Annotated in this window: 40 protein-coding genes, 5 tRNA genes and 2 pseudogenes; 16 read left to right on the top strand and 31 right to left on the bottom strand. The window is 71.6% G+C overall.

Going from position 1 to position 47957, the window contains the following annotated elements; translation table 11 throughout:
- A partial coding sequence (locus tag IF23_RS0127970; protein ID WP_107127042.1) for a DUF2797 domain-containing protein occupies positions 1-930 on the bottom strand: 930 nt, incomplete at its 3' end.
- Between the two features lie 111 nt (positions 931-1041).
- A complete protein-coding gene (locus IF23_RS35200; RefSeq protein WP_078654316.1) occupies positions 1042-2184 on the bottom strand; it encodes a GlxA family transcriptional regulator in 1143 nt (380 codons plus the stop codon).
- Positions 2185-2604: 420 nt separating this feature from the next.
- On the opposite strand from IF23_RS35200, the gene IF23_RS0127980 reads away from it, so the two are divergent.
- The gene (locus tag IF23_RS0127980) at positions 2605-3399 is read left to right on the top strand and encodes an NAD(P)H-dependent oxidoreductase (protein ID WP_030288541.1); all 795 of its coding nucleotides are present in this window, start codon (positions 2605-2607) and stop codon (positions 3397-3399) included.
- A 75-nt stretch (positions 3400-3474) separates the two neighbouring features.
- On the opposite strand, the gene IF23_RS0127985 is transcribed toward IF23_RS0127980, so the two are convergent.
- Positions 3475-3548 (bottom strand) — tRNA-Met (locus IF23_RS0127985).
- A gap of 163 nt (positions 3549-3711) precedes the next feature.
- Between IF23_RS0127985 and IF23_RS0127990 the strand changes: the two genes are divergently transcribed.
- The 3 genes from IF23_RS0127990 (at position 3712) to IF23_RS32270 (ending at position 8759) form a co-directional block, all read left to right on the top strand.
- Positions 3712-4125, top strand: a complete 414-nt coding sequence (locus tag IF23_RS0127990) for a hypothetical protein (protein WP_030288547.1) — start codon at positions 3712-3714, stop codon at positions 4123-4125.
- 107 nt (positions 4126-4232) lie between these two features.
- Positions 4233-4829, top strand: coding sequence for an MBL fold metallo-hydrolase (locus IF23_RS0127995; RefSeq protein ID WP_030288548.1), 597 nt, complete (start codon positions 4233-4235; stop codon positions 4827-4829).
- A gap of 411 nt (positions 4830-5240) precedes the next feature.
- Positions 5241-8759: a DUF7507 domain-containing protein gene (locus tag IF23_RS32270; protein WP_169750037.1), complete on the top strand. Its 3519-nt coding sequence runs from the start codon at positions 5241-5243 to the stop codon at positions 8757-8759.
- A gap of 160 nt (positions 8760-8919) precedes the next feature.
- Here IF23_RS32270 and IF23_RS0128005 read toward each other — a convergent pair.
- The 3 genes from IF23_RS0128005 to IF23_RS0128015 all read right to left on the bottom strand — a co-directional run bounded on the left by IF23_RS0128005 (position 8920) and on the right by IF23_RS0128015 (position 9704).
- Positions 8920-8992 (bottom strand) — tRNA-Arg (locus tag IF23_RS0128005).
- Between the two features lie 276 nt (positions 8993-9268).
- A tRNA-Arg gene (locus IF23_RS0128010) sits at positions 9269-9341 on the bottom strand.
- 272 nt (positions 9342-9613) lie between these two features.
- Positions 9614-9704 (bottom strand) — tRNA-Ser (locus IF23_RS0128015).
- A gap of 236 nt (positions 9705-9940) precedes the next feature.
- Between IF23_RS0128015 and IF23_RS0128020 the strand changes: the two genes are divergently transcribed.
- Together IF23_RS0128020 and IF23_RS0128025 are read left to right on the top strand one after the other, a co-directional pair.
- The gene (locus tag IF23_RS0128020) at positions 9941-10576 is read left to right on the top strand and encodes an SSI family serine proteinase inhibitor (protein WP_030288550.1); all 636 of its coding nucleotides are present in this window, start codon (positions 9941-9943) and stop codon (positions 10574-10576) included.
- Positions 10577-10849: 273 nt separating this feature from the next.
- Positions 10850-14698, top strand: a complete 3849-nt coding sequence (locus IF23_RS0128025) for a PAS domain-containing protein (RefSeq protein ID WP_425423892.1) — start codon at positions 10850-10852, stop codon at positions 14696-14698.
- Between the two features lie 59 nt (positions 14699-14757).
- Here IF23_RS0128025 and IF23_RS0128030 read toward each other — a convergent pair whose 3' ends face one another.
- The 6 genes from IF23_RS0128030 to IF23_RS31655 form a co-directional block, all read right to left on the bottom strand.
- Complete coding sequence (locus IF23_RS0128030; protein WP_030288552.1) at positions 14758-16407, bottom strand: long-chain fatty acid--CoA ligase; 1650 nt, start codon at positions 16405-16407, stop codon at positions 14758-14760.
- A gap of 524 nt (positions 16408-16931) precedes the next feature.
- Positions 16932-17672 carry a S1 family peptidase gene (locus IF23_RS0128035; protein WP_030288554.1) on the bottom strand — a complete coding sequence of 247 codons (741 nt, stop codon included), beginning with the start codon at positions 17670-17672 and terminating at the stop codon, positions 16932-16934.
- A 188-nt stretch (positions 17673-17860) separates the two neighbouring features.
- Complete coding sequence (locus tag IF23_RS0128040) at positions 17861-18292, bottom strand: hypothetical protein (RefSeq protein ID WP_157848092.1); 432 nt, start codon at positions 18290-18292, stop codon at positions 17861-17863.
- A 161-nt stretch (positions 18293-18453) separates the two neighbouring features.
- On the bottom strand, positions 18454-18813 hold the full coding sequence (locus IF23_RS0128045) for a hypothetical protein (RefSeq protein WP_030288557.1): 360 nt from the start codon (positions 18811-18813) through the stop codon (positions 18454-18456).
- 60 nt (positions 18814-18873) lie between these two features.
- On the bottom strand, positions 18874-19350 hold the full coding sequence (locus IF23_RS0128050; RefSeq protein WP_030288558.1) for a hypothetical protein: 477 nt from the start codon (positions 19348-19350) through the stop codon (positions 18874-18876).
- A gap of 21 nt (positions 19351-19371) precedes the next feature.
- Positions 19372-20694, bottom strand: coding sequence for a helix-turn-helix domain-containing protein (locus IF23_RS31655; RefSeq protein ID WP_342667940.1), 1323 nt, complete (start codon positions 20692-20694; stop codon positions 19372-19374).
- Between the two features lie 100 nt (positions 20695-20794).
- Here IF23_RS31655 and IF23_RS0128060 point away from each other — a divergent pair, with 100 nt between their 5' ends.
- The 5 genes from IF23_RS0128060 to IF23_RS0128085 all read left to right on the top strand — a co-directional run bounded on the left by IF23_RS0128060 (position 20795) and on the right by IF23_RS0128085 (position 23724).
- Complete coding sequence (locus IF23_RS0128060; RefSeq protein ID WP_030288562.1) at positions 20795-21211, top strand: DUF6415 family natural product biosynthesis protein; 417 nt, start codon at positions 20795-20797, stop codon at positions 21209-21211.
- Positions 21201-21749 (top strand): NUDIX hydrolase, encoded by a 549-nt coding sequence (locus tag IF23_RS0128065; protein ID WP_030288563.1) that lies wholly within the window; start codon positions 21201-21203, stop codon positions 21747-21749. The genes IF23_RS0128060 and IF23_RS0128065 overlap by 11 nt, the downstream gene beginning before the upstream one ends.
- 114 nt (positions 21750-21863) lie before the next feature.
- Positions 21864-22577 (top strand): DJ-1/PfpI family protein, encoded by a 714-nt coding sequence (locus IF23_RS0128070; RefSeq protein ID WP_037680000.1) that lies wholly within the window; start codon positions 21864-21866, stop codon positions 22575-22577.
- Positions 22578-22641: 64 nt separating this feature from the next.
- Positions 22642-23070 (top strand): MarR family winged helix-turn-helix transcriptional regulator, encoded by a 429-nt coding sequence (locus tag IF23_RS31660; protein ID WP_107127041.1) that lies wholly within the window; start codon positions 22642-22644, stop codon positions 23068-23070.
- Positions 23071-23325: 255 nt separating this feature from the next.
- Entirely contained in the window at positions 23326-23724 is a 399-nt protein-coding gene (locus IF23_RS0128085; RefSeq protein ID WP_030288575.1) for a VOC family protein, read from the top strand.
- 9 nt (positions 23725-23733) lie between these two features.
- On the opposite strand, the pseudogene IF23_RS35205 reads toward IF23_RS0128085, so the two are convergent.
- Positions 23734-23910 (bottom strand): annotated as a pseudogene (locus IF23_RS35205) (winged helix-turn-helix transcriptional regulator); the annotation flags it as partial.
- A 248-nt stretch (positions 23911-24158) separates the two neighbouring features.
- On the opposite strand from IF23_RS35205, the gene IF23_RS0128095 reads away from it, so the two are divergent.
- A complete protein-coding gene (locus IF23_RS0128095; RefSeq protein WP_030288580.1) occupies positions 24159-25613 on the top strand; it encodes a DUF5685 family protein in 1455 nt (484 codons plus the stop codon).
- Positions 25614-25735: 122 nt separating this feature from the next.
- Here IF23_RS0128095 and IF23_RS0128100 read toward each other — a convergent pair whose 3' ends face one another.
- From IF23_RS0128100 to IF23_RS0128130, 7 genes are all read right to left on the bottom strand, one after another.
- Positions 25736-26284, bottom strand: coding sequence for a SigE family RNA polymerase sigma factor (locus tag IF23_RS0128100; RefSeq protein ID WP_030288582.1), 549 nt, complete (start codon positions 26282-26284; stop codon positions 25736-25738).
- A gap of 536 nt (positions 26285-26820) precedes the next feature.
- Positions 26821-28005: a lipid-transfer protein gene (locus IF23_RS0128105; protein WP_030288584.1), complete on the bottom strand. Its 1185-nt coding sequence runs from the start codon at positions 28003-28005 to the stop codon at positions 26821-26823.
- Positions 28002-28433 (bottom strand): MaoC family dehydratase, encoded by a 432-nt coding sequence (locus IF23_RS0128110; protein ID WP_030288586.1) that lies wholly within the window; start codon positions 28431-28433, stop codon positions 28002-28004. Before IF23_RS0128110 ends, IF23_RS0128105 begins: the two co-directional genes overlap by 4 nt.
- A complete protein-coding gene (locus IF23_RS0128115) occupies positions 28430-29500 on the bottom strand; it encodes an acyl-CoA dehydrogenase family protein (RefSeq protein ID WP_030288588.1) in 1071 nt (356 codons plus the stop codon). The genes IF23_RS0128110 and IF23_RS0128115 overlap by 4 nt, the downstream gene beginning before the upstream one ends.
- 1 nt (position 29501) lies before the next feature.
- Positions 29502-30545, bottom strand: coding sequence for a bifunctional MaoC family dehydratase N-terminal/OB-fold nucleic acid binding domain-containing protein (locus IF23_RS0128120; RefSeq protein WP_342667941.1), 1044 nt, complete (start codon positions 30543-30545; stop codon positions 29502-29504).
- Complete coding sequence (locus IF23_RS35210; protein WP_030288592.1) at positions 30542-31699, bottom strand: acyl-CoA dehydrogenase family protein; 1158 nt, start codon at positions 31697-31699, stop codon at positions 30542-30544. Before IF23_RS35210 ends, IF23_RS0128120 begins: the two co-directional genes overlap by 4 nt.
- Before the next feature lie 126 nt (positions 31700-31825).
- On the bottom strand, positions 31826-32350 hold the full coding sequence (locus tag IF23_RS0128130; protein ID WP_030288594.1) for a GNAT family N-acetyltransferase: 525 nt from the start codon (positions 32348-32350) through the stop codon (positions 31826-31828).
- Between the two features lie 423 nt (positions 32351-32773).
- Between IF23_RS0128130 and IF23_RS0128135 the strand changes: the two genes are divergently transcribed.
- On the top strand, positions 32774-33097 hold the full coding sequence (locus tag IF23_RS0128135; RefSeq protein WP_030288596.1) for a hypothetical protein: 324 nt from the start codon (positions 32774-32776) through the stop codon (positions 33095-33097).
- A 95-nt stretch (positions 33098-33192) separates the two neighbouring features.
- Positions 33193-33447 carry a hypothetical protein gene (locus IF23_RS0128140; RefSeq protein ID WP_030288598.1) on the top strand — a complete coding sequence of 85 codons (255 nt, stop codon included), beginning with the start codon at positions 33193-33195 and terminating at the stop codon, positions 33445-33447.
- A gap of 95 nt (positions 33448-33542) precedes the next feature.
- Here the strand turns inward: IF23_RS0128140 and IF23_RS31665 are convergent, their stop codons facing one another.
- Genes IF23_RS31665 through IF23_RS0128155 form a run of 3 tightly spaced genes read right to left on the bottom strand, consistent with a single transcriptional unit; the run spans position 33543 to position 36659 of the window.
- Positions 33543-35111 carry an MFS transporter gene (locus IF23_RS31665; protein ID WP_245655141.1) on the bottom strand — a complete coding sequence of 523 codons (1569 nt, stop codon included), beginning with the start codon at positions 35109-35111 and terminating at the stop codon, positions 33543-33545.
- The gene (locus tag IF23_RS0128150; RefSeq protein WP_078654314.1) at positions 35108-35869 is read right to left on the bottom strand and encodes a tRNA-dependent cyclodipeptide synthase; all 762 of its coding nucleotides are present in this window, start codon (positions 35867-35869) and stop codon (positions 35108-35110) included. Before IF23_RS0128150 ends, IF23_RS31665 begins: the two co-directional genes overlap by 4 nt.
- 7 nt (positions 35870-35876) lie before the next feature.
- Positions 35877-36659 (bottom strand): 2OG-Fe(II)-dependent halogenase WelO5 family protein, encoded by a 783-nt coding sequence (locus IF23_RS0128155; protein WP_030288604.1) that lies wholly within the window; start codon positions 36657-36659, stop codon positions 35877-35879.
- Between the two features lie 416 nt (positions 36660-37075).
- Between IF23_RS0128155 and IF23_RS0128160 the strand changes: the two genes are divergently transcribed.
- On the top strand, positions 37076-37546 hold the full coding sequence (locus tag IF23_RS0128160) for a helix-turn-helix domain-containing protein (RefSeq protein WP_030288606.1): 471 nt from the start codon (positions 37076-37078) through the stop codon (positions 37544-37546).
- A 68-nt stretch (positions 37547-37614) separates the two neighbouring features.
- Here the strand turns inward: IF23_RS0128160 and IF23_RS0128165 are convergent, their stop codons facing one another.
- From IF23_RS0128165 to IF23_RS33180, 5 genes and pseudogenes are all read right to left on the bottom strand, one after another.
- Positions 37615-38217, bottom strand: a complete 603-nt coding sequence (locus IF23_RS0128165; protein WP_030288608.1) for a ClpP family protease — start codon at positions 38215-38217, stop codon at positions 37615-37617.
- A gap of 1 nt (position 38218) precedes the next feature.
- Positions 38219-38857: an ATP-dependent Clp protease proteolytic subunit gene (locus IF23_RS0128170; RefSeq protein WP_030288610.1), complete on the bottom strand. Its 639-nt coding sequence runs from the start codon at positions 38855-38857 to the stop codon at positions 38219-38221.
- 209 nt (positions 38858-39066) lie between these two features.
- A complete protein-coding gene (locus tag IF23_RS0128175) occupies positions 39067-41475 on the bottom strand; it encodes an ATP-binding cassette domain-containing protein (RefSeq protein WP_078654315.1) in 2409 nt (802 codons plus the stop codon).
- Between the two features lie 88 nt (positions 41476-41563).
- Positions 41564-41977 (bottom strand): VOC family protein, encoded by a 414-nt coding sequence (locus IF23_RS0128180; protein WP_030288615.1) that lies wholly within the window; start codon positions 41975-41977, stop codon positions 41564-41566.
- 516 nt (positions 41978-42493) lie between these two features.
- Positions 42494-42889 (bottom strand): annotated as a pseudogene (locus tag IF23_RS33180) (helix-turn-helix domain-containing protein); the annotation flags it as partial.
- A gap of 125 nt (positions 42890-43014) precedes the next feature.
- Between IF23_RS33180 and IF23_RS0128185 the strand changes: the two are divergent.
- Positions 43015-43938 carry a phenylalanine 4-monooxygenase gene (locus tag IF23_RS0128185; protein ID WP_037680005.1) on the top strand — a complete coding sequence of 308 codons (924 nt, stop codon included), beginning with the start codon at positions 43015-43017 and terminating at the stop codon, positions 43936-43938.
- 54 nt (positions 43939-43992) lie between these two features.
- Here the strand turns inward: IF23_RS0128185 and IF23_RS33185 are convergent, their stop codons facing one another.
- The 3 genes from IF23_RS33185 to IF23_RS0128195 form a co-directional block, all read right to left on the bottom strand.
- Positions 43993-44895, bottom strand: a complete 903-nt coding sequence (locus IF23_RS33185) for a hypothetical protein (RefSeq protein ID WP_211266211.1) — start codon at positions 44893-44895, stop codon at positions 43993-43995.
- A 1569-nt stretch (positions 44896-46464) separates the two neighbouring features.
- Positions 46465-46552, bottom strand: a tRNA-Ser gene (locus IF23_RS0128190).
- Between the two features lie 44 nt (positions 46553-46596).
- Positions 46597-47957, bottom strand: a 1361-nt coding sequence (locus IF23_RS0128195; protein ID WP_030288624.1) for a S1C family serine protease, incomplete at its 5' end; no start/stop codon positions are given.

Consider the following 47957-nt stretch of genomic DNA (forward strand, 5'->3'; position numbering starts at 1 on the left):
CTCCCCCTCCGCCCCACCCCGACGCGCCCCTCTCCCGTACGGGGCCTCCCGTACGGGAACCGTCGTCACCTCGCCCCGCGCAGGGCCCAGCACCCACCCGGACAGCAACCGGGCGTCGAGCACCGCCACCACCTCACCGGCGTCCTCCGTCCGCGTGCGCACATACACATCCGCACCGGCCCCCGCCAGGACCTCCCCGACCACCTCCGCGCCCGCGGTCGGCGCTCCCAGTTCGGCGGCGTCCGCCGGGATGCGCTCCAGTCCGAACAGTTCGCCGTGGTCACCGAAGGCGAAGTCCACCGGCTCCAGCGTCTCCGGCCAGCCGGGCAACCCCCGCGCCCGCGCATGGAGTTCCGCCAGCTCCGCCCGCCGCGCCGCCACCGGCGGCAACGCGCCCCGCGCCGCCCGCTTGGCCTCCTTGGCGAACCGGTCCGGCACCGCGAGCGCGCTCCCCAGCACCGCCTCCGCCCGCCGCGCCGCCATCAACGGCCCGCGCCCCAGCCACGCGTACGCCACCGCCGCCTGCTCCACCAGGCGCGCCGCCCCGCGCTCCGCCGCGGTGATCCCGACCTTGACCAGCCCGGGCCCGAAATAGGCGAGGTAGACGCCGTACGGACGGGGGTCGTCGGCCATGGTGTCCGCCGCGACCGAGCGCGAACGGTCCAGCCGGGCGCACGCCTCGCACTGGTCCCGGGCGGCGGTCCCCGTGATCACCGCCTCGTACGGGCAGACGATCCACCGGCCACCGCGCCGCACCCCCAGACAGCGCCGCTCACCCACCACGGAGAACGCCAGCCGCTTGCCCGCGGGCAGCGCGCTGACCCGCTCCGCTCCGCGCGCGGCGGAGTACCAACCGAGCCCCTGCCGAAACCCCCGTTCCTCTCCCGCTTCCCCCTCCGACGACCACCGCGGACCCGTACATCGCCACACCCCGCAAGCGTACGGCCACCCACTGACATCGCCCCGGCCCGCCGCCTCCGCTCCGCCACCGGCCCCGCACCGCCCCCGGACGGGCCCCCTCGCTCTCCGGGGCAGGCCCCCTCACACCCCCCGGAACGTCCGCCGGTACTCCCTGGGCGACACCCCCAGCACCGCCTGCACATGGGCCCGCAGCGACGCCGCCGTGCCGAACCCGGCCCGGGCGGCGATCCGTTCCACCGTCAGGTCCGTCTCCTCCAGGAGCTCCCGGGCGCGCTCGACCCGTTGGCGGGTCAGCCAGTGGTGCGGCGAGACGCCCATCTCCTCCCGGAACCGCCGGGTGAACGTGCGGACGCTCATCGCCTCGCACTCCGCCAACTCCCGCAGCGTCACGGGCCGGTCGAGATGGTCCAGCGCCCAGGTACGGGCCGCCGCCGTCGACGAGACCCGGGGCGCCGGTACGGGCCGCCGGATGTACTGCGCCTGCCCGCCCTCCCGGTACGGCGGGACCACCGTCCGCCGCGCCACCTCGCCCGCGACCGCCGCTCCGTGATCGCACCGGACCATGTGCAGACAGAGGTCGATGCCCGACGCGACCCCGGCGGCGGTCAGCACCCCGCGGTCCTCCGTGTAGAGCACATCGGGCTCCAGCGCCACCTCGGGGAAGAGCCGCCGGAAGTCGTCCGCCGACTTCCAGTGCGTCGTCGCCCGCCGCCCGTCCAGCAGGCCCGCCGCCGCCAACACGAAGGAACCCGTACAGATCGACGCCACCCGCGTCCCCGCCCGTACCCGCCGCAGCGCCCGCGTCATCGCCGCCCGCTCCGCCTCCGCCGACCGCCCGGTCGCCTCCCGCGGAACTACGGCCGCCGGGTCCGTCCCCGGATCTCCATCCGCCGCCCCGGAACGCTCCTGACCTGCGCCGACGACCGCCGCCACGGCCGCAGACGCCCCCGGCGCACCCGCTCCCCCGACGGCGCGCGCCGCGGCACCGCGCGCCGCCCCCGGAACGTCCGCGCACCCCTCGCCGGGCACGACGCCGCGGCCCCCGCCGCCGTCCGCGTAGTCCGCCGCGGACGCCGGGACGACCACGGTGTCCGCCTCCTCCAACGCCTCCGGGCCATGGGCGACGTTCACGGTGAAGTCGGCGTCCGTGCGCACCTCCCCGGGCACCGGAGCGCAGGTCACGACCTCGTAGAGCGGTTCCCCCGTCTCCGACCGTGCCTCGCCGAAGATCCGGTGGACGATGCCGACCTCGATGGGCAGCATCCCGTCCCGCACCAGCACCGCCACCCGGTGCCGCGCCCCGCCACCGGCGAAAGCCCGCGCCCCGTCCGCCTCACCCACCACAACCGCCACCTCTCCGCCGTACCCGCCTCCTGGGGCCACGCCCCCGCGCCGCCCCCGGAACACCTGCCACCAGCCCCAACCCGAGCCCCCGCTCCCCCATCCCGCCACGCCCCGGCCGGGCCCTGTACGCCCCCGGCGCACGCCGCCCACCGCACGCCCCCGACGACCGCCTCCACGACGCCCCGCCCGTGGCCCGATCCTCACGCATCACGGCCATCCGGCCACTCGTCCCACCGGGCGGTCGCCCCCGACAGTTGCCCCATGACCACCAACCCCACCACCGGCACCACCCGCCCCACCGACGCCGAAGCCGCGCCCCGGTCGCCGACGCACCGCCCCCTGAAGGTCCTCTGGGTCTCCGCCCACCCCGACGCCCGCTCCCTGAACGCCTCCCTCCAGGCGGACGGGCTGCGCGCCCTCGACGCGTACGGCCATGAGCACCGCCTCTCCGACCTGCGCGCCATGGGGTGGAACCCGGTCGTCGACCCGTCCGACTACGCCCACGACCCGGCCGACCGCCTCCACGTCGGCACCGCCTCCGAACGCGCCTACCGCACCGGCACCTTGAGCCCCGACATCCGCGCCGAACAGGAGAAGATCGACTGGGCGGACACGCTGATCGTGCAGTTCCCGCTGTGGTGGTACGGGATGCCGGCGCAGCTCAAGGGCTGGTTCGACCGGGTCTTCGTCAAGGGTTTCGCCTTCGGTCTCGACGACCCGGCAACCGGCCGCCCCCGCCGCTACGGCGACGGCCGACTGACCGGCAAACGCGCCATGGTCGTCGTCACCGCCGGAGCCCGCACCGCCACCCTCGGCCCGCGCGGCGTCAACGGAGACCTCAACGACCTCCTCTTCCCCCTCCAGCACGGCACCTTCTGGTACACCGGCATGACCGTCCTCCCGCCGCTGCTCATCCCCGGCGCGGACCGCCTCACCCCGGACACGTACGCCACCGCCGCCGACCGGCTCCGCGCCCGGCTCCGCACGCTCGCCACCACGCCGCCGCTCGCCTTCCGGCACCAGAACTCCGGCGACTACGACGACGAGCTGCTCCTCCACCCCCACCTGGCAGCCCCGCGCCACCTCGGTCCCGCGGCCCACTACACGGCCCCACCGGCACCGCTCGCCCCATGAGCCGCCGCGGGCGCGCACCGCATACGGAAAAAGCCGTAGGCCCGGTGGACGAATCCACCGGGCCTACGGCGTCAGTAGCGGGGACAGGATTTGAACCTGCGACCTCTGGGTTATGAGCCCAGCGAGCTACCGAGCTGCTCCACCCCGCGTCGGTGAACAGAACAGTACGCGAACTCCGCACCAATGCCTAATCCGTTCCCCACCCGCCTCTCGATCACCTCGTCCACCACTCTGTCCCAAGGACACGAACCCCACCCCGGACCCGTCCGTTGAGGCTTCCGCCCCTCACGCCCCGCCACCCCCAGGAGCCCCGTGCCCCCGCGCAGCCGCACCGCCCCCGTCGCCCACTACGTCCGCTTCCAGGGCGCCGCCCGGAACGTCCACGGCTACTTCCCCGGCGTCTTCGCCCTCGTCAACGGTCTCGCCCGCGAGGGGCTGCTCACCCCGGCCCAGGAACGGTTCCACCGCACCTCCAACGACTGGTACGACACGCACTTCACCAACCCCGCCCACGTCGACCCGACCGTCTACGACCGCGACCGCCACCCCGGTGCCGCCGCCTGGTTCAAGTCCACGTCCCCGCACCTGATCACCCGCGTCGACGGCTACCTCGCCATCCTCCGCACCCACCGCATCCCCTGCCACCGCCTCCACTCCCGCTCCCCCGGACACGTCGTCTACGAGGACCCGGACCAGATCGTGGTGGTACCGCGCCGGCCGTCCTGAGCGCCGGACGGCCCGCGGCGGACCGTCTCCGTGCCGCACCTTCCGGCATTTCCCGAGCCCGTGTTCGTCGGCCGGAGGAATTCCGTGGGCGGGTACGTTGGGGCGCCATGCGGATGACGAAATACACCCACTCCTGTGTACGGCTCGAAAAAGACGGCCGGGTGCTGGTCATCGACCCGGGAACATGGAGTGAGCCGAGAGCCCTGGCCGGTGCGGACGCCGTACTCGTGACGCATGAACACGCCGATCACGTCGATTCCCTCCGCCTGGCCGGGCTCGGCGTACCGGTCTACGCTCCCGCCGAGGCGGACATCCCGCGGGTGAATGTCATCGGGGTGTCGTCGGGTGAGGAATTCACCGCGGGTGGATTCCGCGTACGGGCGGTCGGCGGTCGCCATGCGTGCGTCCATGCGGGCCGACCGGACTGCGCGAATCTCGGCTACCTCGTCGAGGACGCGGTCTATCACCCCGGCGATTCGCTGCATGTGCCCGACCGCCCGGTCGAAACGCTTCTGGTTCCGGTCCACGGGTCGTGGTTGAAGATGACCGAGGCGATCGATTTCGTCCACGCGATCCAGCCGCGGCGGACCTACGCCATCCACGACGGTTCGCTCAACGAGCGGGGTCTCAGCAGCGCAAACGGCTGGCTCACCCAGGAGACCCACAGCGGCTACCGGTATCTGCGCCCCGGCGAATCGGTCTGAGGCGGACGACGGGCCGAGAAATTCCTTAAGCGGAAAACGTACGCAAGACCCGACCTCCGCCCGAGGAAGTGAAGGGTGAACTCTCCCGGCACTCCGACCCGCCCCGTAAGGAAATTCCGGCGGTGGGGACCCGGCGGCCGGACCCCGATCACCAGGGAATTTCCGCCCTGCCGCCCCCACCCCCATTAATAGGCTCATCTGCAAGGGGCGGCCATTGGCTGGCGATCGGTCACCCGGGTGCAGGACACGGCCGCATGGCCTCTCATGAGTGACTCCATTACCGCATTTTTGCCTATAGCTTCCTGCCGTTGTCGTGTTGGGAATCATCGACAGAAAGGGCGGGGCAGAATGCTGCGCCGATTGTTGGGTCTGGCGGGAATCTTCGGATTGGTCGCGAGTTTGTTGTTGCCGATGGCACAGCAGGCTCAGGCCGCCCCCGGAGACCCTTTTCCCCAGGGACCCGGACTGGTCTTCGTGGCCCAGGGCACGGCGCCCGGCCAGCCGACCACCCTGTACGAGGCGGTCCAGGGCACCGGTCAGATCACCTTTGCCGCCCAGGGCACCGCCGCCTTCGGCTACAACGCCATGGGCTTCCGCACCACCGACCGCTACCTCTACGCCATCAACAACAACGACGGGCTGGCCCGCATCGGGCAGGGTGGCGTGGCCACCAACCTCGGCCAGGTCGGTCTGCCGTCCAGCGGCACCTTCAGCTACAACCAGGGCACCTTCGGCGACGGAGCCACCGCCGACACCCTCTACGTCCGCCAGTCCACCAGCGACAACAGCCTCTACGCGATCGACGTCCCCACCATGACGTCGACGCGGATCGCCCTCTCCACCGACGTCCCGAACATGTCGGACATCGTCTGGAAGGACGGCTACATCTGGGGCGTCTACGGCGAGGGGCACCAACTCGTCCGTATCGACCCGAACAGCGGCGCCGTCCTGGAGGTCCCCCTCACCGGGCTGCCCGCCAACCCGTACGGCGCCCAGTGGGTCTACGGCAACGGCAACATCGGTATCTCCAACAACGTCACCGGCACCGTCTACCAGCTGCGGCTGAACAACCCCACGTCCAGCAACCCCACCGTCACCATCCTGTCCTCCACCCGGGGCCCGGCGAACACCCAGAACGACGGCGCCGCGGTGGCCGGTGAACCCGCCGACCTCGGGATCACCAAGGACGGACCGGCGACGTGGGCACCGGGCGACACGCTCACCTACACCCTCCGGATCCACAACTACGGCCCCGGCGACTCCTCCGGCTACGTCGTCACGGACACCCTGCCGGACAACCTCGGCAACCCCACGACCACCACGGACGGCTGCGCCGTCACCACCTCGGACGGCCAGAACCTCGTGCAGTGCACCGGGCCGCCGCTCGCCAGCGGGGACGACGCCCCGGTCATCACGATCACCGGCACCGCCCCGGACACCCCGGGCACCGACTGCGTCGCCGACGGGATCAGCAACACGGCGACCGTCGTTGGCAACGAGTCCGACCCCAACCCGGGCAACGACACCGCCGCCTCCACCGCCTGCCCCGACGAACAGGCACCGCCGTCCTTCACCGTCTCCAAGACCGCTTCCGTCGGACCGGACGCGTTCGTCGGACCCGGCGACACCGTGACGTACACAGTCGACGTCACCAACACCGGAACGCAGGACTACACCGCCGACAACCCCGCGTCCTTCACCGACGACCTCAGTGACGTCACCGACGACGCCCAGGTCGACCCGGACTCGCTGACCGGCGGCGCCCAGCTCACCGACGGCGGCATCAGCTGGTCCGGCCCGCTGGCCGTCGGCGAGACCCACACCGTGACCTACACCGTCACCGTCAACACCCCGGACGCCGGCGACCACGTCCTGCGCAACGCCGTCACCCCGGGCACCACCGGCAGCTGCACCAGCGCCGATGCCTGTACGACGACGGTGCCCGTCGCGTCCTTCACCGTCTCGAAGAGCGCCGACCCCACCGTCACCTCCCCCGGTGGCGTCGTCCACTACACCGTGACGGTCACCAACAACGGCGCCGTCGACTTCGGCGGCACCGCCACCCCGCACGCACCCCCGGCCCACATCGAGGACGCCCTCGCCGGTGACCTCGCCGGGGCCGACTACAACGGGGACGCCGACAACGGCGGCACCCTCCAGGGCACCAACCTCGTCTGGGACCTGGACCTGCCCGTCGGCGCCACCGAGCAGCTGACGTACTCCCTCACCGTCCACGACAGCGTCGCGCCGGGCACCGAGCTGACCAACACCGTCACCCCCGGGCCGAACGGCAGCTGCGCCACCCCGAACAGCTGCTCCACCACGACCCTCATCGGGCAGTACAGCGTCGCGAAGACCGTCTCCGCCACCAGCGCGCAGCCGGGCGACCGGGTCACCTACACGGTCACCCTGACCAACACCGGCAGCGCCCCGTTCACCGACGACAACCCCGCCTCGTTCAGTGACGACCTCACGGACGTACTGGACGACGCCACCTACAACGACGACGCGACCGGCGGCGCCACCGTCACCGGCACCACCCTGAACTGGTCGGGCCCGCTCGACGTCGGGGCCACGACCACCCTCACCTACAGCGTCACCGTGAACGACCCCGACACCGGGAACCAGCACCTGCGTAACGCGGTGACCCCGGGCACGGGCGGGGTGTGCGCCGCGGCCGGATCGTGCGCCACCGACGTCCCCGTGATCGTCACCCCGCCGACGGAGCCGTCGCTGGCGCTGCGGAAGCAGGTCGTGACGCCGGGACCGTTCCGGCCCGGTGACCGCGTCGACTACACCTACACGGTCACCAACACCGGCAACACCACGATCAACGACCTCACCCTCGCCGACGACCGTCTCTCCGACATCACCTGCCAGGCCACCAGCCTGGATCCGGACGAGAGCACGACCTGTACCGGTACGTACACGGTCACCGAGGCCGACGCCGCGATCGGGACGGTACGCAACACGGCCGTGGCCCGCGGTGAGTCCGACGGCACCTCCGTGGAGTCGCCGCCGGACAGCGCCCAGATCGAGGTCGTGACCAGCAGGCCCGCGCTGGCGCTCCGCAAGACCGTCGACGCCTCGCACCCGTACCGCGTCGGCGACACCGCCACCTACACGTACACCGTCACCAACACCGGCAACACCACCCTCAGCGACATCACCGTCACCGACAACCGGGTCTCCGGGATCACCTGCCGGGCGACCACGCTGGCACCCGGGACGAGCACCACCTGCACCGGTACGTACACGGTCACCGCGGCCGACGCGTCGGCCGGGCACGTCGACAACACCGCCATGGCCCACGGGCGCTCCAACGGCACCCCGGTGGAGTCCCCGACGTCCAGCGCCCGGATCGACATCGTGACCAGCCGCCCCGCGCTGACGATCAAGAAGACCGTCGACTCCTCCCGCACCTACCGGGCGGGCGACCGGATCACCTACACGTACACCGTCACCAACACCGGTGACACAACCCTCAACGGCATCACCGTCACCGACAACCGCGTCACCGACGTGACCTGCCGGACGACCACGCTGGCGCCGGGCGAGAGCACCACCTGCACCGGCACCTACACCGTCACCCGGGAGGACGCGAAGCGCGGCACGCTCACCAACACCGCGGTCGCCACCGCCGACAACGGCTCCGTCCGCTCCGACCCGGCCCAGGCCACCGTCAAGATCAAGGAACGGAAGCCCTGCAAGGGCAAGGACTGCCGCCCCTGCAAGGGCAAGGACTGCAACAAGCCGTGCAAGGGGAAGGAGTGCCGACCCTGCCACGGCAAGCACTGCGACAAGCCCTGCAAGGGGAAGCACTGCGACCGCCCCTGCCACGGCAAGCACTGCCACAAGCGCTGCGACGACAAGCACGGGGACAGACACTGCGACCGCCCGTGTGAGGGGAGGCGCTGCGAGCAGGAGTGAGGCACCCGGCCCGGCCGTGAAGCCCCCGAAGGGCTGATCGCCGCGCCGCACGACAGGGCGTCCGCCGACCACCGGCGGGCGCCCTCGTCAGCTGCTGGGGAACGGGCGGACCGAACGCCGAAGGCCCCGTCGATCTCTCGACGGGGCCTCCGGCCTGCTGTGCGCTCGGCAGGATTCGAACCTGCAACCTTCTGATCCGTAGTCAGATGCTCTATCCGTTAAGCTACGAGCGCTCGACTTCCGGTGATTTTCCTACCGGTCGGCGTGCGGGGACCACCTTACATGAATCGCGGCGCCCCGCCCTTCTCCCGCCTCCCGGAGCTGCGGAAAAGACCCCGGGACGCTTTCCGGAGCCCCGAGCCCCCGAAGACCTCAAAGATCCTCGACGGCCACCGAAGATCCTCGGAACGGAATTCCGCGCCCGCCCGTCCGGCCCGACTCCGACCACTCGTCCGGCCATACAACGCCGGAGGCCCCGTCGATCTCTCGACGGGGCCTCCGGCTTGCTGTGCGCTCGGCAGGATTCGAACCTGCAACCTTCTGATCCGTAGTCAGATGCTCTATCCGTTAAGCTACGAGCGCTCGGCTTTCCGGCAGCTTTTCTTGCCGGTCGGCGTTGCGTGGACAACATTACATGAACCGCGCCGGGACACGAAATCCATTGCCCGTACCGCCCCTGAGCTGCGGAAACGCCCCTGGATGGCGCGGCGGAAGACCGTCCGGTGACGCCCTCGGGAATGCGATGAAGATCGGCGTCGGGGACCGGCTTCCCCGCCTCTCCCCTTACGCATCCCCGTACGCAAAAACGCCTCCGGGCCCTTTCCCGCTGAGGGAAAGGGCCCGGAGGTCGGACGCGGAGGCGGAGGGATTTGAACCCTCGATGGGGGGTAAGCCCCAAACCGCATTAGCAGTGCGGCGCCATAGACCGGACTAGGCGACGCCTCCACACGCACCGGCGCGTGAGCGCCGCGGCGTGACCAGATGATGGCACAGCCAAGGGCGCTGTCACCAATCGCCCCCTACGGTACCCGGCGGGTGAGCCGTCGGGCAAAGACGTTCCTGCAGCGAAACGTCGGGGCGGGAGGCGCGTTAGTGGGGGTGGGGCCGGGTGCGGCGTGGCCGCGGGGTGCCCCGGTGGGTGCGTGCCGCGCGCCCGTTCCGCTCTCGCGTCTGGAGCCGTGATGCCGTATCTCGGGAAGTCCCTGCTGACCGTCGTCGCCCCGGTGGTGGCCGCCGCGGCCACGCTGGCGCTCGCCGCGCCCGCCGCCTCGGGTGCGCCGATCCCGCTGCCGCTGCCCGGGGAGCGCGCCGCGGCGCCGAACCCCACCGGTCCGGCCGGGGTCCTCGACCGTACGGGGCTGCGGCCGCCCACCGGCCACCGTCACCTGCGGGGCGTCGCCGGGCTGACCGGGCCGGTCACGCGGACGGACGGCACGGACCCGGACGGCACGGACGACACGGAGCGCGGGGCGGGGCGGCTGCGTCCGGCGGATCATCTGACGGTGACGGTGTCGCGGTCCGGTGCGGCGGGGGTCGACGGACGGTACGAGCTGTTCTGCCACCCGGACGGCGGGAACCACTTCGACGCGGCGGGGGCGTGCGCGCGGCTGGACCGGATGACGCGGTGGGGCCAGGACACCTTCGCGGCCGTTCCGCAGGCGGCGAAGTGCACGATGATGTACGGCGGTCCGATCACCGCGCATGTCTCCGGTCACTGGGCCGGGCGGCCGGTGGATGCCGAGTTCCGGCGGACCAACGGCTGTGAGATCGCCCGCTGGGACCGGTTCGAGCCGCTGCTCCCGACGACCGGTTCATGACGCGATGCCCGAGCCCTTTCGTGGCGGAGTGGGCGGTCAGGTCAGGACGCGGGGCACATGTCGGGCGTGCGGCGAGTCGCGCACGGCCCGGACGGCACCTCCCCCTCATCCGCCTCGGCGTCCACGGGAACTGCCCGTAGACTCCTGTCCAGCGGCCCGCCCAGCCGGGCCGGCACTGTGCGGTAACAGGGAGGAAGCGTCGTCGTGAGCAGCAGGCCATCCCGAGGCGCTGCTCGCCTCGCAGCCATACTGGACGCCCTTCCTGACGCCTTGTTGCTCGTCAACTGCAACGGCACGGTCGTCAACGCCAACACCATCGCCCTGGAGACGTTCGAGGCGCCCGGTACCGCCCTGGTGGGGCGCGGACTCCTCGATCTGCTGCCGTCGTTCGACTCCAAGCGGATCCCCGGTTCGATGCGGCGGCACGACGCCGAGACCGAGGGCGGGCGGACGAAGCCGACGCGGATGGTGGCGCGCCGTACCGACGGCACCGAGCTGCTCGTCGAGGTGACCAGCGCCAATCTGGAGGACGGACGGACCCCGTACGAGTCGGCCTTCGAGGCGGCGTACGCGGATCACCGCAACGGCTACACCGGCAACGAGCTGCTGATGCTGGTGGTGCGGGATCTGACGGGGACGCTGGACACCGAGACGGAGCTGGCGCGGCAGCAGCGGCAGACCGAGATGATCCTGCGGGCCGCGGCCGAGGGTGTCGTGGGGGTGGACGCGGACGGCAAGGTCGTGCTCGTCAATCCGTCGGCGGCGCAGATTCTCGGCTACCGGGCGAGTGAGCTGGGCGGCAAGGAGCTGCATCCGCTGATGCATCACTCCCGGGCGGACGGTTCGCCGTTGCCGTGGGAGGAGACGCCGCTGGCGGACACCCTGCGGTCCGGGCGCAAGCACCGGGTGCGCGGGCAGGCGCTGTGGGCGAAGGACGGCAAGGCGGTCTCCGTCGATCTGACGACGGCTCCGGTGCGCGACGGCGATCAGCTGGTCGGCGCGGTGATGACGTTCACCGACCGGCGGCCGTACGACGCGCTGGCGGCGCGCCACACGCAGTTGCTGGCGGTGCTGGAGCAGGCGCTGCGCGGGCCGTTGGAGGAGCTGACCGGGGAGCTGCGGACGCTGGCGTCCGACCCGGCGGGGCAGCTGTGGCCGGAGGCCAACCAGATCCTGCACCACCTCGCGGCCGGGCACGCGCGGATGACGACGCTGGTCGACAACGTGCTCAGCTATCAGCGGCTGGACGCCGGGGCGGAGAAGCTGCGGCGCAAGAAGGTGAAGCTGGACGGCGTGGTGGCGGCCGGTGTGGAGGGCGCGATCGATCTGATCGGTCCCGGTCGGGCGCAGTTCGCGGTGCATGCGCCGCCGATCGAGGCGACGGTCGACGCGGAGCGGGTGGCGCAGGCGCTGTCGCATCTGATCGCGGATGTGGCGGGCGTCGACTCGACGGGCCGGATGCCGTCCGCGGAGGCGGCGGGTCAGGGCGCGGGCGGGCGCGGCCCGGTGGCCCAGGATTCGACGATCGTGGTGGCCGCGGCGCGGCGCGGCGATGTCGTACGGATCGAGGTGCGTGGTCCGTACGCCGGTGGTGATCCGGTGCACGCGCCGATCGCGCGGGGCATCGTGCGGCAGCACGGCGGGCTGATGCAGACCCACAAGGTGCCGGGTGGCCAGGGCGCGGGCGGCAGTGCCTGGGTGCTGGAGCTGCCGGTGGCGGCGGACGGCACGGTGCCCGCGGGCGGCAGCCGGGCGCGGGAGGCGCAGGGCGACGGGACGACGGTGATGCCGGTCCCGGCGCAGCGGGCGCGCGGTACGGAGCAGTCCGGTGCGGACGCTCCGGCCGGGTCCGGTGGTTCGGACGGTGCCGGGCGGGCGCTCGGTGACGGTGCGGCGGCGGACGGCGGTTCCGGTGGGACCGGGGCCGGGCGGTCGGGCGACGGTGCGGAGGCGAGTGACGGTTCCGGACGGCGGCGGGCGCCGCAGCCGGACGGTGCGCCGGGTGCGCTCCCGGCGTTGCCCGGTGGTGCGGGTACGGGCGCGGCGCAGCTGACGCCGGTCGGGCATCCGGGGCAGCCGCAGCAGGCGCCGCCGCAGGGCATCGCGCAGCAGGGTTCCGGGCGGCGGGCGCGCCGGGCGCTGGCGGAGGCGCCGGAGCGCGCCGGTCAGCAGCAGGCGGCGGGCGGCGCGCGGTCGCCGTTCGCGCTGCCGCCGGCCGCCGCCGACCAGGCGCCGGGTTCCGCCTCCGGGTCCGCGGGGTCGGCGCTTCCGGCGCTGCCCGCGGTGGCCGGGCAGGCGCCCGCGCAGGCCGAGGGGACCGGGCGGCGCCGGGCGCGGCGTCCGGTGGCGAACGGTCCGGCGCAGCCCGCCGAGGCCCCGGCGGGTCCGCCCGGGCTGGAACCGGCGGTCAACCCCGGGGTGCCGCAGGGTGAGTGGCAGGACGAGGGGACCGGCCGTCGGCGGGCCCGGCGGGCCGCGGCCGAGGAGCGGGCGGCGGCCGCGATGGCGGACTCCGAGACGTCCGGGATGTTCGTGGCGGGGCCCGAGGGGCTGGTGGCGCAGTCCGGCGAGGACGAGGCCGAGGGCGCTCCGGCGCCGGGCACCCCGGAGCAGCAGGGGCCGCAGCAGGGCCGTACGGGCGGCGGTAAGCACGGGCAGCACGGCCGTCCCGAGGAGTCGGGGCCGCAGCAGGCCCGCCCGGAGGCGCCGCAGCAGCGTCCGGCCCACGGCGGTCCCGTGCCGCCGCAGGGCGTGGGCCCGGTGCCGCCGCAGGGCGCCGGTCAGCAGCCGGTGCCGCCGCAGGCCCCGGGTCAACCGGTGCCGCCGCAGGGGCAGCCCGTGCCGCCGCAGGGTGCGCCGGTGCCGCCCGCCGAGCCGACGCGGGCGGCGCAGGGCAGCGCGCCCGGTGCCGTACCGGCAGACGGGGAGGCGCCCGCGCCGACCGGACGGCGGCGGGGGCGGCCCAGTCCTGCCGAGGCCGAGGCGGAGCAGCGGCCGGAGGAGGACGGCGCTCCCGGGCCGGGGCAGTCGCACGGCCGGGCGTTCAGCGTCCGCACGCTCGGGCAGGGCGTGCCGTTCGCGCAGCAGCTCGCCGATCCGCAGGGGCAGGGCGCGGCCGCCGGGGGCACGCCGCCCGGTGGTACCCCGGCCGCCGGTTCCGGTCGTCGCCGTAAGCTCGCCGCGCCGCAGGAGGGCGCGCGGGAGGCGGGCGCCGGGCGTCGGCAGGCCGCGCCGTCCGGGCAGGGCGCGCCGCAGCCGCATCTTCTGGACGCCGGTGAGGGCCGGGCGTTCGCGGTCTCCGCGCCGGACGAGGGCAGCGAGGGGCCGGAGCCGCTGGACGGGCCGAACGGCGCCGTGGAGGTGCTCGGTCCGCAGCAGCCGCCGATGGACGACGAGTTGCCGCCGGAGCCGCTGGACAATCCGCGGCGGCTGCTGGTCTGGCCGGCGCCGGACGTCTCCACCCAGCAGGCGCTCAGCGACCGCGGCTACCGCCCGGTGATCGTACACTCCCGCGAGGAGGTCGACGCGCAGATCGCGGCGTACCCGGCCGCGCTCTTCGTCGATCCGCTGACCGGGCCGATCACCCGGACCGCGTTGCAGTCGCTGCGCCAGGCGGCGGGGGCGGCGGAGGTTCCGGTGCTGGTCACGGCCGGTCTGGGGCAGGCGACGCGGGAGGCCGCGTACGGCGCGGATCCGGCGGTGCTGTTGAAGGCGCTGGCGCCGCGGGACAGTGAGCAGCATCCGCCGCGGGTGCTGCTGATCGAGCAGAACGACGCGGTGGCCGGGGCGTTGACCGCCTCGCTGGAGCGGCGCGGGATGCAGGTGGCGCGGGCCGCGGCGGACAGCGACGCGGTCGCGGTGGCGCATCAGGTGCGGCCGAACCTGGTGGTGATGGACCTGATGCAGGTGCGTCGCCGCCGGGCCGGGATCGTCGACTGGCTGCGGTCGAACGGCCTGCTCGACCACACCCCGCTGGTCGTCTACACCTCCGTCGATCTCGACCCGGCGCAGCTGCCGACCCTCGCCAACGGTGAGACGGTGCTGTTCCTCGCCGAGCGTTCGACCAGCGCCGAGGTGCAGGCCCGGATCGTCGATCTGCTGGCGAAGATCGGGACGAATTAGCGGCGGTACGCACCGGAGCCCCCGCAGGGGAGATCCCTGCGGGGGCTCCGGTGCGTCGATCAGGCTCCGGGGCGGGTGACGTCCAGCTCACCGTCGGCGTACCACCGGCGCAGCACCTTCTTGTCGAACTTGCCGACGCTGGTCTTCGGGACGGACGCGATCCACGCCCAGCGCTCGGGCAGCTGCCAGCGGGCGATGCGTTCGGCGAGGAACGCCTTCAGTTCATCGTGGCCGGTGGTGGCTCCGTCGACGAGGACGACGGCGGCGAGCGGGCGCTCGCCCCACTTGTCGTCCGGTACGGCGATCACGGCGGCTTCGGCGACGTCCGGGTGGGCCATGAGGTGGTTCTCCAGCTCCAGGGAGGAGATCCACTCGCCGCCGGACTTGATGACGTCCTTGGCGCGGTCGGTGAGGGTGAGGTAGCCGTCGGGGGTGATGGTGCCGACGTCGCCGGTGCGCAGCCAGCCGTCGGGGCTGAACTTGTCCGCGGGCCGCTGCGGGGCGCCGTCCGCGCCGCCGTAGTAGGCACCGGCGATCCACGGGCCGCGGACCTCCAGCTCACCGGCGGACGCGCCGTCCCAGGGCAGCCGGGTGCCGTCCGGGCCGATCAGCCGCGCCTCGACGGCGGCGGGGAAGCGGCCCTGGGTGGTGCGGTAGCGCCACTCCTCGTCGCCGGTGACGCCGACGGGCGGGTGGGCGACGGTGCCGAGCGGGGAGGTCTCGGTCATGCCCCAGGCGTGGACGACGCGGATGCCGTGCCGCTCCTCGAAGCCGCGCATCAGGGCGGGCGGGCAGGCGGAGCCGCCGATGATGACGGTGTGCAGACAGGCCACATCGCGCCGGTGGGCGTCGAGTTCGGCGAGCAGTCCCTGCCAGATGGTGGGGACGGCGGCGCCGATGGTGGGCCGCAGCGTCTCGATCATCTCGGCGAGCGGGGCGGGCTGCAGGAAGCGGTCCGGCATCAGCAGCGACGCCCCGGCCATGAACGCGGCGTGCGGCAGGCCCCAGGCGTTGACGTGGAACATCGGGACGACGGGAAGTGCCAGGTCACCGGCGCCGAGGGCGAAGGATTCGGCGGTGTTGACCTGGAGGCAGTGGAGATAGAGCGAGCGGTGGCTGTAGAGGACGCCCTTGGGGTCGCCGGTGGTACCGGAGGTGTAGCAGAGGATGGCGGCCTCGCGCTCGTCCAGCTCGGGCCAGTCGTAGCGCTCCGGCTGTCCGGCGAGCAGTTCCTCGTAGTCGTGGACGGTGGGCCGGGCGCCGTCGAGGACGCCGCGGTCGCCGGGACCGGTGACGACGAGGTGTTCCAGGAGCGGCAGGTGGGGCAGGAGCGGTGCGAGGAGCGGCAGCAGGCTGCCGTTGACGAGCAGGACGCGGTCCTCGGCGTGGTGGGCGATCCAGGTCAGCTGCTCCGGGGCGAGCCGGAGGTTGAGGGTGTGCAGCACCGCGCCCATGGACGGGACGGCGAGGTACGCCTCCAGATGCTCGGCATTATTCCAAAGAAGCGTCGCAATCCGGTCCTCCCGCTCGACGCCGAGGCCCCGCAGCGCATGGGCGAGCTGTGCGGCCCGCGCCCCGACCTCGGCGAAGCTCCGCCGGTGCGGCTCCCCACCGGTCCAGGTGATGACCTGCGACGATCCGTGGACGGTCGAACCGTGCTCCAGGATCCGCGAGACCGTGAGCGGTACGTCCTGCATCGTGCTGAACACCGGGTGCCTCCGCGTGGTACGGGCGCTGCTGCGGGCGCTTGTTACGGGCGAGTAGTGACGCTGGCTGCGATTCTCGGTCCGTACCGGGTGGTATGTCACGTGCTCGGGGGTGTTCTTCGGGGCACATGGCCTGATGGGGCGGGTGCTCTTCGGAGTACGTGGCCGGATGGGGGTGGGTGAGGGCGGGGGGCCTACCCGAGGGGGCGGCTTGCCCGAGGGGGCGGTCGGCCCGGGCGGGATGGCGTGCCCCGGGGGGGTGCCCCGGGCAGGGAGGCGTGCCCCGGGCAGGGAGGCGTGCCCCGGGCAGGGAGGCGTGCCCCGGGCGGGGAGGCGCCACCCCGGGCAGGACGTGCCCCCGGCAGGGCGGCGCCCCGAGGCGGGGGCAGGGCGCCGCAGCGTGCCTCGCGGCTCGTGGTGTGCGCCTCGTCCGCAGCCTGCCTCCCACGTCGTGGTGCGCGCCCCGTGGTGCGCACCTCGTCCTCGCGCCGCCTCCCGTCCCGCCGCGTCCGTTCCTCTCCTCGCCGCTACTGCCGCTTGCCGATGACCGACCGGATCCACGTCAGCTGCTGGGATATCTCGCCCGCTCCGGCGATCCGCTCGCGGTCGGAGGTGTCGAAGACGCCGAGGAGGGTTTCGGTGCCGTTCGGGGCGATGCTCATCACCGGGCCGCCGGAGTCGCCACCGGCGGGTACCCCGGTGACCTTCTCCATGCAGAAGTCGGTGCCGCCCGGCACGCTGAACCCGTCGCAGCGCGGGTCGTCGGGCCGGACGACCCGCAGGTCCGACTGCTTGAGCACCGGGGACTGGCAGGCGTTCTCGTCACCCGTGCAGGTGGCGCCCCACCCGTACTGGCGGACGCGCTGGCCCGGCTTCACCGGCGAGGTGGCGAGCCGTGCGGTGGGGATCGTCATCGGCGGGACCTTGACCAGCATCATGTCGGCCTCGGCGGCGCCCCGGCGGCCTCCGGGTACGGGGTGGACCGTGGTGCCCTTGGTCATGTCGAGGTTGCCGACGCGGAACGAGATCCGCTTGTCGGCGATCGGATCCGCGTGCTCGAAGAAGCAGTGCGAGGCGCCGATGATCCACTCCGGGTCGATCGCGGTGGCGGTGCACTCCGGCTTCCCGTCCACCAGCATCCGCACCGCCCACGGCCCGTACGTACTCGTCGACCCGCCGATGACGGCGGCGGCCGGTGTGGACGACATCAGCGCGCCCGTCACCAGCAGCAGCGCGGTCAGCAGGAGTACGCGTACTCGACGCACCATCCGGTTCAGCTCCCCTCACATCGCCGTCCGGCCGCGAGCCTGACGGCTCGGTGGCCTGGCGGCCGGTTGCCCGTACGGCAGTCGCCCGTACGGGAGTTGCTCGTACGGCGGGCTTGCCGTACGGCTGGTGAGAGGGCGTCAGGCGGTGTGGCGTTCCGTCCGGTCCGGCGTGGGCGGCGCCGGGGTGTTCAGCCGCTCGCCGCCGTGCTCGCCGCCACCGTGTTGCGCTGCCGCTGCCAGCGCAACAGCATCACGGCGGTGACGAACACCTGCGCCTCGTCGGCGAGTCCGGGCAGGTCGGCGGTGGCGCCGAGCTTGAACCCGGCGGCACAGGCGATCGAGCCGACCGGCTCGCCGTCCGCGCCCAGCAGTTCCTGGTTGCGACCGGCGAACGACGCGCGCCGGAACACGAACTCCTGCCCCGAGGCGCGCAGGCTCCAGTTACGGCGCCCGACGCGCTCCGCCGTCGCCACGCAGGTCCCCGCCTCGGTCAGCAACTCATAGGTGCCGCCGAACGCGTGCGCACGAACGGTGTACTCCGCCCCACCCAGGCGGAAGCTCCCCTTCGACTGCCCCTTCCCCGACGTGAACGTCGTCAGCAGCTGTCCATCCCGACTCATCTCGTACCGACGAGGCCACGACCCCGCCCTCTCCGCAATCAACATTCCCCCATCAGACCACCCGCGGGGCGGTCGCGACCCCTGGCATTTGTCATGGATCCACCCGGAGATTTGTCAGGGGCGGGGGCGCTCCGACTCCCGTGCGGTGGTCCCGCGAGGGGTCAGGCAGCCTTCTCGATCGCCTCGAAGATGTCCGCGTCCGTCTCCCGCTGCCACGCGGGCAGTTCGGGCCAGTCGGCGACGTACCCCGGCTTCGGGTCCGCGAAGTGCCGGTACATCTGCGCCGTCCAGCACACCGCGACGAACCGCCCCTTCTGCTCCCGCGAGAGCCGCGCAGCGGACCCGCCGCTCACCTCCAGAAGCTGCCTGACCTGCGCATACACCGCTCCGGCCGCCGCCCGTTCCCACTCGGGCGTTCCTTCCCACGGCGTGACGTACCCGGCCTTCGGCTCCCCGGGAAAATGCCGCCGCACCCCGGCGATCCACGCCTCCCGAAACACACGCGCGCCTTCGGTCGCCATCGTTCGGTCCCCTTTCGTCGGGTCGGGGCGCGGGGCCCGCGCCCCCGTACGGGCCCGGGCCTAATCCCGCACCGCGCCCTCCGGCCAGACGGTCTCGACCGGTACGCCGGTACGCCGCGCGTGGGCCACCACGTCCGCGGTACCTCCGTAGCCACGGGCCGGTTGGCCGTCCCACACGGCGAGAAGCCTGTCGGCCAGGCCCACCAGGATCTCGCTGCCGCGCATGTGCGCCTCTTCCGTCGACTCGCGCAAACCGGTCCGGTGCACCGCCGCCGCGCGGGCAAGCAGCCCGTCGTACGTGGCGTGGTGCGACACGGGCAGCCCGGCACGGTACTCCTCGGCCGGAACGACCACCTCCAGTCGGCCACCGAGCGCGAGTACGGCTTCCGCGAACCAGGCATCGGGCCCGTCCGCGAGACACGAGACGCCACACAGCTCCCCCGCGTCGTACGCCGCCAACTCCGCCCGGAGAAGGGCCCGGACCTCCCGTTCGACGTCGGCGGAGAGGCCACGGTGACCGGTGATTCCCAGGATCATGATTGTTTCCTTCGATTCGAGTTACATGAATACGTCGTACAGCCGCTCATCGAATTCGCGCACAACCTTGGGAGGAGTGCTTGTGGAGTATGAGCGGCGCAGGCCGCGCGCCCGCTCAACAATCCGCCCCGACTGATATCTCAGTCCGATCTCCAACGCCTGAGTGGCCAGAATGAAAGCGCCATCGAGCCGCCCGGAGGCCATGTGCCCTGAGGCAAGGTCGAGCATCAGCAAAGCCCGCTGCTTTTCATGGCCGGGCGTTGTCGCAGCGGCCGTGGAATCCGGCGTGCTGAATACCCATCGGGGCTTTCCCAGGTGGGCTCCACACGAGACGCGCACCGCCGCTACTTTCGCCTCGGTGAAGGAGAAGACCCACGGCCATGGCGGACCTTCTTCGTTCTCGATGTGGCGTACACAGCGCTCCGAGGCACCCAGGGCAGCATCTGCCGACTCCGCGTCACCAGCGGTGGCATGCGCCAGAGCCTCAACGCTGAACAGCCACGCATCGGCGATTGCCGGAAGGTCGGGCCCAAGCTGCTTACGCGCTGATCTCACGAGAGCTAGCCCCTGAGCGGAATTCCCCGCGTGTGCTTCGAACTGGGCCAAGCTCCCCAGCTGATACGCGGCAAGCAACGGCTTGCGGGAATGACGGGCAGCCTTGCTCGAGACGCCGTACCAGGTGCGGGCCGAGCCGTGATCTCCGATGTCCCAGTGGAGCCATCCGGCCAGGCTAGCCACCTCGCTCCCCACAGCTGCGAGGTGACCACGCTCGCGGCCGTTCTCGGCATTATGGGTAATCCGCTGAGCCATTCGCAGATGCGCCAGCACTGCTTCTACGAGCTGTCGCGAAGGCGTGGAACCGTCCAGTCTCCGAAAAGCCGAAGTCGCGTCACGTAGAGCGGCTGCCTGATTACTCACCGAGCTATGCACAGAGGCTACGGAAACAACGGAGGATGCCGCGACCGTAGCCACTCCGGTGAGAAAACTTCGCCTTTCGACGTCGCTTCCTGACCGCTCCCCTCTCGCAGCCAGCGCGGTAGCACGGTCGGCCAGGCCGACGAGGCGCGGGGGAATCTGGAGGTGGTCGGCAATCTGGGCGAGCTGTGCCGTGTCGTACGACGTCACACCCCTGCCCTCCAGACGGGAAATCGCTGACTGACTGGTGCCGCACGCCTCTCCGAGGCCCCGTTGCGATAACCGGGCCTCCATCCGTGCGAGCTTCACAACCCTTCCGTAGTCGCCCCTACGCGACGCCTCACTGATCGCATGTGACGACCAATTCACCATGACAACTCCCTTGGCTTTCTTGCTACACGCCCTCCGCACCGCAATCAGCATCCACATGCGCTGCGCGAATCGGCTTATGCAGTAAGCGGGTTGTTCGTAGCGGCACCAGCTTGCCCAGCAGTTGAGTCAGCGCACTACCCGGACAGGGAGGAAACTCATGATCGACGAGACACCGGACCTGGCTCGCTGCCTGAACGTATCCGGACTCCGTTGCGCCCTACCGTCACTGGACGAACCAGCTCACACGGCCGCCACCCTCGACTGCGCCCGAGCCCTGGCCCCCCACCAGCAGATGCCGCCGCCCGATGAGATCGCCGACCTGTCGGCGCGGCTCGCGGTGCGCTGTGCGGAGCTCGCGGCGGCATGGGAGGGGTGCTCGCAGGGTGCCCTCGCGCCCCGTACCGCTACCGCTCTGCGTGACTGGCAGTGCTTGCGTGCGGGGCCCGGTGAAGGTCCCTTCGCCGCCTGGCTGCATGTGCGGGCCATGGCGCGTACGTGCCGGACGTTGCTCGCCCTGGGGCGGTCGCAGGGCCTTCTGCTCTCCCTCGCGGAGGAGGCCGGACGTGACCGTTGACGCCGCCTCTCTCACCCGCGACCTCACCGACTATCTCCGCCACCACCCCGACGAACTCGGCCCGTTGATGCCGCTCTACGACGCGTTGCGGGATCACGCGCGGCGGGGGCGGTGTCCGCATCGGGGGCGGTGTCCGCAGGTGCGGGTGGGGGCGTTGTTGAGTGAGGAGCGGGGGCGGTTGCTGCTGCTTCGGCACAGTGGCGGCTGGGCGTTTCCGGAGGGGGAGCCCGTGGCGGGGGACGGGTCGTTGCGGGAGAGCGCGTTCGGGTTGTTGCGGGAGTTCGGCGGGGTGCGGGAGGCGTGGGCGGTGCCGGGGGCGGAGGGGCCGGTGCTGGTGGACGTCGACGAGGTTTCCGGGGGCGGGGCGCCGCGGCTCCGGGTCGGGTTCCGGTATCTCTTCGCCGCCCGCGCGGGGGCCGTACCGCGGGTGGCGCTCCGTACGGGGCTGGCGCGGTGGGCCGGGCCGGAGGAGGTGGACGCGCGGATCGTGGAGCGGGTGCGGGCGTGTACGGGGGTGGTCGGGGCGGAGGGGCCGTGACGGGCGCGGGGCGGCCACGGCCGACCCCGGGCGGGTTTCCTTAACCCACACTTACAGTCTGGCTTGTAGTCTGGCTGCAAGCTCTGTGGGGCAAGGCGAGGAGAGGCAAGGAAAATGACCGCTGCACTGCGCAAGCTCGACGTCGGGATCCTGGTGTGTCCCGGGTATCTGCCGGTCGACGTCATCGGGGCCCACACGCTGCTGGGGTTCCAGCCGGAGGTGAAGGTGCATCTCGTCTGGAAGAACCGGGACGAGATCGAGGGCACCCCGAACTTCCCCACGCGGGCGACCACCACGTTCGAGGAGTGCCCGGCCGATCTCGACGTCCTGCTCGCGGGCGCGGTGCCCGCCGAGATCCTGGAGGACACCGAGACGCTGGAGTTCCTCGCCGACCGCGGCGGGCGCGCGAAGTGGGTCGCCGGGGTCTGCCTGGGCAGCCTGCTGATGGGCGCCGCCGGGCTGCTCCGCGGGTACCGCGCCACCACCAACTTCCACGCGTACGACCTGCTGCCGTACTACGGGGCGACCCTGGTGCCCACCAACCGCGTCGTGACGGACCGCAACCGCATCACCGCGGGCCCGGCGACCGGCGGCATAGAGATCGCGCTGCGGCTGCTCCAGAACCTCCGCTCCACCGAGGCCGCGCGCCTGTCCGAGCTGGGCTGGGAGTACGCCCCGGAGCCGCTGTTCGGCGTCGGTACGCCGGAGCTGGCCGGGCCCGAGCTGACCGCGGCCTCGATGAGGGAATTCGTCGAGGACAACGCCGCCTTCCAGGGGGTGTCCGAGCGGGCGGCCGAGCGGCTCGGCGTCGTGGTGCCGACGGCCTGAGCGACGCCTGGGACACTGAACACCGGGGGCTTCGGCGCGTGGAGCCCCCGGTGAGGAGTCTCAGGTGAGCAAGGCGCCGGAGGGTGCGCTGTCGACCGTCATCCTGGTGATCGCCGCCGGTCGGCGGCTGCAGGAGCGGATGGAGGACCGGCTCGGCGAGATCGGTCTGTCGGTGCGGCTGTTCAGCGCGCTCGGGCACCTCTCGCGCGACGCCGACCTGTCGTACAGCGATCTCGCCCGCCGGGCGGGCGTCACCAGTCAGAGCATGCGCGCCACCGTTCTCCTGCTGGAGGAGCAGGGCGCGGTGGAACGCACCCTTCAGGGGCAGGGGCACCGCGCCCGGCTGGAGCTGACCGACGAGGGGCGCGCGCTGCTCGCCAGGGCGCGGGACCTCGTGGCGGAACTGGACGCGGAGTTCTTGGCGGACGCGGGCGAGGAGACCGAGGGGGCGCTGGCGGAGGCGTTCCGGCGCGCGATGGGGTGGCCGCTGTAACAACACGCCCGAGCTGCGGCGTTCCCGAGGGCGGGGCGCGGCCGGGGCGGGGCGGTGTTCAGGCGGACCGCGTGGTGGGGCACGGCGGGGTGCAGCCGGGCGGGCCCGTACGCCGGTAAAGGGCGGGGCTCAACCGATAGCGGACAGGTTCTGTCCGCTGTCCCGCCTAGCCTCCGGCATGCACACCTTCCGCACGTCCGGCACCTCCAGCACCTCCAGCACCTCCAGCACCTCCAGCACCTTCGAGGGGACCTCATGGACTTCGTTTCGATTCGCATCATCACCGGGGATGTGGCGCGCCTGGTCGCGTTCTACGAGCGCGTCACGGGGGCGAGCGCCGCGTGGGCCACCGAGGACTTCGCCGAGCTTCGGATCGGGGGCGTGACCCTCGCGATCGCCGGGACCCGTACCGTCCCGCTGTTCGCCCCGGGCTCGGCCCGCCCGGCTGCCAACGACAGCGTGATCACCGAATTCCTCGTCGACGACGTGGACCGCGTGTACGCGGAGCTGACGGACCACGTCACGGATGTCGTCGCCGAGCCCACCACGATGCCCTGGGGCAACCGGTCGCTGCTGTTCCGCGACCCCGACGGCAATCTGGTCAACCTCTTCACGCCCGTCACCGCGGTGGCCAGGGAGAAGTTCGCACGGTGAGGCCGCCGGTCACGGCCGTCCCGGTGCCTCCGTGACCTCAAGGCCCTCCCGGCGGAGCCGCTCCTGGCCCCACTCCCCCAGCGGGCCCAGGGCCTTGTTGAGGGCGGCGCCCGACTCCGTGAGGGAGTACTCGACCTTCGGGGGCACTTCCGCGTGGACCTGCCGGTGGAGGAGACCGTCTCGTTCGGTTCGGGGTCGGGAGCAGACGCACCCCGGCGGCGTAGGCCCGGCCGGGGCGGCGGATCGGGCGCGAGCCGGGCCGGAGCGGGCACGAGCCAGGGCAGCGGCGCGGGCACGAGCCAGGCCGGAGCAGGCGCGAGCCGGGGCGCACCGCCGCCCCGCCGCCCCCGCCCCACCCGGTCGGTACGATTCCGGCCGCGGGGCGGGGCCATCGGGGGCCGTGCCGTCCACGCGTCGTACACGGGGGTTCTCATATGTTCGGGATCGTCAGGCCCTGCGCGCACCGGTTGACCGGTGGGCTGAAGGCGGAGTGGATGGCGCATCTGTGCGGGCTGTGTCTGGCGCTCCGCGCCGACCACGGGCAGTTCGCGCGGGTCGTCACCAACTACGACGGGCTGATCGTCTCGGTGCTGACCGATGCGCAGCGCGGTCCCGCGCCGGGCGGGCGCCGCACCGCGGGGCCGTGTCCGCTGCGGGGGATGCGGACCGCGTCGGTGGCCAAGGGCGAGGGGGCGCGGCTCGCGGCGTCGGTCTCGCTGGTCCTGGCGTCGGCGAAGATCCGTGATCATGTCGCGGACCGGAACGGGCTGCTGCGGCGCCGCCCGGTGGCCGCCGCCGCCCGTAAGGTCGCGGCCGGCTGGGACCGTGCCGGGGCCCGTACGGGTGCCGGGCTCGGCTTCGACACCGCCGTCCTCGTCGACGCGGTGGACCGGCAGCCGGGTATCGAGGAACAGGCCGGGCCCGGGACGCCGTTGACGGTGATCACCGAGCCGACCGAGACGGCGACGGCGGCGGCGTTCGCGCACACCGCGGTGCTCGCCGGGCGCCCGGAGAACGCCGCTCCGCTCGCCGAGGCGGGACGGCTCTTCGGGCGGCTCGCACACCTCCTCGACGCCGTGGAGGACCGTGCGGCCGACGCCGCCGAGGGCGCCTGGAACCCGCTCGACGCCACCGGCGCCGCCCTGCCCGAGGCCCGTCGGCTCTGCGACGACGCGCTGCACGGCATCCGGCTGGCGCTGCGCGACGTCGCCTTCACGGACGGGAAGCTGGCGCATGTCCTGCTCGTCCACGAGCTGCGGCGGTCGGTGGACCGGGCGTTCGGCACGGAGTCCTGCGGCCACCCGGGCGGGCCCGCGCACACCGGTGGCCCCGGCGGCGTCCCGCACCTCAACCACCCGCAGGGCACCCCCGGTCCGTACGGGAGCCCGAACCCGTACGGGGAGCCGAACCCGAACCCGTACGGGATGCCGGGGCCCGGTGGGGTGCCCCCGCAGGGTGCACCCGTCGGGGGCAACCCGTACGCGACCGGGCCGCAGCATCTCAACGGCGCGCAGTCGCCGCAGCCGGGCGGCGGGGCGACGCCGCCGCACCGGTACGACGGCGGGATGGACGGCGGCTGGGGCGGCGGGCACGGCGGTGGTCACGGGGGCGGCTCGCACGGGGGCGGCGACGGGGCGCAGGGTGGCGCACCGGCTCCGCGGCCGCCCAAGCCGCCGCGCGGGCTGCTCACCGGCTGTCTGGTCGCCGTCGGTCTGTGCTGCTCCTGCCAGGTCTGCTGTGCGAGCAGCTACGAGGGGCCGTGGTCGCGGAAGAAGCACGAGGGGTGCTGCCACTCCGCCTGCGACGGGTGCGACTGCGACTGCTGTGACGGCTGCTGCTGTGACGGGTGTGACGGCTGCTGCTGCGACGGATGCTGCTGCGACTGCTGAACCAACTGCCCTGACTCATAAGGGAGTTGGAGACTCTGAAGTTGAAGGATCTGGAGTTGGAGGCTCTGGAGCTGGAGAATCTGGAGTTGAAGGCTCCGGAGTTGGAGGCTCTCGAATCCCGGTCAGCCGAAGAGTGCCGGTGCCAGTTCCTCGTCCTCGCGGAGCTTGACCAGGGCGCGGGAGACGGCGCTCTTGACCGTGCCGACCGAGACCTCCATGATCTCGGCGGTCTGCGCCTCGCTCAGGTCCTCGTAGTACCGGAGTACGACCATGGCGCGCTGGCGGGGCGGCAGCCGCATGATGGCGCGCCACATCGCGTCCCGCAGCCCCTGGAGTTCGGCGGGGTCGGGCGCGGGCACCGGGTCCGGCTCGGGCAGCTCCTCGCAGGCGAACTCGTCGACCTTGCGCTTGCGCCACTGGGAGGTGCGGGTGTTGAGCAGCGCCCGGCGGACGTAGCCGTCCAGGGCGCGGTGGTCCTCGATGCGGTCCCAGGCGACGAAGGTCTTGGTCAGCGCGGTCTGGAGCAGGTCCTCCGCGTCGTTCGGGTCGGTGAGCGACCGCGCCGCCCGCATCAGCACCGGCCCCCGGGCCTGTACGTACGACGAGAACGACGGGTACGTCGGGCGCGCGGCGGCGGGCTGCGTGGCGCGTGTGCACACTGGCGTGGTCATGTCTCCACGCTAGAAGCGGCCACCCCCTCACCGGATCGCCCCAAGGTGCCGAAGACCCGTCCGTCTGAAGTTGTACGGGTAGGGGTTCCCCTACCTCCTACGGACGGAGGGAGACCCTGAGGCGCACCCCTGAGGCGCACCCCTGGGGCGCGCCCCGACGCGGAGCCCCGGGGGGGGCACGTACGGCTAGGGATCACCCCGAGCGGCAGGCCGACCCCGTCCTTCCCGACTCAGGCCATCCCTCCGCACAACGGACAAAAAATCATCAAAGGGGGGTTTCCCCTCATCGGTGTGCGGACTATCATAAAAAGCAGCCTGCGGGGCGAGCGAGGGAGTTCGAACCGGAGCGTATCCGTAGGAGAGGGCGGTGACCCTCTCGAATACGCAAGGGTCGGGCTGAGAGGCCGGAAGGTCGGGGAGACCGGAAGGCGACCTCCATCACCTGATGCGGACAATGCCGCCGAAGGAAGCCCACCTCGCAGGTTCATGACGCCCGGAGCCGCGAGTCGGCACCGGGCGCCGCCGTGTGCGGGCCGTCACCCACCGTCCCGCCCCAGGATCAGCCCCGACGTCGGCACCCCCGTACCCGCCGTGACCAGGGCGTGGGCCACGTCCGGCACCTGGTTCACCGCGCTCCCCCGCACCTGCCGGACCGCCTCCGCGATGCCGTTCATCCCGTGCAGATACGCCTCGCCGAGCTGGCCGCCGTGCGTGTTGAGCGGCAGCGCGCCGTCCGCGACGAAGGCGGCCGCCTCGCCGGGGGCGCAGAAGCCGAACTCCTCCAGCTGCATCAGCACGAACGGGGTGAAGTGGTCGTAGAGGACCGCCACGTCGATGTCGGCGGGACCGTAGCCGGAGGTGCGCCACAACTGGCGGGCCACGACGCCCATTTCGGGGAGACCGGCGAGGTCGGAGGGGTAGAACTCGTCGCGGTAGTAGCTGGTCATCTGCTCCTGGGCGCGGCCCGCGCCCTGCGCCGCTGCGGTGATCAGGGCGGGCGGGCGCCGCAGGTCACGGGCGCGTTCGGCGGTGGTGACGACGAGCGCCTGCCCGCCGTCGGTCTCCTGGCAGCAGTCGAGGAGCCGTAGCGGTTCGACGATCGGCCGGGAGGCGGCGTGGTCGGCGAGGGTGATCGGGCGGCCGTGGAAGTACGCCGCCGGGTTGGTCGCCGCGTACCGGCGGCCCGTGACGGCGACGTGGCCGAACGCCTCCGGGGTCAGCCCGTAGGTGTGGAGGTAGCGCCGGGCGGCCATGGCGACCCAGGAGGCGGGGGTGAGGAGGCCGGGCGGGAGGTTCCAGCCGAGGGCGGTGCCTTCGGCGGACGGTTCGCGGTGCTGGACGCCGGAGCCGAAGCGGCGGCCGGAGCGCTCGTTGAAGGCGCGGTAGCAGACGACGACCTCGGCGATGCCGGTGGCGACGGCGAGCGCCGCCTGCTGGACGGTGGCGCAGGCGGCGCCGCCCCCGTAGTGGACGCGGGAGAAGAAGGAGAGTTCGCCGATGCCGGTGGCCTGGGCGACGGCGATCTCGGGGCTGGTGTCCATGGTGAAGGTGACCAGCCCGTCGACGTCGGACGGGGCGAGCCCGGCGTCGTCGAGTGCGGCGCGTACCGCCTCGGCGGCGAGGGTCAGCTCGCTGCGGCCGGAGTCCTTGGAGAACTCGGTGGCCCCGATGCCGACGACGGCGGCCCGGCCGCCCAGGGTGTCCGCGCGGCGCACGCTCATGGGGCGGCGCTCCCTCCGGTGACGGGCACCGTGAGGGTCACGGTGCCGGTGACGTGGTGCCCGAGGCCGTTCGCCCCGACCACCCGGACCTGTACGGCCGCGCCGTCCGCCTCGGTGACCGTGCCCGTCAACTCCATGGTGTCGCCCGGGTGGTTGGGGGCGCCGAGGCGGATGGCGACCTTGCGGAGGACGGTGCCGGGGCCGAAGTGGTCGGTGAGGTAGCGGCCGACGAGGCCGTTGGTGGTGAGGATGTTCATGAAGATGTCCGGCGAGCCCTTCGCCCGCGCGGCCTCGGCGTCGTGGTGGACGTCCTGGTAGTCGCGGGAGGCGACCGCCCCGGAGACGATCAGGGTGCGGGTGATCGGGATCCGGAGCGGCGGGAGGGCGTCGCCGGGGGCGGGCGGCCTCCCTGGTGCGGCGTCGCTCATGAAGCCTCCTCCTCGATGATCGACTCGCCCAGCTCTTCGAGGAGTTGGGCGCCCGCGCCGAGGTCGGCCGCGAGCTGGCGCCCCCACAGGAAGTGCCGGTGGACAGGGTGGCCGAGGTCGGCGCCGAGACCGCCGTGGAGATGCTGGACGGCGTGCACCACCCGGGTCCCGGCCTCGGCGGCCCACCAGGCGGCGGTCAGCGCGTGCGGAGCGGCGCCGCGCCCGGTGTCCCGCCGCCAGGCCGCCTCGTACGCGGTGACCCGGATCGCCTCGGTGTCCAGATGGGCGTCGGCGGCGCGCAGCAGTACGGCCTGGTGGGCGTCGAGCGGCCTGCCGAACTGCTGCCGCTCCGCGGTGTGCGCCACCGCCCGCGCGAGGGCGCCCGCGCAGACGCCCGCCTGGAGCCCGGCGTGCGCGGTGCGGGCGCAGGCCAGCACGGACGCGTACGGGACGGGGCCGACCGGCTGCGGGGCGCCGCCGAGCCGTTCGGCGGGGGCTTCGGTGAGGTCGAGGCGCCCCGCGGACCAGGGCGCGGTGGTCGCGACCGGGGTGACGGCGACGCCCGGCGCATCGGTCCGCAGCAGCCACAGCTCCCGGTCGGCGTCCGGCACCAGCACCAGATCGGCGCAGGTCAGCCAAGGGACGACGGGCACGGTGCCGGTCAGGTGGGCGGCGGGCCCGACCCCCGCGCGGGCCCGCACGGCGGGTGGTTCGCCGGTCCCGAAGGCGCCGGTGGCCACCGCCGTGCCGTCGGTCAGCCCCGGCAGCAGCCGCTCCCGCTGCTCCGGCGCACCGTGCGCGGCCACCGCGAGGACGCCGTACGCGCCGGTCGCGGCGAGCGGGATCTGTGCGGTGGTCCGGCCGGCCTCCTCCAGGAGCAGGACCAGCCCGAGCAGCCCGGTCTCGGTGACGGAGCCCGGCAGTCCGGCCCGGCACAGCGTCGCCCACAGGGCGGTGTCGGTGTCCGTGCCCAGGGCGGTCAGCCGCTCGGGCGTGGACCGGTCGCCGAAGATCTCCGCGGCGAGTCCGGCCGCCGCCCGCTGCTCCCGTGTCGGCGTGAAGTCCATCTCAGCCCTCCTCCCGGGGCGCCCGCGCCGCCCCCGGCTCCGCGCGGAACACCGGCAGCTCCCACGCCCCCTTCCCGTCCCTGACCTGCTGGAACTCCAGCCGTACCGGCATCCCGACGCGCACCGCGTCCGGCGGCACCCCGGTGACACCGGCGACCAGCCGCACCCCCTCCTCCAGCGCGATCAGCGCGACCGCGTACGGCGGGTCGAAGGCGGGGAACGGCGGATGGTGCATCACGACGTACGAGTGGACGGTGCCGCCGCCGCCCGCCTCGACGGTGTCCCACTCCGGCGCTCCGCACCGCGCGCACCCCGGCAACCACGGCATCCGCAGCCGCCCGCACCCGGTACACCGCTGGATCAACAGCCGGTGCTCGGCCACACCCGCCCAGAACCCGGCGTTGTCACGGTTGATCACGGGCCGGGGGCGGGCGGGGGCGTCGCGGGGCGCGGCGACGGGCTCGGGGGTTCCCTTACGGGGTGCGGGGTCCGCCTCCGGGGCCGGGCCGCCGGGGCCCGAACTCCCCTTCCCCGGCACGTACTTCAGGATCCGGAACCGGTGGGCCCCCGCCAGTTCGCCGTCGACCCGGACGTCCATCCGGGTCGTGACGAAGTACCCGCTGCCCAGCTTCGTCGTCTTCCGGGGGGACACCGACTCGATGACCGCGTCGAAGGTGATCTCGTCGCCGGGGCGCAGCGGGCGCAGATACTCCTGCTCGCAGTCGGTGGCCACCACGGCGGTGCACCCGGCGCCGTCCAGCAGCGCGGACAGTTCGTCGTAGGCGGGCGAGCGGTCCGTGTGGCCGGAGAGTCCGCCCATCGTCCACGCCTGGAGCATCGTCGGCGGGGCGACCGCGTCCGGTCCCCGGTACGCGGGGTGGGTGTCGCCCATCGCCTCGCACCAGTGGCGGATCATCGCCGCGTTCACCGGGTCCTTGCCGCGTCCGCCGGTCGCCGCGGGCCGCCCCTCGAACGCCTTGAGCCGCGCGTACAGCGCGTCGTCGCCGCTCACCGCCGCGCCCCGCGCCCCGTCCCCACCGCTCACCGCCGCCCCCTCCGCATCCCCAGCCGCATGGTCGCGACCAACTCCCGCTGGATCTCGCTCACCCCGCCGCCGAACGTGTTGATCTGCGCCGCCCGGTTCATCCGCTCCAGCACGCCGTCCTCGAAGGCGCCGGGCGATCCGGCGCGGATCAGCGCCGCGTCGCCCACCGCCTCCTGGCACAGCCGGTACACCTCGACCGCGCTCTCCGTCCCGGCGAACTTCACCCCGGCGGCGTCGCCCGGCGCGAGCGTCCCGGCGCCGACGTCGCCGACCAGCCGCCAGTTCAGCAGCCGGGTCGCGGCGAGCCGGGCGTACGCCTCGGCCAGCCGGGAGCGCACCCACGGGCGGTCCGCGGGCCGCCGCCCGGTCGCCGGGTCGGGCGTGCGGGCGTGGGCGAGCGCCGCCGCGTAGACGTCCTCCGCCTGCATCCCGATGGCGGCGAGCGCGACGCGTTCATGGTTGAGCTGGTGGGTGATCAGCCGCCAGCCGGTGTGCTCCTCCCCGACGAGGTTGTCCGCCGGGACCCGTACGCCGTCGTAGTACGTCGCGGTGGTCGTCAGTCCGCCGACCGTCTCGATCGGCGTCCAGGAGAAGCCGGGGGCATCCGTCGGGACGAGGAGCAGGGAGATGCCGCGGTGTTTGGGGGCGTCCGGGTCGGTGCGGCAGGCGAGCCAGATCCAGTCCGCCCGGTGGGCGTTGCTGGTGAAGATCTTGGAGCCGTCGATCCGCCAGTCGCCGCCGTCGCGGACCGCGCGGGTGCGCAGCGACGCCAGGTCGGTGCCCGCCTCCGGTTCGGTGTAGCCGATCGCGAAGACGGTCTCGCCGCTGAGGATGCGCGGCAGGAAGTACGCCCGCTGCCGCTCGGTGCCGTACGCCATCAGGGTCGGGCCGACGGTGTTGAGCGTGACCATCGAGACGGGGGCGCCCGCCCGGTACGCCTCGTCGAAGAAGACGAACTGCTCGTCGGGGCCGCGTCCCTGGCCGCCGAACTCCCGGGGCCAGCCGAGGCCCAGCATGCCGTCCGCGCCGATCCGCCGCAGCACGGCCCGCTGCGCGGCGGCCCCTTCGGGTGGCCCGTCCGGCATCAACTGCCGGAAGTAGGCGCGGAGTTCGCTACGCAGCTGCTGCTGGCGTGCGGTGGGCGCGAGGTGCACGTCGACGGCCTCCCCTTCGGGGCGCGGACGGCGCGGGGCAGGGGCGCCCGCACCTCAGGGTTTCTGACTGTCCGTCAGAAACCCTGGAGGTGTCAAGAGCCGGACGGCCCGCCGCCCGGCCCCGCCTCACGCCCCGTCCGGCGCCTCCCCGACCTCGATCACCAGCTCCGGACGGTCCCACCGCACGGCCGGTGGCCGCGCCCGGACCACGCCGACCGGCCGGGCGCCGACGCTGCGGTAGAACCCCTCGGCGGGCGGATGGGAGACCACCCGCACCCGGTCGAGTCCGGTCCGGCCGGCCTCCTCCCGCAGATGCGCCATGAGCAGCCGCCCGATGCCCAGCCCCTGCGCCTCGTCCGCGACGAACAGCAGGTCCAGCTCCGGCGGATCGAGCACCAGCGCGTAGAAACCGAGCACCCGGACCCCGGACCCGTCCGCCGCCCGCCCCGCCTCCGCCGCCTCCGCGACGAAGACCCGGTGCGTCTCGATGTAGTCGGGCCCGACGCGGTACCCCTCGACCATCGACGCGTACGGACCCTCGTACGCGCGCGACGTACGGACCAGACGGGTCAGACGGCGGGCGTCGCGGGGGGTGGCCCGCCGTACCGTCACCGGGCCGAAACGCCGTCCGCCGCCCTTTTCACCGCTCACCGCAACCGCTCTCCCACCGTTAATTTTCGGCCTTCCGACGATTTCGGCCCCCGGACGGCACCGTCCGCCGGTACTTTTCGCAGAACCGATTCCGCCGTTCCACCGTACCGCCCCGAGCAGCACCGGAACCGGCCCGTCCGGGGTAAACCCCCACCCGTCACGACTTTCCGCGGCGGCGCCGTCCGGCGGGTTCTCCCCGAACGCGTACGAAGAATTCCGGTGCCGCTGGACACCCGGACGAATACCGCCGCCGGTATTCCACGAAAAGCGGCCTTCGTGGTCCCCCGCCGCAGCGATCCGGGAATTTCCGCAAGAGCCGCCGGACCGCCATCCCGGAACTCTCGGCCAAAGATTTCCCGGCCCGTTCCGCACCCCGGTCGCCGGTAGTTTCCTGGTCGCCACGAACCACGTCAGGGGGTTTTCATGACCACCGGTATCAGGGGCTGCGACAACCAGTCGAACGCCCAGGTCTCCTTCCTCAACAGTGAGCATCCCGGGGACAGCAAGTCGGTGCCGCCGCGGACGTACGACGGCGGCGTGTACGCCTGGATCTCCCAGCACAAGGGCAATCCGCTCAACGTCCAGACCGGTCGGGGCAACTGCATCCTGTGGGACGAGGACTGGAAGGTCAAAGGCCAGTGGAACGACGGTAGCGGGGAGTTCGTCCTCGCCGAGGTCCACAGCAGCCCGCAGGACTACGGCATGACCGTCAGCATGACCGGCGACATCTCCCTTGCCGCGAAGTGACCCACGGGGCGTCGGCGCGGACGGCCGATCCGCCGACCGATCCGGCGCCTCGACCGCACCGCGCACCCCGCCGGAAAGGGCGTACCACCGTGTCCATGTCCGACTGGACGATCAGTAACTCCAAGGAGAACAACACGGGGAACTGGGTGTACTACGTGTGCACCGTCTTCGTGCAATTCGCCAATATCCATTTCAGCCGCCACGTCGACGTGCCCGGCCAGGATCATATGGCGACCAACGACAATCAGTATTACTACTACGGCGTCACCGGCACCTTCAACACCCCGAACATGCCGGCGTCCGTCCGCCAGGCTCTCGTCGACGCCTGGAACAACTACTTCACGGTCTGATCGCGTACTTCACGGTCCGATCGTGCGCCGACGACCGATGCCGCTGCCCTCCGGGAATCCGTCAGGCAGCGGCATCTCCACGCCGGGCGCCGTCCTCAGACCGCCGCGCCGTCCGCCGCCTCCGCGCCGCCCCGCCGCCGCTCGGCGAGCGAGAGCCACCCGAGAACCAGCAGCGCCACCACGGAGACGCCCGCCACCAGCCACATCGCCGCCTGGGTACCGTGCGCGAACATCCGCCGGAACAGGTCGGTGACCTCCGCGGGCCCGAGCGAGGTGTGCGCCGTCAGCAGCGCGGTGGCCCGCTCCGGATCGGCGGCCACCTCCCGCGTCCAGGCGCCGCCCCGCCCCGCGAGCGCCGACGTGAGGTACGCGTCCGCCCGCGCCCGGTAGAGGACGATGCCGACGGCGAGACCGATCGCGCCGCCCAGGTTGTGGAACGTCCAGGACGAGCCCATCGCCAGCCCCGCCTGCCGCTCCGGCACCGACGACAGCGCCGAGACGGTGGCCGGACCCAGCACACAACCCCAGGCCAGCCCCATCGCCACCAGCGCCGCCACGATCACGGCGAGCGGGGCGTCGGCGGTGAGCCGGGTGAAGAGCAGCGCCGCGACGGTGAAGAGCGCGAAGCCGGTCAGCAGCAGCGGACGCGGTCCGAAGCGGTCGGTGAGCCGCCCCACGAACGGCGACAGCGCCGCCATCACCGCCGTACACGGCAGCAGCATCGCGCCGGTCGCGTACCCGCCGAACCCGCGGACCTCGGCGAGATAGAGCGGCAGCAGGAAGAGCACCGTCGCATAGAAACAGGCCAGCGCGGAGTCCGCGACGATCGCGGCAAGGAACGCGCGGCGGCGGAAGAGCCCGAAGCTGACGATCGGGTCCGCCGCCCGCCGCTCGACCAGGTAGAACGCCACGAGCGCGACGACGGCGAAGGCCAGCAGACCCAGCGTCCGCCCGCTCGACCAGCCCCATGTCCCGCCGAGGGTGAACGCCAGCACCACGGCGGGGATGCCGAGGCTGATCAGGACCAGCCCGGGCCGGTCCACGCCGGTGGCCGACTCCTCGTTGCGGGACTCGCGGACACTGAACGAGCAGAGCGCCAGCGCCAGGACGACCAGCGGGACGTTGAGCCAGAACACCCACTGCCAGCCCGCGGCGGAGACCACCACGCCGCCGAGCAGCGGGCCGATCGCCAGCCCCACGCCGTTGACGCCGTAGAGCGCGCCGATCGCCCGGCCACGCCGCTCCGGCGGGAAGGCGTGCTGCACGATCGCGCCGGTGGAGGTGTAGAGGATCGCCCCGGCGGCGCCCTGGAGGAAGCGGAAGGCGATCAGCCAGCCGGTGGTCGCCGCGAACCCGGCGCCCAGGGAGGCGAGTCCGAAGACGACGGTGCCGAGGTAGAGGACGCGGCGGCGCCCGTAGGAGTCGGCGAGGCGGCCCATCGTCACCATGAACATCGACAGCGCGACGAGGAACATGTTGACGATCAGCTGGAGGTCGGTGACGGATGCCCCGAGATCGGCCTGGATCTGCGGGGCGGCCGTGTTGACGATGGTGAGGTCGATACAGCCGAGGAAGCTGATCATGCTCACGCCCGCAAACGCCCACCAGCGGCGGTCCGGTGCGGACGGCGCGGCGGTCGGGTCGGCGGTGGTCGATGACGTCACGGTGCCAATTCCTCCGGGCCTGAGGGAGGTGTGGGCGGAACGGTCCGCCGGACCTGCTGGGGGATGGTCGCCGACCGCTTCTTGTACCGGAGCGACAGCCAGCCGCCCTTTCCGGGGAATTCCCCGGTGACGAAACGGGCCTGGGTGGCGGCCATGGCGGCGGTCATGGGCTGCGGATAGATGACGTAGTCGTATCCCTGGTGCGCCCACATCGGCATGATGATCGGGCACTCCTCCACGAGATAGGCGAGGCAGCCGCGGAATGCCTCCGCGGTGTCGACGTCCGGGTCACGGGCGGTGAACCGCTCGATGAATTTCCCGATCGTCGCGTCCACCGCCTGCCCGTATTCCGGCTCCTCGGCGTACGCCTCTTCTATACGGCGCCGGAATCCCGGGTAATCCGGGTCCTTCAGCGCCTCGTCCCAGCGCAGCACCTCGGTGGGGACGGTGAGTTGGCCGAGTATGTTCTCGTTGCGCGCCAGCCAGTCGTCCCCGGCGCGGAGCGCGCGGATATACGCCTCCTCCGGGGGAACTCCGTGGAAATTGGAGCGCTGGAGGGTGTCGGCGACGGCGATGGTCAGTTCACCGAAGGCGCTGCGGTTGACGAGTTCCACGGTGGCGCGGAGTTTGTCGCCCTCGTGATAGCGCTGACCGACACTGACCAGGAGAACGGCGCGGGTTCCGGCGAGGGTGAGTCTCTTCGCCGCCTCCCCGAAATTCGCCTTCGTCCGACCGTCGACGACATAGGTGGTGGTCATGGTCGGCTCAGCTCCACAGGGTGAGCGGTCGGTCGGCGCCGTGATAGCCGAGGAAATGGCCGAGGGTGACGCGGGGCTCGTCGCCGGAGGGCCGCACCGCGTGGATCCGGCGCGGGTTGAGCAGCAGCAGATCGCCCGGCTCGGGCCGGATGACCTGCTGCGGAGGGCCGAGCTGTGTGCGTTCCAGCCCCCAGACGCGGTCGCCCTTCAGCGCGTTGTAGGCGTCCTCGCCGGGCTCGGTGGCCCAGAGTTCGAGCTCGCCGCCGGTCTCCGGAATGTTCAGATAGATATTGGCGGAGAGTTGGGCGACGAGGTCGTGGGCGGCGCTTTCGGGGAGATTGCGTTCCAGGGCGTCGGTGTGCGGATTGAGGTCCACGCCTTTCCCCTGGAAGCGGCAGATCCCGATGAATGCCTTACGACCCGCCACCGTCAGCAACTGCGCCCCGGCGTCCCAGGTCTCCTCGACGAGTGCGCGGAAGGTGTCGCTCGGTAAGGCGTACGGGGCGAAGAGGTCGCGCATCCGCTGGATGTTGTCCCGTGCCTCGCGGTGATAGCGGTCCCGGGATTCCTCGTCGCTGATCTCGGAGTAGGCGAATCCGATGCGCTGGAAGGCGGTGTCCTGACTCAGCCCTCCTCGGTCCGGATGGTGCAGCACCTCCTCGCGGACGGCTTTCACCACCTCGTCCGGGATGAAGTGCGGTATGTGCACGGCGAGGGCTTCTCCCTCGGCGAGCGCCAGAATGTCCTCGTGCACGAGTTCGCGTGCGCGGGTGCGTCTTATGACGGTCATCGTGTCCTTCCGGGTCGCGGGAAAGGGCGGGCGCGGCACCGCCGCCCGAAAATCGCTCCTCGGTCATCGCACACGGTCCGGCAAATCCGGTCAACCGACGTCGCGGTCGTGTAATGCAGCGTTAAAACCCCGATGACAAAAGGCCCCGGAGCGCCCCACGGAACCCTGCGAAAAGCGGCCGGAACACGACAGAAATGGCCGATGCACCGTCAAAATCCGGGCAGAAAAGCACCCCTGATCGGGAATAGCCAGGTCAGAGGCGGTGGCGTGAATACCCCGGGTGGAGCGGGCACACCCGGGGGCCGGAATCGGCCCCTCGACCCCCCGCCGAGCCCGCTGCCCCGCTCCCCGCCCGCTTCACCCAGGGCGGAACGCCGCACCCTTCCCCCGGCGCCCCGGATCCCTACGCTGAGGGGGTGAGCACTCATGCGCGGAACGAAGCCCACGTCATCCCGCTGCGCCCGCAGCCCTCCCGCCCCTCGCAGCCCGGCTCCGGCGGGGCGGCACATCCACCGCAGCGACCGGCCGGGGAGCCGTCGGCGCCCGCGCCGCGCGAGCCGCTCTGGCGCGACCTCGTCGGCCATGCGCTGCGCCGCGAACGCCGCGCCCAGCAGCGCACGTTGAAGGAGGTCGCGGAGGCGGCGCGGATCTCCCTGCCGTACCTCTCGGAGCTGGAGCGCGGCCGTAAGGAAGCCTCCTCCGAGGTGCTCGCGGCCGCCGCCCGGGCCCTCGGACTCGACCTCGCCGATCTGCTCGCGCTCACCCGGGACGAGCTGACCCGGCACCTCCGCAGCCGGACGGACCGCGGACGGACGGCGCGCGGACGGACGGCGCGCGGCCGTACCTCGCCCACGGCCCGGTACGACGCCCTCGACCTCGCCGCCTGACGCGCCGACGGCCGGTGCGGCGGGGAACCACCGCACCGGCCGCCCGACGAACCCGCAGGTCAGGCAGGTCAGGCAGGCAGTAGCCGCCTGCTCAGCACCTCGTCGGCGAGCCCGTAGGCCACGGCTTCCTCGGCGGTGAGTACCTTGTCCCGGTCCATGTCCGCGCGGAGCGTCGCCACGTCGTGGTGGGTGTGCCGGGACAGCACCTCCTCCGCCTGCGCGCGGATCCGGGCCAACTCCTTGGCCGCGAGGCCCAGGTCGGAGACGGTGCCCTGCTGTCCGCCGCTGGCGGGTTGGCCGAGCAGCACCCGCGCATGCTCCAGCACGAACCGCCGCCCGGGATCGCCACCGGCCAGCAGCACCGCCGCCGACGATGCCGCCTGCCCGACACAGCAGGTCGAGATCGGCGCCCGTACGTACGTCATCGTGTCGTAGATCGCCATCAGCGAGGTGAACGAGCCGCCCGGGGAGTTGAGGTAGAGCGAGATCTCGCTCTCCGGGCTCGCCGACTCCAGATGGAGGAGCTGCGCGATGACCACATTGGCGACCCCGTCGTCGATCTCGGTGCCGACGAAGATGATCCGCTCGTTCAGCAACCGGCTGAAGACGTCGGAGGAGCGCTCGCCGTGCGGCGTCCGCTCGGTGACATAGGGAACCGTGTACGTGCCCATGTCACAGCCCCATCCGTCGGTGCGCGGTGGTCGGGCGAATGTCGGCGAGCGACTCCACCACCCGGTCCACCATCCCGTACTCCCGGGCCTGTTCGGCCGTGAACCAGCGGTCGCGGTCGCCGTCCCGCATGATCGTCTCCTCGCTCCGCCCGGTGTGCTCGGCGGTGATCCGCGCGATCGTCTCCTTGGTGAACTGGTGGTTCTCCGCCTGGATCTCGATGTCCGCGACGGTGCCGCCGATCCCCGCCGACGGCTGGTGCATCATGATCCGCGCATGCGGCAGCGCGAACCGTTTGCCGGGCGCCCCCACGGTGACCAGGAACTGACCCATGCTGGCCGCGAACCCCATCGCCAGCGTCGCGACGTCGTTCGGGATCAGCCGCATGGTGTCGAAGATCGCCAGACCCGCGGAGACCGAGCCGCCGGGGCTGTTGACGTACAGGCAGATGTCGGTGCGCGGGTCGTCCGCCGACAGCAGCAGGAGCTGGGCGCAGACCCGGTTGGCGGACGCGTCGTCGACCTCGGTGCCGAGGAGGACGATGCGCTGGGCGAGCAGTTGGGCCGCGAGATGGTCGTCGAAGCGGGTGGGCGGGGTGTCGCCGTCCGCCGCGCGGGGCGGGCGGGTGGTGAGTGGAGTCATCCGGTCTCCTCGTTCGTCGGGGCAGGAATGCCGTCGAACTCACTCTTCGCCCCGGACGCCCACCGGCTACCGCTTCTCTGCCCGCCGCAGATTCGCCACGGGCAGAGCGAACGGCCACACCCTGTCTGAACTGCGACGTTACGGGCGGGCAGCGGGGCCGGCCGACACCACCGCCCCCGCTGCGCCGCCGCCTCCGGGGCTCCGGCCCGTCACTCCCCCACGTACTCCGCCAGATGCTCGCCGGTCACGGTCGAACGCGCGGCGACCAGCGCGGCGGGCGTCCCCTCGAAGACGACCCGGCCACCGTCATGACCGGCGCCCGGACCCAGATCGACGATCCAGTCCGCATGCGCCATGACCGCCTGGTGGTGCTCGATGACGATCACCGACTTACCGGAGTCGACCAACCGGTCGAGCAGCCCGAGGAGTTGCTCGACATCCGCCAGATGCAGACCGGTCGTCGGCTCGTCCAGGACGTAGACGCCGCCCTTGTCCGCCATATGGGTGGCCAGCTTCAGGCGCTGCCGCTCACCGCCGGAGAGCGTGGTGAGCGGCTGCCCGAGGGTGAGATAGCCGAGCCCGACATCGGCAAGCCGCTCAAGTATCTTCTGCGCGGCGGGAGTCCGCGCCTCACCGGAGGCGAAGAACTCCAGCGCCTCGGTGACCGGCATCGCCAGCACCTCGGCGATGTCCCGCCCGCCGAGCCGGTACTCCAGGACCGCGGCGTCGAAGCGCCGCCCCTCACAGTCCTCGCAGGTGCTGGCCACCCCGGCCATCATCGCCAGATCGGTGTAGATCACCCCGGCGCCGTTGCACGTCGGGCAGGCACCCTCGGAGTTGGCGCTGAAGAGCGCCGGTTTGACCCCGTTGGCCTTGGCGAACGCCTTACGGATCGGATCGAGCAGCCCGGTGTACGTCGCCGGGTTGCTCCGCCGCGACCCGCGGATCGGACTCTGGTCGACGGAGACGACGCCCCACTCCTCCGGGAGCGAGCCGTGCACCAGCGAACTCTTGCCGGAGCCCGCGACGCCGGTGATCACCGTGAGCACCCCGAGCGGCAGATCGACGTCCACGTCCCGCAGGTTGTTGGCGTGCGCCCCGCGGATCTCCAGCGCACCGTCCGGCTGCCGCACCGCCGCCTTGAGCCGGGCGCGGTCGTCGAGGTGGCGCCCGGTCACGGTGTCGCTGCCGCGCAGCCCGGCGACGTCCCCCTCGAAGCAGACCGTGCCGCCGCCCGTACCGGCGCCGGGCCCCAGGTCGACGACGTGGTCGGCGATCTCGATGACCTCCGGTTTGTGCTCGACGACCAGCACGGTGTTGCCCTTGTCGCGCAGCCGCAGCAGCAGTTCGTTCATCCGCCGGATGTCGTGCGGGTGCAGCCCCGCGGTCGGCTCGTCGAAGACATAGGTGACATCGGTGAGCGACGACCCCAGATGGCGGACCATCTTGACGCGCTGCGCCTCCCCGCCCGACAGCGTGCCCGCGGGCCGGTCCAGGGAGAGATAGCCGAGCCCGATCTCGACGAAGGAGTCGAGGCTCTGCCCGAGCGCGGTGAGCAGCGGCCGCACGGAGGGTTCCCGCAGGGTGCGGAGCCACTCCGCGAGGTCCCGGATCTCCATCCGGCAGGCGTCCGCGATCGAGAGCTTCCCGATCACGGCGGACCGGGCGTGCGCGGCGAGCCGCGTCCCGTCGCACTCGGGGCAGGGCGTGAAGGTGACCGCGCGCTCCACGAACGTCCGGACGTGAGGCTGCATCGCCTCCTTGTCCTTGGCGAGCATCGACTTCCGGATGCGCGGGATCAGCCCCTCGTAGGTCATGTTGATCCCGGCGATCTTCATCCGCACCGGCTCGTGGTGCAGCAGATCGTGCAGTTCCTTCTCGGTGAACTTCTTGATCGGCTTGTCCGGGTCGAAGAACCCGGACTCCGCGTAGAGGCGGGAGTTCCAGCCGCCGCCGGTGTAGCCGGGGATGGTGAACGCGCCCTCGTGGATCGACTTGGTGGCGTCGTAGAGCTGCGCCGGGTCGAGGGCGGAGACCGTGCCGCGCCCCTCGCACCCCGGGCACATCCCGCCCACCTTGTTGAAGGTGACCTTCTCCTTCTTGCCGTTCCCTACCGTGATCGCGCCCGCCGCCGACACCGACGGCACATTGAACGCGAACGCCCCGGGCGGACCGACGTACGGCTTCGCCAACCGGCTGAAGAGGATCCGCAGCATCGCGTTGGCGTCGGTGACGGTGCCGACCGTGGACCGCGGATCGGCGCCCATCCGCTGCTGGTCGACGCTGATCACGGTGGTCAGCCCGTCCAGCACATCGACCTCGGGCCGCGCCGGACTCGGCATGAACCCCTGGAGGAACGCGCTGTACGTCTCGTTGATCAGCCGCTGCGACTCCGCCGCGATGGTGTCGAACACCAGCGAACTCTTCCCCGACCCGGACACCCCGGTGAACACCGTGAGCCGCCGCTTGGGGATCTCGATGTCGACGCCCCGCAGATTGTTCACCCGCGCACCGTGCACCCGGATCATCTCGTGACTGTCCGCGAGGTGCCGACCGCCCGCCACCTGCCCGGCCACCCCGCCGCCCGCACCCGCCCGCGTACTCGTACCCCTGCTCATATCCCTCTCTCCTGCATCCCCACCACGCTCCACCGCCACCCCAGCCCCCAGGGCTCTCTCCCTCTTCTTCTTCCTCTTCCTCTCCTCCTTACGACCGCGCCTGGGTGAAGCGCAGCATGTTCCCGGCCGGGTCCCGGAAGGCGCAGTCCCGGACGCCGTACGGCTGATCGACCGGCTCCTGGAGCACCTCACCGCCCGCTGCCCGGATCCGCTCGAAGGTCGCGTCGCAGTCGTCGGTCGCGAAGATGACACCGCGCAGCAGACCCTTGGCCAGCAGCTCCGCCATGGCCTGCCGGTCGGCGGGCGACGCGTTCGGATCGGCGAGCGGCGGTTCGAGGACGATGTTCACCCCCGGCTGCGACGGCGACCCGACCGTCACCCACCGCATCCCCTCGAACCCGACGTCGTTCCGCACCTCAAGGCCCAGAACGTCCCGGTAGAAGGCGAGCGCCCGGTCGTGATCGTCAACCGCGATGAAGCACTGCGAAAGCGTGATGTCCATGCGCCCGACGCTACGGTCCACCGCCCGGATCCGCTTCTCCAATCCTGACGGGTCCGGACACGCGGGCCCGCGTCCGCGGGGGCTACCGGGTTACGGACCTGGCGGAAGGGCACGGGCAGCCACTCCCGCCTGGGCTATGGCTTCCGCTTGGGTTATGCCTTCCGCTTGGGCTATGGCTTCCGCCCCGGCTATGGCTTCCGCCCGAGCTATGGCTGTGCCTGCGCCGGACCTGACACCGGCGGCGCCCGTACCGGCCACGGACGGCACGGAGACAACCGCTCCGGCTCCGGCTCCGGCACCGGCACCCGCACCCGCACCCGCACCCGCACCCGCACCGAGCCTGGTACCAGCGGCTGTCGCACCGGCCACGGAACCGGGCCTGGCGGTGGGGCGGGCGGCGGAAGCGACCCGCGGTACGGGTCGCGGGGAGGCGGCCCGCGGCGCAGGTCGAGAGGTGACGGCTCCCGCACCGGCGACTGCTTCCGCACGGGCCCCGACAGCCCTCTCCCCCGCTGTCTCCCGCCTCCGCACCGGCCGCGTGAAGATCTTCGCGATGCACGGCGGCACCACAGCCGCCGCCTCATGGTCACGGGCCCGGTAGGCGCTCGGGCTCTCCCCCACCAGCTCCGTGAAGCGCGAGCTGAACGAGCCGAGCGACGTACACCCGACCGCGAAACAGACCTCCGTCACCGACAGATCCCCCCGCCGCAACAACGCCTTCGCCCGCTCGATCCGCCGCGTCATGACATACCCGTACGGCGTCTCCCCGAAGGCCGCCCGAAAGCTCCGCGAGAAGTGCCCCGCCGACATCAGCGCAACCCGCGCCAGGGCCGGAACATCCAGCGGCTCGGCATACTCCCGATCCACCAGATCCCGCACCCGCCGCAACCGCACGAGCTCCTCCACCGTCATGCCCCCAGCGTGACACGGAGCACTGACAATCGACCGGGGCACAAGGGCACGGGCCGCTGACCTGGCACGACACCACACGTCCCCGAATCCCTCCCCTCGCCCCACCCGCCGGGCAGGATGCCTCTGTGATCGATTGGCTGAACCAGACCCCGCTGGATCCGCACGGTGCCCGCCTCGGACGCGCCGAGGACCACCCCGCCTTCGCCGATCACACCTACGTCAGCCGCCGGAACGCGATCGTGGCCACGGCCAAGGACCACCGCGTCGGCGCCCCGTCGCCCCCGGTCACGTACGACGACGCCGAACACGCCACCTGGCGCACCGTGCACGCCGCCCTCACCGAGGCACAGCAGGGACGCGTGTGCCAGGCGGTACTACGGGCACGCGGGACGGCCCCGATCCCCGCCGACCACATCCCGCAGCACGAAGAGGTCTCCGACCGCCTCGAACCGCTGACGGGATTCCGCTTCACGCTGGCCGGCGGCATCGTCCCGAACAAGCGCTTCCTGGGCGCCATGGCGGACGGCTACTTCCACGCCGTCCAGTACGTCCGCCACCCCGCGATGCCGCTCTACACCCCGGAACCCGACATCCTCCACGACGTCTTCGGCCACGGCATCCACCTCTCCGACCCCTGGTTCGCCGACCTCTACCGCACCGTCGGCCGCGCCGCCGCCCGCGTGCAGTCCGCCGACGCCCTCGACCTGATCAGCCGCATCTACTGGTTCACCCTCGAATACGGCCTCGCCTACGAGAACGGCCACCCCAGGGCCTACGGCGCCGCCCTCCTCTCCTCCTCCGGCGAACTGGCCCACTTCCCCCGCACCACCATCCGCCCCTTCCACCTCCCCGACCTCATCCGCCTCCCGTACCAGGTGGCCGGCTACCAACAGGTGCTGTTCGCCGTCGACTCCCTGCCCCGCCTCGCAGACGTCCTGCACGGTGTCCTCGACGACTTCGACGAGGACACCCGCGACCGCCACGGCCTCCCACCCCTCGCCGAACGGGGCTTCATGGCCCGCCCGGGATCGACCGCGTCCAAGGGCTGAATCCGTCAGAGGGGTGCTGCGCCACAGACGAAGCAGATCTGAACACTAGTCAATTCACCCGAAAGCAGAGTCCGTTGGGCTGGAATGAACAGAACGGTTACAGGGAGAAGCAACCTCAGCCTCAATCCGGCCAGCGCCTATATCGACGGAAAGGCTCAAAGAGTGCCCCACACGTTCTCCAGAAGCATCAACTTCCCACGCACACAAGACTCCCTCAGCCTCTCCTGCCTCCGACTTCCAGCCGTTGACGGAGAACTTCTCGGCTACCCGTGAAAGTGCACCAGAAAGCTCATCGACAGGTACGAGATCAATACTCCAGGGATGCTTGGCGGAACACGGAGTACGCAGGCCTTTGGCCCAACAGTCCGCGCAGGTAGTTGTGGCCACCGGGCTCGCGCCCTCCACCCGCCCTCGCACGGCCGCGGCATCAAGCAGTCTGCTGGAGTGCCAATAGAGAGCCTTCTGAACAGACTCATCCGGTTCAACGGAAGCCGATAGCGGCGAACTCCGCATGGCACGGTAGTCCGCAACTTCCTGATCCGTTCCCCAATCGACCGTATTCAGGATTTCACGAAAGAGCTCGACGTGAAGACCCCAGTGTTCACCCGCTTGCGAGGTGATCTCAAAGATCAGCATCTCGCTGGTGTCAGGCAGCGGAATATAAGCCTGCATCTGCGACTGGGTGACCGGAATTTCACGACCGGATGCCGACCATTCCGCACTGATAACGAATGAGGAAATCCCGGACCGAAGGAGAGCGGTTCCGCAGTTCAACTCAACGGAGTCCCATTCGTCGTCCGGATACTTCCGTTCGAGAGTCTCACGTGTCGTCTGCAGAACCGCAGCTTCGTTCTCGGCATCGTGCTCCACCTGGCTGACCACAATGGCCGAAAGGCCCGGATTCCCCTCGAATTCAAGCGGACAGAGGCCAGCGTATATCACATTGGCCTCCACCATCGGCTCCAACTGCGCCGAGAGACCGAGTGCGAAATAATGAAGATATCGCCAAAATGTTTAGATATAGCGATTTTCCACCCAGATACCTACGCGGAATTCCCGACTGCTGGTTCCGACGCCACTCTTCTACGCGCCGTACAGCACCGCCTGCGCATATACAAGGTTCACATCCAGCAACTCGGCATCCGCACGGTACCGACCGTTCTGGAAATCGATGACAACTTTCCCTTTTCCGCTGCCGCTCCTCACGCGCCATCGGGCTCGGTGAGGCTTACTCCACAGGGAACCACTCGGATGCAAGTCGCCGTTGAGAAGGAAGATCAATGCCAGTATCCCCCAGAAAGGTGAGGCCACCCAATATGCGAGCCAGCCTCGGATATTCCCCTTACGGGCAACCGCGCTGCACTGTTCATCCCCGCCCTCCACACGCCACTCCTGGCGAATTCCCAGCGGAGATCGTCCGTGGGTGATCCGCCCGACGAACCGCCCAGATCCGTCATGCACTGCGTACACCGTCTCAGATGGAGCGGAATCGACTTGAGGGATAACGGTGCACAGAGTCTGGTGAGGATCTGCCGTCGTGAGAGCAAAAGCCGGCTCGTCATCGCTCCCCCCGCCATATCGGTGAACCCGGGCCAGCGGAGATTCAGCAGCGAATCTCCCCATCCCCGTTTGAAGGGCCCCCCACGCCTCACAGTCTCGCAAGGCCACGAACTGCTGCGCAGACTCATCCTGCGAAAAGCAGAACTTTATATCGGCCATGTTAAATACTCCCCCTGCCTCGACTTGTCTATTTTTGCGAACTTCTCAGCCTTACGTGTACAGATGGCCGACTCATGCCCTCGGTAGTAGGGGTGGGCAACAGCCGACGGCCAACCAGTCTGTCAGAGTTCGGCGATCGGCAGTCAGGTCGCCGTGAAACCCGATGTGAAATCTCCCTCGACACGCAATCGACGTTCCGACCTTGTTAAGCGAGTTGAGCTCATGTCGTTCAGGGGCGGGAACCAGATACTCGTCCACGCAGACCGACCCCTGGCACGATCCATGAAGCGGAGTGGAAAAGAATTGCAGAAGAGAACTGGCCTGGGGCACCCCGGAGCCTTTCCCATCTGCCGTATTCGCTGAACCGTAAGGCGGTGCGATGTGAATCACGGTGGGGGGCGCTTCTCAGAGGAAGGCCTCATATACGCGTCTGACCTTGGGTCCGCCAGAAATCCAAGCCGTCCGCGCCGCCGAGAAATGGAATCCATGGCCCAAGTCCGCGACCGTCCTCGACGCCGGAAACCCGACCCGCATAACAAAAGGTCCCCTCCTCATCACGAGGAAGGGACCTTCTTCAGAGCGCCCGGCAGGCCTTGCACCTACATTTCCCACCGGTTGGTGGGCGTCTTTCCTTGGACCACAGACGCACGCCCCACCCGCCGTTCCCGGAGGCGAAGTTGCACCATGATCATATCGGATCCCGGACGCCCCCGCGACCACCAGGGACGCGCAGCCACCAGGCCCCCAGAACGACGAAGGCCCCTGACCGAGAACTCCGGTCAGGGGCCTTCTCACGCTGTTGAGCCGCGGAGGCTGTGGGATTTGAACCCACGGTGAGGGGTTACCTCACGACAGTTTTCAAGACTGTTCCCTTAGGCCGCTCGGGCAAGCCTCCCCGCGGCAGCGCCGGGGCGGGTGCCGCGGGGTCAGGGTAGCGCGTCACTTGTCCCCTGTGCGCTGGCCCAGGGTGACTTCGGCGGTGTGCTCCTTGCCGTTGCGCTGGAAGGTCAGGGTGATCTTGTCGCCGGGCTTGTGCTGCCAGATCTCGCTGATCAGGGTGGGGCCGCTGTCGATGACGGTGTCGTCGAGCTTGGTGATCGTGTCGCCGGGGTGCAGGCCCGCGCGGGCCGCCGGGCCGTTCGGGGTGACGGAGTCGGAGCCGCCGTTTCCGGTCTCGGCGATGGTGGCGCCGTTGCCGGTGTCCTTCATCGAGACCTGGACGCCGATCTGCGGGTAGATCGGCTGGCCGGTACGGATCAGGTCCTGGGCGACGCGGCGGGCCTGGTCGATCGGGATGGCGAAGCCCAGGCCGATGCTGCCGGACTGTTCGCCCTCGCCGCCCATGCCGCCGTTACCGGCCGACTGGATCGCGGAGTTGATGCCGATGACGTTGCCACCGGCGTCCATCAGGGGGCCGCCGGAGTTGCCGGGGTTGATGGAGGCGTCGGTCTGCAGGGCGCTCATGTACGAGGCGCTGGAGCCGCCGCCGTCGCTGGAGGCGACCGGACGGTCCTTGGCGCTGATGATGCCGGTGGTGACGGTGCCGGAGAGGCCGAAGGGGGCGCCGATGGCGATGGTGGCGTCGCCGACCTGCACGTCGGAGGACTTGCCGAGCGGCAGCGGGTTGAGCTTGGCGCCCGAGGCGTTCTTCAGCTTGACGACGGCGACGTCGTAGCCCTGGGCCCGCCCGACGACCTCGGCGGCGTACTTCTTGCCGTCGGAGAACGTCGCGGTGAGCTTGCCGCCGTCGGCGGCGCTGGCGACGACGTGGTTGTTGGTGAGGATGTGGCCCTGCTTGTCGTAGACGAAGCCGGTGCCGGTGCCGCCCTCGCCCGTCGCGCCCTGTGCCTCGATGGTGACGACGCTGGGCAGCGCCTTCGCCGCTATCCCGGCGACGGAGGTGGGCTTGCGGTTGAGTGCGCCGGAGTCGCCGGAGCCGGTGACCGTCGTCGAGGCGTGGTCGTCGCGGCCCGCGGCCCAGAAGCCGATGCCGCCGCCGACACCGCCCGCGACCAGCGCGGCCACCAGGACCGCGGCGACCAGACCGCCGTTGCGCCGCCGGGGCGGCTGCGCGTCCGGGGCGCCCCAGCCGTTGCCGCCGCCACCGCCGCCGCCGTACGGGGGCTGCTGGCCGCCCCAGCCACCGCCGCCGCCGTACGACGGCAGCTGGGTGGTGGGGTCGCCGCCGGGGGCGCCCGGAGCGCCGTACGCGCCGGGGGCGGACGGGCCGGAGGCACCGGGTGCGCCGGGCCCGGGCTCGCCGGGGTGCCCGGGCGGACCGTGCGGCGGCTCCTGACCGG

Source organism: Streptomyces catenulae, from assembly GCF_000718015.1.
Taxonomy (GTDB): domain Bacteria; phylum Actinomycetota; class Actinomycetes; order Streptomycetales; family Streptomycetaceae; genus Streptomyces; species Streptomyces catenulae.

Coding starts and splice junctions, on each gene's coding strand:
- IF23_RS0128135 (WP_030288596.1), top strand. CDS start 32,774: ATGACCACCGGTATCAGGGGCTGCGACAACCAGTCGAACGCCCAGGTC.
- IF23_RS35200 (WP_078654316.1), bottom strand. CDS start 2,184: ATGCTGCCCATCGAGGTCGGCATCGTCCACCGGATCTTCGGCGAGGCA.
- IF23_RS0128070 (WP_037680000.1), top strand. CDS start 21,864: ATGACCGCTGCACTGCGCAAGCTCGACGTCGGGATCCTGGTGTGTCCC.
- IF23_RS0127995 (WP_030288548.1), top strand. CDS start 4,233: ATGCGGATGACGAAATACACCCACTCCTGTGTACGGCTCGAAAAAGAC.
- IF23_RS0128060 (WP_030288562.1), top strand. CDS start 20,795: ATGATCGACGAGACACCGGACCTGGCTCGCTGCCTGAACGTATCCGGA.
- IF23_RS0128155 (WP_030288604.1), bottom strand. CDS start 36,659: ATGACCGTCATAAGACGCACCCGCGCACGCGAACTCGTGCACGAGGAC.
- IF23_RS0128115 (WP_030288588.1), bottom strand. CDS start 29,500: ATGGACTTCACGCCGACACGGGAGCAGCGGGCGGCGGCCGGACTCGCC.
- IF23_RS0128175 (WP_078654315.1), bottom strand. CDS start 41,475: ATGAGCAGGGGTACGAGTACGCGGGCGGGTGCGGGCGGCGGGGTGGCC.
- IF23_RS0128035 (WP_030288554.1), bottom strand. CDS start 17,672: ATGGTGCGTCGAGTACGCGTACTCCTGCTGACCGCGCTGCTGCTGGTG.
- IF23_RS0128045 (WP_030288557.1), bottom strand. CDS start 18,813: ATGGCGACCGAAGGCGCGCGTGTGTTTCGGGAGGCGTGGATCGCCGGG.
- IF23_RS33185 (WP_211266211.1), bottom strand. CDS start 44,895: ATGGTGGAGGCCAATGTGATATACGCTGGCCTCTGTCCGCTTGAATTC.
- IF23_RS31655 (WP_342667940.1), bottom strand. CDS start 20,694: ATGTGGATGCTGATTGCGGTGCGGAGGGCGTGTAGCAAGAAAGCCAAG.
- IF23_RS0128110 (WP_030288586.1), bottom strand. CDS start 28,433: ATGAGCGACGCCGCACCAGGGAGGCCGCCCGCCCCCGGCGACGCCCTC.
- IF23_RS0128095 (WP_030288580.1), top strand. CDS start 24,159: ATGTTCGGGATCGTCAGGCCCTGCGCGCACCGGTTGACCGGTGGGCTG.
- IF23_RS0128140 (WP_030288598.1), top strand. CDS start 33,193: ATGTCCGACTGGACGATCAGTAACTCCAAGGAGAACAACACGGGGAAC.
- IF23_RS0128165 (WP_030288608.1), bottom strand. CDS start 38,217: ATGGGCACGTACACGGTTCCCTATGTCACCGAGCGGACGCCGCACGGC.
- IF23_RS0128085 (WP_030288575.1), top strand. CDS start 23,326: ATGGACTTCGTTTCGATTCGCATCATCACCGGGGATGTGGCGCGCCTG.
- IF23_RS0128150 (WP_078654314.1), bottom strand. CDS start 35,869: ATGACCACCACCTATGTCGTCGACGGTCGGACGAAGGCGAATTTCGGG.
- IF23_RS0128170 (WP_030288610.1), bottom strand. CDS start 38,857: ATGACTCCACTCACCACCCGCCCGCCCCGCGCGGCGGACGGCGACACC.
- IF23_RS0128050 (WP_030288558.1), bottom strand. CDS start 19,350: ATGATCCTGGGAATCACCGGTCACCGTGGCCTCTCCGCCGACGTCGAA.
- IF23_RS0128105 (WP_030288584.1), bottom strand. CDS start 28,005: ATGAGCGTGCGCCGCGCGGACACCCTGGGCGGCCGGGCCGCCGTCGTC.
- IF23_RS32270 (WP_169750037.1), top strand. CDS start 5,241: ATGGCACAGCAGGCTCAGGCCGCCCCCGGAGACCCTTTTCCCCAGGGA.
- IF23_RS0128100 (WP_030288582.1), bottom strand. CDS start 26,284: ATGACCACGCCAGTGTGCACACGCGCCACGCAGCCCGCCGCCGCGCGC.
- IF23_RS0128180 (WP_030288615.1), bottom strand. CDS start 41,977: ATGGACATCACGCTTTCGCAGTGCTTCATCGCGGTTGACGATCACGAC.
- IF23_RS0128020 (WP_030288550.1), top strand. CDS start 9,941: ATGCCGTATCTCGGGAAGTCCCTGCTGACCGTCGTCGCCCCGGTGGTG.
- IF23_RS0128040 (WP_157848092.1), bottom strand. CDS start 18,292: ATGAGTCGGGATGGACAGCTGCTGACGACGTTCACGTCGGGGAAGGGG.